The sequence below is a fragment of the uncultured Stenotrophomonas sp. genome (assembly GCF_945952405.1).
Classification (GTDB): Bacteria; Pseudomonadota; Gammaproteobacteria; order Xanthomonadales; family Xanthomonadaceae; genus Stenotrophomonas.
Genome location: NZ_CAMFIA010000018.1, coordinates 1 through 57076 on the forward strand (window position 1 = coordinate 1; position 57076 = coordinate 57076).

49 protein-coding genes, 2 tRNA genes and 1 pseudogene (1 of these 52 cut by a window edge) are annotated in these 57076 nt (G+C 68.1%); 26 read left to right on the forward strand and 26 right to left on the reverse strand.

From position 1 onward, the window contains the following. Window positions 1-240: 240 nt before the first annotated feature. The 3 genes from Q0P60_RS16095 to Q0P60_RS16105 form a co-directional block, all read right to left on the reverse strand. Window positions 241-316, reverse strand: a tRNA-Glu gene (locus Q0P60_RS16095). Window positions 317-365: 49 nt separating this feature from the next. Next, window positions 366-441, reverse strand: a tRNA-Ala gene (locus Q0P60_RS16100). 103 nt (window positions 442-544) lie between these two features. Then, window positions 545-943 carry a heavy metal-responsive transcriptional regulator gene (locus tag Q0P60_RS16105; RefSeq protein WP_294995704.1) on the reverse strand — a complete coding sequence of 133 codons (399 nt, stop codon included), beginning with the start codon at window positions 941-943 and terminating at the stop codon, window positions 545-547. Between the two features lie 185 nt (window positions 944-1128). Between Q0P60_RS16105 and Q0P60_RS16110 the strand changes: the two genes are divergently transcribed. The 7 genes from Q0P60_RS16110 (at window position 1129) to Q0P60_RS16140 (ending at window position 10551) form a co-directional block, all read left to right on the forward strand. Then, window positions 1129-2196, forward strand: a complete 1068-nt coding sequence (locus Q0P60_RS16110; protein ID WP_294995707.1) for a helix-turn-helix domain-containing protein — start codon at window positions 1129-1131, stop codon at window positions 2194-2196. Between the two features lie 72 nt (window positions 2197-2268). After that, on the forward strand, window positions 2269-3072 hold the full coding sequence (locus tag Q0P60_RS16115) for a TlpA disulfide reductase family protein (RefSeq protein ID WP_294995710.1): 804 nt from the start codon (window positions 2269-2271) through the stop codon (window positions 3070-3072). A gap of 30 nt (window positions 3073-3102) precedes the next feature. Continuing rightward, the gene (dsbG, locus tag Q0P60_RS16120) at window positions 3103-3939 is read left to right on the forward strand and encodes a thiol:disulfide interchange protein DsbG (RefSeq protein ID WP_294995713.1); all 837 of its coding nucleotides are present in this window, start codon (window positions 3103-3105) and stop codon (window positions 3937-3939) included. 508 nt (window positions 3940-4447) lie between these two features. Further along, the gene (locus tag Q0P60_RS16125; protein WP_294995716.1) at window positions 4448-5881 is read left to right on the forward strand and encodes a DcaP family trimeric outer membrane transporter; all 1434 of its coding nucleotides are present in this window, start codon (window positions 4448-4450) and stop codon (window positions 5879-5881) included. A 77-nt stretch (window positions 5882-5958) separates the two neighbouring features. Beyond that, window positions 5959-7311 (forward strand): arginine/agmatine antiporter, encoded by a 1353-nt coding sequence (adiC, locus tag Q0P60_RS16130; RefSeq protein ID WP_294995719.1) that lies wholly within the window; start codon window positions 5959-5961, stop codon window positions 7309-7311. 20 nt (window positions 7312-7331) lie between these two features. Next, window positions 7332-9620: an Orn/Lys/Arg decarboxylase N-terminal domain-containing protein gene (locus Q0P60_RS16135; RefSeq protein ID WP_294995722.1), complete on the forward strand. Its 2289-nt coding sequence runs from the start codon at window positions 7332-7334 to the stop codon at window positions 9618-9620. Between the two features lie 28 nt (window positions 9621-9648). Continuing rightward, the gene (locus tag Q0P60_RS16140) at window positions 9649-10551 is read left to right on the forward strand and encodes a cation diffusion facilitator family transporter (protein ID WP_294995724.1); all 903 of its coding nucleotides are present in this window, start codon (window positions 9649-9651) and stop codon (window positions 10549-10551) included. Between the two features lie 223 nt (window positions 10552-10774). Here Q0P60_RS16140 and Q0P60_RS16145 read toward each other — a convergent pair whose 3' ends face one another. The 9 genes and pseudogenes from Q0P60_RS16145 to Q0P60_RS16185 form a co-directional block, all read right to left on the reverse strand. Then, window positions 10775-11488, reverse strand: a complete 714-nt coding sequence (locus tag Q0P60_RS16145; RefSeq protein WP_294995727.1) for an energy transducer TonB — start codon at window positions 11486-11488, stop codon at window positions 10775-10777. After that, window positions 11481-12281, reverse strand: a complete 801-nt coding sequence (locus Q0P60_RS16150) for a ChaN family lipoprotein (protein ID WP_294995730.1) — start codon at window positions 12279-12281, stop codon at window positions 11481-11483. The genes Q0P60_RS16145 and Q0P60_RS16150 overlap by 8 nt, the downstream gene beginning before the upstream one ends. Continuing rightward, a complete protein-coding gene (locus tag Q0P60_RS16155) occupies window positions 12268-14739 on the reverse strand; it encodes a TonB-dependent receptor (RefSeq protein ID WP_294995733.1) in 2472 nt (823 codons plus the stop codon). Before Q0P60_RS16155 ends, Q0P60_RS16150 begins: the two co-directional genes overlap by 14 nt. A 64-nt stretch (window positions 14740-14803) precedes the next feature. Continuing rightward, window positions 14804-15602 (reverse strand): annotated as a pseudogene (locus tag Q0P60_RS16160) (FecR domain-containing protein). Next, a complete protein-coding gene (locus Q0P60_RS16165; protein WP_294995736.1) occupies window positions 15599-16102 on the reverse strand; it encodes a sigma-70 family RNA polymerase sigma factor in 504 nt (167 codons plus the stop codon). Before Q0P60_RS16165 ends, Q0P60_RS16160 begins: the two are co-directional and overlap by 4 nt. A gap of 98 nt (window positions 16103-16200) precedes the next feature. Then, window positions 16201-16707, reverse strand: a complete 507-nt coding sequence (locus tag Q0P60_RS16170; RefSeq protein WP_294995739.1) for a hypothetical protein — start codon at window positions 16705-16707, stop codon at window positions 16201-16203. A 68-nt stretch (window positions 16708-16775) separates the two neighbouring features. After that, window positions 16776-17000, reverse strand: a complete 225-nt coding sequence (locus Q0P60_RS16175) for a hypothetical protein (RefSeq protein ID WP_294995742.1) — start codon at window positions 16998-17000, stop codon at window positions 16776-16778. Further along, window positions 16997-17698: a glutamine amidotransferase gene (locus Q0P60_RS16180; protein WP_294995744.1), complete on the reverse strand. Its 702-nt coding sequence runs from the start codon at window positions 17696-17698 to the stop codon at window positions 16997-16999. The genes Q0P60_RS16175 and Q0P60_RS16180 overlap by 4 nt, the downstream gene beginning before the upstream one ends. Beyond that, window positions 17695-18468: a YggS family pyridoxal phosphate-dependent enzyme gene (locus tag Q0P60_RS16185; protein ID WP_294995746.1), complete on the reverse strand. Its 774-nt coding sequence runs from the start codon at window positions 18466-18468 to the stop codon at window positions 17695-17697. Before Q0P60_RS16185 ends, Q0P60_RS16180 begins: the two co-directional genes overlap by 4 nt. Window positions 18469-18544: 76 nt before the next feature. On the opposite strand from Q0P60_RS16185, the gene ptsJ reads away from it, so the two are divergent. Then, window positions 18545-19831, forward strand: a complete 1287-nt coding sequence (ptsJ, locus tag Q0P60_RS16190) for a transcriptional regulator PtsJ (protein ID WP_294995749.1) — start codon at window positions 18545-18547, stop codon at window positions 19829-19831. An 89-nt stretch (window positions 19832-19920) separates the two neighbouring features. Here ptsJ and Q0P60_RS16195 read toward each other — a convergent pair whose 3' ends face one another. From Q0P60_RS16195 to Q0P60_RS16225, 7 genes are all read right to left on the reverse strand, one after another. Continuing rightward, the gene (locus Q0P60_RS16195) at window positions 19921-20427 is read right to left on the reverse strand and encodes a hypothetical protein (protein ID WP_294995752.1); all 507 of its coding nucleotides are present in this window, start codon (window positions 20425-20427) and stop codon (window positions 19921-19923) included. A gap of 78 nt (window positions 20428-20505) precedes the next feature. After that, window positions 20506-23616 (reverse strand): error-prone DNA polymerase, encoded by a 3111-nt coding sequence (locus Q0P60_RS16200; protein WP_294995755.1) that lies wholly within the window; start codon window positions 23614-23616, stop codon window positions 20506-20508. A gap of 6 nt (window positions 23617-23622) precedes the next feature. Then, window positions 23623-25032, reverse strand: coding sequence for a DNA polymerase Y family protein (locus Q0P60_RS16205; protein WP_294995758.1), 1410 nt, complete (start codon window positions 25030-25032; stop codon window positions 23623-23625). A gap of 9 nt (window positions 25033-25041) precedes the next feature. Next, on the reverse strand, window positions 25042-25656 hold the full coding sequence (gene imuA, locus Q0P60_RS16210) for a translesion DNA synthesis-associated protein ImuA (protein ID WP_294995761.1): 615 nt from the start codon (window positions 25654-25656) through the stop codon (window positions 25042-25044). Window positions 25657-25962: 306 nt separating this feature from the next. After that, window positions 25963-26970, reverse strand: a complete 1008-nt coding sequence (locus Q0P60_RS16215; protein WP_294995764.1) for a cyclase family protein — start codon at window positions 26968-26970, stop codon at window positions 25963-25965. Next, window positions 26967-27656, reverse strand: coding sequence for a DsbA family protein (locus tag Q0P60_RS16220; RefSeq protein WP_294995767.1), 690 nt, complete (start codon window positions 27654-27656; stop codon window positions 26967-26969). The genes Q0P60_RS16215 and Q0P60_RS16220 overlap by 4 nt, the downstream gene beginning before the upstream one ends. Before the next feature lie 92 nt (window positions 27657-27748). Beyond that, window positions 27749-28654, reverse strand: a complete 906-nt coding sequence (locus tag Q0P60_RS16225; RefSeq protein ID WP_294995770.1) for a LysR family transcriptional regulator — start codon at window positions 28652-28654, stop codon at window positions 27749-27751. Between the two features lie 267 nt (window positions 28655-28921). Here Q0P60_RS16225 and Q0P60_RS16230 point away from each other — a divergent pair, with 267 nt between their 5' ends. Then, window positions 28922-29800, forward strand: coding sequence for a sterol desaturase family protein (locus Q0P60_RS16230; RefSeq protein ID WP_294995773.1), 879 nt, complete (start codon window positions 28922-28924; stop codon window positions 29798-29800). Between the two features lie 8 nt (window positions 29801-29808). On the opposite strand, the gene Q0P60_RS16235 is transcribed toward Q0P60_RS16230, so the two are convergent. Then, window positions 29809-30513, reverse strand: a complete 705-nt coding sequence (locus Q0P60_RS16235) for an AraC family transcriptional regulator (protein ID WP_345780338.1) — start codon at window positions 30511-30513, stop codon at window positions 29809-29811. Window positions 30514-30593: 80 nt separating this feature from the next. After that, window positions 30594-31028 (reverse strand): VOC family protein, encoded by a 435-nt coding sequence (locus tag Q0P60_RS16240; protein ID WP_294995779.1) that lies wholly within the window; start codon window positions 31026-31028, stop codon window positions 30594-30596. 337 nt (window positions 31029-31365) lie between these two features. Here Q0P60_RS16240 and Q0P60_RS16245 point away from each other — a divergent pair, with 337 nt between their 5' ends. Beyond that, the gene (locus tag Q0P60_RS16245) at window positions 31366-34161 is read left to right on the forward strand and encodes a glycoside hydrolase family 3 C-terminal domain-containing protein (RefSeq protein ID WP_294995782.1); all 2796 of its coding nucleotides are present in this window, start codon (window positions 31366-31368) and stop codon (window positions 34159-34161) included. 102 nt (window positions 34162-34263) lie between these two features. On the opposite strand, the gene Q0P60_RS16250 is transcribed toward Q0P60_RS16245, so the two are convergent. Continuing rightward, window positions 34264-35160 carry a LysR family transcriptional regulator gene (locus Q0P60_RS16250; protein ID WP_294995785.1) on the reverse strand — a complete coding sequence of 299 codons (897 nt, stop codon included), beginning with the start codon at window positions 35158-35160 and terminating at the stop codon, window positions 34264-34266. A 105-nt stretch (window positions 35161-35265) separates the two neighbouring features. On the opposite strand from Q0P60_RS16250, the gene Q0P60_RS16255 reads away from it, so the two are divergent. From Q0P60_RS16255 to Q0P60_RS16270, 4 genes are all read left to right on the forward strand, one after another. Further along, window positions 35266-36624, forward strand: coding sequence for an MFS transporter (locus Q0P60_RS16255; RefSeq protein WP_294995788.1), 1359 nt, complete (start codon window positions 35266-35268; stop codon window positions 36622-36624). Further along, window positions 36624-37010, forward strand: coding sequence for a DUF4440 domain-containing protein (locus Q0P60_RS16260; RefSeq protein WP_294995791.1), 387 nt, complete (start codon window positions 36624-36626; stop codon window positions 37008-37010). Before Q0P60_RS16255 ends, Q0P60_RS16260 begins: the two co-directional genes overlap by 1 nt. Before the next feature lie 184 nt (window positions 37011-37194). Beyond that, complete coding sequence (locus Q0P60_RS16265; RefSeq protein WP_294995795.1) at window positions 37195-39105, forward strand: CocE/NonD family hydrolase; 1911 nt, start codon at window positions 37195-37197, stop codon at window positions 39103-39105. Window positions 39106-39206: 101 nt separating this feature from the next. Beyond that, a complete protein-coding gene (locus Q0P60_RS16270) occupies window positions 39207-41081 on the forward strand; it encodes a hypothetical protein (RefSeq protein WP_294995798.1) in 1875 nt (624 codons plus the stop codon). Between the two features lie 49 nt (window positions 41082-41130). On the opposite strand, the gene Q0P60_RS16275 is transcribed toward Q0P60_RS16270, so the two are convergent. Then, window positions 41131-42084, reverse strand: coding sequence for an AraC family transcriptional regulator (locus tag Q0P60_RS16275; RefSeq protein ID WP_294995801.1), 954 nt, complete (start codon window positions 42082-42084; stop codon window positions 41131-41133). A 57-nt stretch (window positions 42085-42141) separates the two neighbouring features. Between Q0P60_RS16275 and Q0P60_RS16280 the strand changes: the two genes are divergently transcribed. From Q0P60_RS16280 to dld, 7 genes are all read left to right on the forward strand, one after another. Beyond that, window positions 42142-42402 (forward strand): hypothetical protein, encoded by a 261-nt coding sequence (locus tag Q0P60_RS16280; protein ID WP_294995804.1) that lies wholly within the window; start codon window positions 42142-42144, stop codon window positions 42400-42402. Window positions 42403-42530: 128 nt separating this feature from the next. Next, a complete protein-coding gene (locus Q0P60_RS16285; RefSeq protein ID WP_294995807.1) occupies window positions 42531-43289 on the forward strand; it encodes an SDR family NAD(P)-dependent oxidoreductase in 759 nt (252 codons plus the stop codon). Between the two features lie 146 nt (window positions 43290-43435). Then, window positions 43436-43885 carry an MgtC/SapB family protein gene (locus tag Q0P60_RS16290; RefSeq protein ID WP_294995810.1) on the forward strand — a complete coding sequence of 150 codons (450 nt, stop codon included), beginning with the start codon at window positions 43436-43438 and terminating at the stop codon, window positions 43883-43885. Between the two features lie 261 nt (window positions 43886-44146). Continuing rightward, window positions 44147-45805: an L-lactate permease gene (gene lldP / locus Q0P60_RS16295; protein WP_294995814.1), complete on the forward strand. Its 1659-nt coding sequence runs from the start codon at window positions 44147-44149 to the stop codon at window positions 45803-45805. Window positions 45806-45858: 53 nt separating this feature from the next. Beyond that, window positions 45859-46623, forward strand: coding sequence for a transcriptional regulator LldR (lldR, locus tag Q0P60_RS16300; RefSeq protein ID WP_294995817.1), 765 nt, complete (start codon window positions 45859-45861; stop codon window positions 46621-46623). A 4-nt stretch (window positions 46624-46627) separates the two neighbouring features. Further along, window positions 46628-47767 carry an FMN-dependent L-lactate dehydrogenase LldD gene (gene lldD, locus Q0P60_RS16305; RefSeq protein WP_294995821.1) on the forward strand — a complete coding sequence of 380 codons (1140 nt, stop codon included), beginning with the start codon at window positions 46628-46630 and terminating at the stop codon, window positions 47765-47767. After that, entirely contained in the window at window positions 47764-49470 is a 1707-nt protein-coding gene (gene dld, locus Q0P60_RS16310) for a D-lactate dehydrogenase (protein ID WP_294995825.1), read from the forward strand. The genes lldD and dld overlap by 4 nt, the downstream gene beginning before the upstream one ends. Before the next feature lie 144 nt (window positions 49471-49614). Here dld and Q0P60_RS16315 read toward each other — a convergent pair whose 3' ends face one another. Then, the gene (locus Q0P60_RS16315; RefSeq protein ID WP_294995828.1) at window positions 49615-49911 is read right to left on the reverse strand and encodes an I78 family peptidase inhibitor; all 297 of its coding nucleotides are present in this window, start codon (window positions 49909-49911) and stop codon (window positions 49615-49617) included. Between the two features lie 171 nt (window positions 49912-50082). On the opposite strand from Q0P60_RS16315, the gene Q0P60_RS16320 reads away from it, so the two are divergent. Beyond that, window positions 50083-50739 carry a decarboxylase gene (locus tag Q0P60_RS16320; RefSeq protein ID WP_294995831.1) on the forward strand — a complete coding sequence of 219 codons (657 nt, stop codon included), beginning with the start codon at window positions 50083-50085 and terminating at the stop codon, window positions 50737-50739. Between the two features lie 68 nt (window positions 50740-50807). After that, window positions 50808-51587 carry a CDP-diacylglycerol diphosphatase gene (locus Q0P60_RS16325; protein ID WP_294995834.1) on the forward strand — a complete coding sequence of 260 codons (780 nt, stop codon included), beginning with the start codon at window positions 50808-50810 and terminating at the stop codon, window positions 51585-51587. Here the strand turns inward: Q0P60_RS16325 and Q0P60_RS16330 are convergent. Beyond that, window positions 51584-52183 carry a GNAT family N-acetyltransferase gene (locus Q0P60_RS16330; protein WP_294995837.1) on the reverse strand — a complete coding sequence of 200 codons (600 nt, stop codon included), beginning with the start codon at window positions 52181-52183 and terminating at the stop codon, window positions 51584-51586. The genes Q0P60_RS16325 and Q0P60_RS16330 overlap by 4 nt on opposite strands. Before the next feature lie 214 nt (window positions 52184-52397). On the opposite strand from Q0P60_RS16330, the gene Q0P60_RS16335 reads away from it, so the two are divergent. Continuing rightward, window positions 52398-55124, forward strand: coding sequence for a TonB-dependent receptor (locus Q0P60_RS16335; RefSeq protein WP_294995840.1), 2727 nt, complete (start codon window positions 52398-52400; stop codon window positions 55122-55124). A 218-nt stretch (window positions 55125-55342) separates the two neighbouring features. Next, window positions 55343-55888, forward strand: coding sequence for a hypothetical protein (locus tag Q0P60_RS16340; RefSeq protein WP_294995843.1), 546 nt, complete (start codon window positions 55343-55345; stop codon window positions 55886-55888). Between the two features lie 29 nt (window positions 55889-55917). Here Q0P60_RS16340 and Q0P60_RS16345 read toward each other — a convergent pair whose 3' ends face one another. Beyond that, complete coding sequence (locus tag Q0P60_RS16345; protein WP_294995847.1) at window positions 55918-56559, reverse strand: hypothetical protein; 642 nt, start codon at window positions 56557-56559, stop codon at window positions 55918-55920. 186 nt (window positions 56560-56745) lie between these two features. Between Q0P60_RS16345 and Q0P60_RS16350 the strand changes: the two genes are divergently transcribed. Continuing rightward, window positions 56746-57076: the beginning of an amidohydrolase family protein gene (locus Q0P60_RS16350; protein ID WP_294995850.1), read on the forward strand. Its footprint extends 830 nt past the window's final position; only the first 331 of its 1161 coding nucleotides appear in the window; it begins with the start codon at window positions 56746-56748; its stop codon lies off the right edge, out of view.

The following is a 57076-nucleotide window of genomic DNA, read 5'->3' on the forward strand; positions in this document are numbered from 1 at the left end:
AACCGCTGACCTCCTGCATGCCATGCAGGCGCTCTCCCAGCTGAGCTATGGCCCCGTGTTACCGAGCCGCCTATCATACCTGCGTGTTCACGTTTGTGGAAGCTTTTTTTAAACTTTTTTCGTTCCGGTTCAACCGAGGCCACGAGGGCAGGGGAAACCGCAACGCCACAACCTGAATGCCGGTCGGCGGTGAACAAAAAAGACCCGGTTATCGGCCGGGTCCTTGTTGTTCGTGATGAGTGGCGTCCCCACGGGGATTCGAACCCCGGTCGCCACCGTGAAAGGGTGATGTCCTAGGCCTCTAGACGATGGGGACGCACGAAAAACTTCAAGTTGTAGAACCTTCGACGGCCTAATGTCGAAAGTGGTGGAGCCAAGCGGGATCGAACCGCTGACCTCCTGCATGCCATGCAGGCGCTCTCCCAGCTGAGCTATGGCCCCACGTCGCTGAGGAGCGAAATAATAGCCTTGCCCCAGGGGGTTGGCAAGCATTTGTTGCACTTTTCTTCACGTGTAGTGCGAAGCCCTGTTCTGGCCTCGGTGGCTACGCGTTGTCGCCGGTCAGGGCCGCCAGGATCGGGCATTGGTCCAGCGCGCCATGTCCGGGGCAGGCATCGACCAGCTGCGAAAGCGCGTTGTGCATGCGCTGCAGTTCGGTCATCCGCTGTGCGATGTCCTGCAATCGGGCCTGGGCGGTGTCGCGCACGCTGCCCATGTCCTGCGGGGGGCGATCACTGAGCGCGAGCAGTTCGCCGATTTCCTCCAGGCTGAAGCCCAGGGCCTTGGCGCGGCGGATGAAACGCAGTCGGCGCAGGTCCGGCTCGCCAAAGATGCGGTAGCCGCCGGGCGAGCGTGCCGCTGTCGGCAGCAGCTGCTGCCGTTCGTAGTAGCGGACCGTATCGATCGGCACGCCGGCCTGGCGGGCCAATTGTCCAATGTTCATGGCGGATTCCTGCGGAGGCTGCCGTCCATTGTGAAGCCTTGAGTCTGGTCGAGAGTCAAGGCTTCGCTCGACAGGCGTATTCAGTGCACTTTGCAACTTTCTTCATAGCCCCGCCGCTGGCCCAGTTCCTACCCTTCGCTTGAACCGGCCGTTCGATGGCCCGCAACGAACCGAGGAGGTGGACTGTGGATGGAATCAGCAACGAAGGATTCGTCGAGGTCGCGGTGGTCGAGTATCCGGGAGGCGACCCTTCGGCCGCGTCGGTGCTGGCCGAGATGGCGCATGTCGCCAACCGCGTTGCGGCGCAGCAGCGTCGACCGTGCAAGCATGTTCTGGTCACGCGCTGGATCGTCCCTGCCAGCCAGACCGGCGTGCATCGCATTGCCGGTGCGGAGATGCTCGATGCTGCCATTCCCGCGGTGATCGCCCTCCCCGGACAGATCAGCAGCGGGATCTGCCTGCGTACCGAGGAAGTCCTGCTGGACTGGCTGCGTGCCCACTATGACGGTGGCAGCCTGCTGGCGGCCGCCAGTGACGGCGTGGGCGTGCTGGCGCGTGCGGGGCTGCTGGTCGGGCGCACGATAAGCGGGCCGGATCTCGGGCGCCACCCGGGATTGAAGGCCCATTCAATGAGCTGGGTGCCCAGTGAGCGTGCGCTGGTCGATGACGGCGATCTGTTGACGGTCAGCGGAACGCAGGCCTGGCGCTTCCTCGGCCTGCGGTTGTTGCATCGTCTGCATGGGCAGGGCGTGGCGAGCGCCGTCGCGCAACAGCTGGGAATCGCCGTGCCTCCGGGAGTCCAGCAGGATCTGGAGCGGTTCAGTGCCAACTTCGCGCACGGTGACCGCGACGTATTGAAGGCGCAGCGCTGGCTGCACACCACGGCGGCACGAGGTGCCACCCTGGCCGGCATCTGCGGGGTGTCCGGGCTGGAGCCGCGCACGCTGCAGCGACGCTTCCTGCGCGCCACCGGCCTGCGCCCGATCGAGTACTGCCAGCGCCTGCGCGTTGCCAAGGCGCAGACCCTGCTGCAGCAGGGCGCCGGCATCGATGAGGTGGCCAGCGGCGTGGGCTATGCCGATCAGAGCGCATTCCGGCGCCTGTTCCTTCGTATCGTGGGCATGACGCCGGCCAACTATCGTCGCCACATCAACAGCAAGCGACGCGAACGGCCACTGATGCCCTCGGTGGCTGGCAGCCTGCGTGGGCTGCAGGCACCGGCGGGTGTACCGCTGGGACGTAATGCGGCCTGACACCCGCGGCGCTTGCAAGCTGGGCGCGAGGCTTCGACCATGCAGGCACTGAACGATTGAACAGGTGGGCGGATGTCGAGTGTCGGGCCGGTACCGATGCCGGTGGTGTTGATTCTCGCGTGCATGCTGCTGGCGATGGCGGTGGCCCGACTGTGGCCGAGCGGCAAGGAGGACATGCCGCTGCCCTCCGCAGCAAGCATGGTGTTGGACATGGTGCTGATCGGCCTGCTGTGCGGTCGGATCAGCTTTGTCGTGCTGAACTTCACGCTTTACCGTGAGGCACCCTGGGGCATTCTGCAGATCGCGGATGGCGGCTATCACGTGGCGGTGGTGCTGCTGTCTGGACTGGCCTGGGGCGTGTGGCGCCTGCGGCAGTGGCGTCCGTTGCGCGCGCGAGTGCTGACCGCCGCACTGGTCGGCGTGCTGTGCTGGGCCGGGTGTGGCCAGCTGCTCTCGGCCTGGCAGGAGCGGCAGATGCCACTGCCGGCGCTGCAGGTGGCCGATCTCCAGGGGGGCAGGGTCGATCTGCAGCAATTCCGGGGCAGGCCTCTGGTGCTGAATCTGTGGGCCACCTGGTGCGGACCATGCCGCCGTGAGATGCCGGTGCTGGCAACGGCACAGCGGACACATGCCGACGTCCATTTCGTGTTCCTCAACCAGGGCGAAACCCTGGCCGAGGTGCAGGGTTTCCTGGCCAGTGAACGGCTGAAGCTCGGCAATGTCCTGCTGGACGAAGAGGCCGCTGCTTCAACCGTGCTGGGGGTGCAGGCCTATCCATCGACATTGTTGTTCGATGCTGAAGGGCGCCTGCGTGAACTGCATCTGGGTGAGCTGACCGCAGCCGGTCTTGAACACAAACTGCGCCGGCTGCGGTAGCCTGCGCGGGCATCTCACTACGGAGTTCCCATGTTGTCGACTTCCCTGCGCACTGCTCCGGCGGTGCTGTTGCTGCCGGTCATGCTGGCATTGGCCGCCTGCAGCCAGGCACAGACGCCGCCAGGCAAGCCCGCCCCGGCAGCGAGCGCTGCGGCCCCGGCCAGCAAGGGTGACCGCCCGGCCGTGCTGAAGGGCATCGAGAAGCACGGCTTCGAGGTCGTTGCCGAGTTCGACGCGCCCGGTGGCCTGCGTGGCTTCGCAGGCGTGGTGGGTGGCCAGCAGCCGGCGGCGGCCTACGTGACCGCCGATGGCAAGCACGTGCTGGTGGGCAGCCTGTTCGATGCCGAAGGCAATGACGTGGCCGCCGAAGCGGTGGAGAAGCTGGTTGCCGCGCCGATGTCGGCCAAGATGTGGACCAAGCTGGAAACCAGCGCCTGGGTGCGTGATGGCAAGGCCGATGCGCCACGCGTGGTCTACACCTTCAGTGATGCCAACTGCCCGTACTGCCACAAGTTCTGGGAAGCGGCGCGGCCATGGGTCGACGCCGGCAAGGTGCAGCTGCGCCACATCATGGTCGGCGTGATCCGCGAGGACAGCCCGGCCAAGGCGGCGGCGATCCTGTCCGCGCGTGACCCGAGTGCGGCGCTGCTGGAGAACGAACACCAGTTCGACCGTGGCGGCATCAAGGCGCTGCCGAACATCAGCCGCGAGATCGCCGGCAAGCTCGATGCCAACCAGGTGCTGATGCTTGAAATGGGCTTCCAGGGGACGCCGGGCATCCTGTTCCAGGATGCACAGGGCCAGGTGCAGCGCCGTGCCGGCCTGCCGCAGGGCGCAGACCTGCAGACGGTACTGGGTCCGCGCTGACCCAGCCATTGTTGATGACCCGCAGGCCCGCATGGCGACATGCGGGCCTGCTGCATTCTGCGCTTGGGCCCGCTACAGCGCCCCGCGCATCTGCTGTTCGTCGTCACGTCTGAATCGTGACTGACATCAAGCATCGCGCCTTGATTCCAATCAAGGCCAAAAACGACAGGTCAACTAGGCTGTGACGCATGCAGTACAGCGTCAATGCGCCATGGATGTCGCGCTCGCCAGGCCCTGATCGGGGTCGATGGGCTCAGCCATTCACGACACTCTCACTCCGCGCTTGTTACCCAGACCGCTGCGGTCGCCACCTCTCTGGCAGCGCGGCCTTGATGGCGTCGACATCGGTGCGGGCGGGGCAGTGTCATCGTCCTGTTGCCTGCAACGTGCAGACTGGCCGGTGTCGTCGACGCAGTACCCGCATTTCCAGCAACGGCAACGCGAGGCCGGGGTGGCGCATGCGTGCATCCCGACCACGCGATCCAGGTGTTCGTCCAGGGAGGATGCAATGCGCGTGGCGGTACTGAGTCTGGCCTGCTTGACCGCGTTGGCGATCACGCCGGCGTATGCGCAGCAGGAGGGGCAGGACGACGCGCAGGCGCTGCGCCGTGAGATCGCGGCCATGCGTCAGGCACTGGAGGGCATGCAGCAGCGCCTGGATCGGCTTGAACAGCGTGATGGCGCGGGCGTCGCTGCCACCGTGCAGGCGCCTGCGCCAATGGCCGCGGCTGCCAGCGCTGCCAACCTGCTGCATCCCACCCAGGTGCCGGGTGTGGCGCAGCCGGTGCTGCCACAGCGCGAATCGGTGGCCGATCCCTCCACCGCCGCCTCACGACCGGACAGCGCAGCCGGCCCGACCGATCCCGACCTGAAGGGGTTCTTCGCCATTCCCGGCACCGATACGGTGATCCGCATCGGCGGCTATGCCAAGCTTGATGCCATCGCCGATTCGCGCGCAGCGGGCGACGAGGACCAGTTCATCCCATCGTCGATGCCGGTGGCGGGCAGCCATCGCGACGTATCCAATTTCAACATCCATGCGAAGCAGACCCGCTTCAGTTTCGAGGCGCGGCGCCCGACCACGCATGGCAACCTGCGCTTCTACCTGGAGAACGACTTCTTCGGCAGCAGCGACGGCTACGCGTTCCGCCTGCGCCATGCCTATGGCCAGCTCGGCAATACCTACGCCGGCTACGGCTACTCCAGCTTCATGGACCCGGACAGCCTGCCCGATACATTGGACTTCGCCGGTCCCGGCGGAGCCGGCTACCTGCTGGTGGCGGGCATCCACCACAGCTTTGCGATGGGCAAGGGCAACACCCTGACGGTGGCGGCGGAAGATCCGAAGACCGAACTCGCCGGCGCCAGCGAGGCGCGGGTGGCGGTCAACCGCCTGCCCGATGTAACCGTGACCGCGCGCATGGAGCGCGACTGGGGCCACCTGCAGCTGGGCGCGGTGGCACGCAGCCTGGCCTATGACGGTGACGGCGAGCGCGACCGGCGCATGGCCGGTGGCCTGCAGCTGAGCGGCTCGGCGTCGGTCGGTGAGCGCGACCTGCTGCTGTTCGGTGCACTTGGCGGACGCGGCCTCAGCCGTTACACCGCCGACCTGACCGGCTCCGGGCTGGACGCGGTGGTGGATGTGGACGGGCACCTGGATGCACTGGACCTGCACGGTGGTTTCGTCGGCTACACCCACTACTGGTCCGAACTGTGGCGCTCCAACCTGATCTTCGGCCAGTTGACCCTGGAGCGGAACGCCGCACTGGCGGCCGATGCATTCCGGCAGAGCCGTTACGGCGTGTTCAACCTGATCTGGAGCCCGGCACCGTCGTGGACGATGGGCATGGAGCTGCTGTACGGCCGCCTGCAGCAGCAGGGTGGCGCGCGCGGCGACACGGTCCGGGTGCAGGGCAGCCTGCAATACAACTTCATCAAGTAACCGCCAGCGGTCGTACGCCAGCGTAACCCGTCCCCACGCCCGCTCGCACCGGGCCCATGCCAGTACAGGAGATTGTCATGGCAGAAGCAAAGAAAATCGGGGTGGTGGGAGCCACCTTCCTCGTCGCCGGCAACATGATGGGCTCGGGCGTGTTCCTGCTGCCTTCCAGCCTTGCCAAGATCGGTACCGCCTCGATCTGGGGCTGGCTGATCACCACCGCCGGTGCCCTGCTGCTGGCGTTCGTGTTCGCCAAACTGGGCAAGCTGGCGCCCAAGGCCGGTGGTCCCTACGCGTATGCGCGTGACTGGTTCGGGCCGTACATGGGCTTCCAGACCAACACCATCTACTGGTTCGCCAACTGGATCGGCAATGTCGCCATTCCGATCGCGGCGGTGGGCTACTTCAGCTACTTCTTCCCGATCCTGTCCGAACCGCTGGTGCGCTGCATCGCGGTGCTGGTGCTGGTGTGGGCACTCAGCTTCGCCAACATGATCGGCCCGGCCTTCGTCAGCCGGGTGCAGACGGTCACCACCAGCTTCGCACTGGTACCCATCCTGGGCATCGCCATCTTCGGCTGGTTCTTCTTCGATGCCGATATCTTCAAGGGTGCCTACAACGTGTCGGGTGAATCCAACTTCGGCGCGATCTCCAGCGCTGCGGCACTCACCCTGTGGGCCTTCATCGGTGTCGAATCGGCCTCGGTGACCGCCGGCGTGGTCGAAAACCCGGAAAAGAACGTGGCCCGCGCCACCCTGGCCGGCGTGTTCCTGGCCGCCATCGCCTACATCGCCAGTTCCTCGGTGATCATGGGCATGGTGCCGAATGCGGAACTGCAGGTGTCCGACGCGCCGTTCGCGCTGGCCGCGGCCAAGGCCGTCGGTGGCTGGGGCGGGGCGCTGGTGAGCCTGTGCGCCTTCGTCGGTGCCGCCGGTTCGCTGGGCGGCTGGATCCTGCTGACCGCGCAGAGCGCCAAGGCGGCATCCGATGACGGACTGTTCCCGAGCATCTTCAGCAAGACCAACAAGGATGACGTACCGGTCAAGGGCGTGCTGATCGTGGCGGTGCTGATGACCCTGGCGGTGCTGGTCACCTCCACCTCGGAGACCGCGTCGGCACAGTTCGACGTGATCACCTCGGCGGCGGTGGTGCTGACCCTGCTGCCCTACATCTACTCGTGCGTGGCCTGCTACTTCGTGGTCGAGCGCTCGCACACCCTGGTCCACACCGGTGCGTTCTGGACGCTGACCAGCCTGACCGTCGTGTACTGCCTGTGGGCGATCTACGGCTCGTCGGGAAGCATCGTGCAGTACGCCTTCCTGTTTGTGCTGTTCATCACCGTGTTCTATCCCTTCTTCAGCGAGGAGCGCCGCCAGCAGCGGCAGCGCGCCCGCGAGGCATCGGCCATCAGCGCCAGCGCCCAGCGTTCCTGAGTTAGTCAAGGAGAATCAACGTGTACTTCAAGTCCCTGGATTACCCGGTCATTGTCATCGACAACGACTACGAGTCGCCGCGCATCGGTGGCATCCTGATCCGCGCCCTGGTGGAAGAGCTGCGCAGCAACGACCAGCGCGTGCTGTGCGGCCTGAACCTGGACGATGCCCGCGCCGGCGCCCGCACCTACGTGGCGGCCTCGGCGGTGCTGATCTCGATCGACGGCAGCGAAGAGGTGGATGGCGAGTTCCAGCGCCTGACCGCGTTCCTGCGCGAGCAGAGCGCGCGCAGGGCCAACCTGCCGGTGTTCCTGTACGGTGAGCGCCGCACCATCGAGAAGGTGCCGAGCAAGCTGCTCAAGTACATCCACGGCTTCATCTTCCTGTTCGAAGATACCAAGAGCTTCATTTCGCGGCAGGTGATGCGCGCGGCCGAAGACTACATGAAGAACCTGCTGCCGCCGTTCTTCAAGGCACTGATCCATCATGCGGCCGAGTCGAACTATTCGTGGCATACGCCGGGCCATGCCGGCGGCGTGGCGTTCACCAAGTCGCCTGTCGGCCGCGCATTCCATCAGTTCTACGGCGAGAACACCCTGCGCAGTGACCTGTCGATCTCGGTGCCGGAGCTGGGTTCGCTGCTCGACCATACCGGCCCGATCAAGGATGCCGAGGAAGAGGCGGCGCGCAACTTCGGTGCCGACCATACCTTCTTCGTCACCAACGGCACCTCCACCGCCAACAAGATCGTCTGGCACGGCACGGTGGCGCGCGGCGACGTGGTGTTCGTCGACCGCAACTGCCACAAGTCGTTGCTGCATGCGTTGATCATGACCGGCGCGGTGCCGGTGTACTTCACCCCCAGCCGCAATGCGCATGGCATCATCGGCCCGATCAGCCTGGACCAGTTCACGCCGGAATCGCTGCAGCAGCGCATCGCCGCCAATCCGCTGGCCAGCCAGGCCTACAAGGCCGGTTCCAAGCCGCGCATCGCGGTGGTCACCAATTCGACCTACGACGGCCTGTGCTACAACGCCGAGAAGATCGCCGATGAGATCGGCAGTGCGGTCGATTTCCTGCATTTCGACGAAGCCTGGTACGCCTACGCCGCGTTCCATCCGTTCTACGAGAACCACTACGGCATGGCCAAGGGCAAGCCGCGTGAGCAGGATGCGATCATCTTCACCACGCACTCCACCCACAAGCTGCTGGCCGCGTTCTCGCAGGCATCGATGATCCACGTGCGCAACTCGGCGCAGCGCAACCTGGATGCCGAGCGTTTCAATGAGTCGTTCATGATGCATACCTCGACCAGCCCGCACTACGGGGTGATCGCGGCGTGCGACGTGGCCTCGAAGATGATGGAGGGCGACGCCGGACGCTCGCTGGTGCAGGAAATGCATGACGAGGCGATCGCCTTCCGTCGCGCGATGCTGCATGTCCGCGACGACCTGGGGCGCGACGACTGGTGGTTCAGCGTGTGGCAGCCGACCCAGGTCGAGCGCAGCCTGGACAAGGGCGATACGCCGGCGCCGCTGGTGGCCAAGCGCGAGGAATGGTACCTGCAGCCGGATGCGCACTGGCACGGCTTCGAGAACCTGGTCGATGACTACGTGCTGATCGACCCGATCAAGGTCACCCTGCTCACCCCGGGCCTGGCAATGGACGGCAGCATGGGCAAGCTGGGCATCCCGGCGGCGGTGCTGAGCAAGTTCCTGTGGGGCCGCGGCATCACCGTGGAGAAGACCAACCTGTACTCGGTGCTGTTCCTGTTCTCGATGGGCATCACCAAGGGCAAGTGGAGCACCCTGGTCACCGAACTGATGGCGTTCAAGGAGCTGTACGACCGCAATGCCCCGCTGAGCCAGGCGCTGCCGACGCTGGCGGCCGATTATCCGAACGCCTACGCCGGCTGGGGCCTGCGTGACCTGTGCGATGCGCTGCATGCATTCAACCAGGAGTTCGCCGTGGCCAAGGTGATGCGCGAGATGTACGTGGACCTGCCGACGCCGGTGATGACCCCGGCCGATGCCTATAACCATCTGGTGAAGGGCGAGATCGAGCGGGTCGACATCGAGCAGCTCAGTGGCCGCGTTGCCGCGACCATGCTGGTGCCGTATCCGCCGGGCATCCCGACCATCATGCCGGGTGAGCGCTTTGGCGACAGCGACGAGCCGATCATCCAGTCGCTGCGCATCGCCCGCGAGCAGAATGCCCGTTTCCCGGGCTTCGAGTCGGACGTGCACGGGTTGATCATCGAGCACGATGGCGAGGTGCCGTCGTACAAGGTGGAGGTACTGAAGGCCTGACCCGTAACGGTCGGCCCTTCAGCGAACGATGGATACCGCGCGCGAGCAACGCATCCTCACGTTCTCGATCGGGGTGACCATCGCGGTCAGCGCGGTCGGCTTCATCGGTGGCCTGCTGGTGGGATCGCAGGCCATCCTGTTTGATGGCGTGTACAGCCTGGTCGATGTGGCCCTGACCCTGGTCTCGTTGTCGGTGCTGAGGCTGGTGGCGCGGGAGCAGAGCCCGCGCTTCCAGTATGGCTACTGGCACCTGGAACCGATGGTCGAGGCGCTTGGCGGGGTGATCCTGTCGCTGGCCTGCGTCTATGCGCTGGCCAACGCGGTGATCGGCCTGACCACCGGCGGGCACGAGGTGAAATTCGGGCCTGCGCTGTGGTGGGCGGCGTTGCTGAGTGCCAGCAACCTCGGCATGGCGGCGTTCGTGGCACAGCGGGCGCGACGCCTGCGGTCGGCCTTGTTGTGGCTGGATGTGCGCGGCTGGCTGCTCGGTGGCCTGATGAGCCTGGCCGTGGTGCTGGCCTTCGTGCTGGCGCTGGTCCTGCATGGGGGTGATTGGCACCACTGGGTGCCGTACCTGGATTCGATCGTGCTGGCATTGATCAGTCTGGCGGTGCTGCCGGTACCGGCGCGCAGCGCGTGGAAGGCCATGCGCGAAGTGTTGCAGGTGGCGCCCGACGACCTGGACCGCCGCGTGCAGGACGTGATGCAGGCATTCGTGGCCGAGCGCGGCTATGCCGGCTTCACCAGCCACGTGGCAAAGATGGGACGGATGCGTTTCATCGAGATCCACGTACTGGCCGACCGCGCCACGCCGCTCGGCTCGGTGGGCGAGGTCGACGCGATGCGCGATGAGATCGCGGTGCGACTGGATGCCCGTGGCAGCACCTTCTGGCTGACCATTGATTTCACCGCGGACCCGGCGTGGACATGATCCGGCACCGGTGCTCGGCTGCACCCGTTCTCTTGTAGAGCCGAGCCCATGCTCGGTTGCATTTCGCGTAGAGCAGCCGAGCATCGGCTCGGCTCTACAGGGCGGCGGTAGCGCATCGTTGCATGGCGCGGACCGCTCTGTTCCGGCCGGCCGGTTTGACCTCAACCGGAGTTGAGGTCGCAGACTGCCCCGCATCCCCTACTGGACAGGGCAATGAAGCGAGCTAGCGCAGGTAGTACTCAACCGGCACCACCAGCTCCTGCGGCGCCTTCAGCTCCGCTGGAATCGGCGGCAGGGGTTGTGCGCGGCGGAAGGTCTGCAATGCGGCGTCATCCAGCATGGGCTGGCCGCTGGACTGTTCCAGCCGCAGGGCCAGCAGGCGCCCCTCGCGGTCGATGCTGGCCCTGACCCAGGCCGTGCCCTGCTGGCGGCGTGATCGCGCGGCGGCGGGGTAATAGCGGTAACGCTCCAGCCGCGCCATCAGGCGGGCTTCCCACTGGTCGCTGGCGGCGCCGGCCTGGAAGTCTGCCGGGGGCGCGTCCGGAGCGGGAGGCGCGGCCGTGATCGATGCCGGTGCGGGACTTGCATCGGTCGCGGCCGCCGGCGGGGCGACCGGCAGCGGTTGCCGGCCACGACCGCCGGTCTCGCTGGCCGCCTGTTCGCCATCGCGTGCCGCCGTGGGCGTGGGCGGCGGCGGCGACTTGATCGGCTGCGATGCGCGTGCCTGCTGGGCCTGGCTGGGCGTGTCGGCCTGGCGCTCCTCGACCGGCTGCGGTGGCGTGGCCGGAGCCAGCAGGCGCAGGCTGATGCGTACGTCCTGTTCCGGCGGCGGCAGCACCGGCGGTGCCGCCACCCAGTGCAGCAACAGCAGCAGCGGCAGCAGGTGCAGGGCGATGCTGATCGCGATGGCCTGCCAGTGTTGGCTGCGCTCACTCATCGCCGAGCACCCACAGCAGATCGGCATCGGCGGCATCGACGACCTCTCCGGGTGAGGCCAGCGCGATCACCAGCGCGGGTCCATCGGTGTCCAGGTAGCCCGGCACCCCGGTGCCGCGCAGCACATGCCAGCGGCCGGCCAGCAGCAGTGCCGGTGCGGGTGCCGTGGCCAGCACCTGGGCCATGCGGGTATCGCGGGCCCTCTGTACCGCCAGCATGCCCTCCAGCATCGGTGCGGCATCGGCATGCTGGGCCAGCACCACGGCCGACAGCCGTTGGCGTGCCGCGGCAACCGGGAACTGCACCGTTCCGCTCGAGGCCAGCAGGGTGTTGACCTCGGCACGCGACAGGTTGCCGCCGAACAGGGCAATGCCCGCGCCGGCGGCGTCCTGCACCAGCCCGCCATAGGCGGGCCACGGCCAGCGCGCATCCCAGTCCAGCAGTTCCTGCAGGCGTGCGCCGTCGGCACGATGTCCGCTGGACAGCCAGCGCTGCACCCGCTGCAGGCGGGGCTGGCGCTCGCTGGCGATCATCTCCAGCACCAGCGCACCCTGCGGACGCTGCTGCTGCAGCGCCTGCAACAGCCAACGCTGGGCGGCATGGTCGGCGGCGAGGTCATGGCGTTCACCGAGCAGCAGCCGCGGCGCGGTGGCGGCACGCTGTACGAATGCCGCTTCATCCAGGGGCTGGCCGCTGCCCAGGTCGATCACCTGGCCCGGCATCGGCTGCGCGCTGGCCAGGGCGGCCAGCGCGAGCAGGCACAGCGGCAACCCGCGGCGGCTAGAACGCCACATTGACGCCCATCGAGACGGTGCGGCCACGGCCGTTGCCGCGGTCCAGGATCGGACTGAAGATGCTGTCGATCGAGGCATTGTTGTCATAGGCCTTGTTCTGCAGGTTTTCGATGTTCAGCCACAGCGTGGTGTTGGCCTGGGGCTTGAAGCTGGCGTAGAAGTCCAGCAGCACACCGGTGCCGCCGGTCTTGCGGGTCTGGAAGAAGTCGTAGCCTTCCTCGGTGGGCCCGGAGTACTCGGCCCGCAGGCCGGCCTGCACGCGCTGCTGCCACCAGCGGCCGCCGACGTCGAAGGTCCAGTAGCGATCGGGCAGGGCGGTGATGTCTTCCAGATTGACGAATTCGATGGCAGGTGCGCTGGTGCGCGAGCGGGTCCAGCTCAGCGTGGCGTGGTAGTGCTCGCTGGCGTAGTGCGCTTCCAGTTCGATGCCACGCATGCGGACGACCCCGGGATGGTTCATCCAGCGCGTGGTGGCGCTGAAATCATCGGCATCCAGCACGTCGGTCCAGGCATTGAGCTGTGCGTCGCTGTCGATCGGCACGACGAACGGGGTCACTTCCGGCGGATGCACCATCAGCAGGTACTGCGGCTTGATGTAGTCGCGGGTGCGGTTGTCGAAACGGGTGACGCGCAGCTGTGCCAGGTCGCCGTCGGTCAGCAGCGAGTGGGTGCTGAGGTTGGCGCCGAACTGCAGGTTGCGCGAGCGCTCGCGGCGCAGGAACGGATTGGCGCCGATGCCGTCGGCGACGCTGGCGTCCTCCAGCGGGATCTTCTCGAAGAACATCTCCTGCACGCGGGGCGGCCGCGAGGTACGCGAGACCTCGGCAAACAGCTGCAGCCAGTCGGTTGCCTGCAGCGAGACGGCCAGGCTGGGGCTGAGCGCGTGCTCGGTGCGGCGCACGTCGATGCCGCCGCCATTGATGTCCGCGCACTGGCCCGGTACGTCTGAACACACCGGGATGTAGCCGCGCAGGCCGTAACGGTCCTGGCGCAGGCCGGCGGTCAATGCGTAGATGTCGTACTGCAGCTCCAGCGTGCTGAACACACTGTCGAGCTGGCTGCGGCCTTGTGGGTTGGCGCCGCGCAGGTTCGGGGTGTCAGCCACGTAGATGTCCGACTGGTGCTTGATGCCGGTGTTCCAGCGTGCCTGCAGCGCTCCGATGTCGAAGCGGCTGGTGTTGTCGATCGTCCAGCTGCTCAGGCTGCTGTGGGTGCGGCGGCCGATGTAGCTGGAATCCTCCACCGGCGGGTAGAACAGCCGGGTCTTGTTGCTGGCGAAGGTCGCGCGCAGGTCGATCCACGGCGAGTAGGGCGTGTAGTGATAGCTGGCGCGCTGGTTGCGTGCGGAAATCTGCCACGGGTAGTTGTGGTAGAAGTCGTTTTCGTAACGCATGTGGCTCAGGTCGAGGCGATGCTGGTCGCTGGGCTGCAGGCGCGCCTTCAGCAGCCAGCTGCTGGGCTGCTGGCTACCGGGATCGGCCTTGTTGGTCTGTCCGCGCGCGGTGGCGTAGTCGCTGCTGCGGCTGCTGCTGGCGGCGGCCAGCAGGCCGAACTGACGGTCGCCGCCGTCTTCGCTGTGGCGCCAGGCGCCGGCGAAGGTGCGGCCACTGCCGTAGCCGTTGTTGCCGTGGCGGTAACCTGCGCGCAGACCCCAGTCACGGCCTTCGCCGAGCAGGTCGTCGATATCCAGGGTACGGAAGTTGGCACTGCCGGCCAGCGTGCCGGCGCCGTCACCCCCGGCCACGGCGCCGCGCTGTACGTCCACCCCGGCCAGCAGGAAGGGATCGACGTATGCGAACGGGCCACCGGAACCATGTCCGGCGTTGTTGCGGAAGGTCTGGGTGACGCCATCGATCATGGTGTTGACCCGGCCGGCGCCGGCCATGCCGCGGATGTTGACCTGCAACCCGGGCTGGCTGCGCGAATGGAAGCTGTGGGTGCCGGGCATCGAGCGCAGCAGGCTGTTGCCATCCTGGCGCTCGGCCATCGCCACGCGCTCACTGCCGACGCTGGCCGCGAAGCCATCGCGGGTGGCGGGAACATACTGGCTGGCACCGGTGCCCGGAGCCTGGCCCTGCGCGGTATTGCCCTGCACGCGCAGTGGGCCGGTGCGACGGCTGCCATCGCCGCGCTCGGCCGGCGCCGGTTCCAGGGTAGCCCGGCGCGCATCGATGAAGCGCGGGCGCAGGCCGCTGCCGGCGAGCAGGCGCGACAACGCCTGGGTGTCATCGAAGTCACCCCGCAGGGCCGGTGCGGCATGGCCGGCGGGCAGCGCCGCACCGATCACCAGGTCGACACCGGTCAACCGGCTGTAGGCGTCCAGCGCGGCAGCCAATGGCTGCGCGGGCAGATCGTAGCTGCGGGTGGCCGCCTGCGCCTGGGCAGTGCAGGGCAGCATGGGAAGGGCGCTGGCACAGGCCAGCGACAGGGCGAGAACGAGGGGGCGGTGGGACAGCATCGGGGACTCCAGGGGCTGACGCAGAGCGTCGTCATCCTGGGTAGACGCCGCCGCAGGCCCGATGTCAGGGTGCATCGCGAACCTTCCCGCGCGGCGGCAGCCAGACCTGTACGCCTGCACCCAGGTGCAGCACGCGCACATGCAGCTGCGCGGCCAGCTGGTCGCGGCTGCTGGCCGCACCCTCGGCACTGCCCAGCAGGCTGACCGGTTGCTGGCGCAGGCGTGCTCCCACGATCCAGGTGCGTCCGCCATGCCAGCGGTCGAGGCCCTGGCTCACCTCCACCAAGGGGGCCGAGATCCAATGCAGGCGCCGCTCGCGCCAGGCCAGTGCGCTGTCGCCGGCCGGCTGGGGTGCTTCCGGCGACCGTTCGTTGAAGCGCAGCTGCTGACCTTCGTCGGCCTGCACGGAGGTGTTACCCGCCTGCACGCCGACGCGGTGTTCGGTGACCGTCCTGCACGGCGAGGTCGAACGCAGTGCCGAGGGCGGTGACGGTGCCATGCGGGGTATGTACCTGGAACGGCCGGTGCGCATCGGCGCTGACCTTGAACCAGGCCTGGCCGCGTTGCAGCTGCAACTGGCGGCGTTGCGCGTCGACGCGTACATGCACTTCGCTGCCCGGCGACAGCAGCACATGCGATCCGTCCGGCAGGGCCTCATCGCGGATCTCGCCGGCGGCGGTGCGCAGGACCTGCGCGGCCGGAGGCGAGCCATCGCGGCTGTACAGGCCCAGCGCGCACAGCAGCAGCACGGCAAGGCCAGCCTCGGCCCGGCGCCACTGCTCGAACGCATGCTCGTCGCGGTCACCGTCGTGCCCATCCAGCCACCAGCGGGCCGCTTCGCGTGCGATCGGGTCCTGGCTCATGCGCCGGGCACCTGCTGCAGGGCGACCAGGGCGCGCAGCAGATGGCCGTGCGCGGTCTGCCGGCTGATGCCGAGCTGGCGGCCGATCTCGGCCAGCGCCATCTGTTCCACGCGGGCCAGCAGGAACACCTGGCGCGAGCGCGGCGGCAGCGCGGCGATGATCGCATCGAGGTGGCGCAGCTGTTCTGCGTCGAGCAGGCGCTGTTCCGGCAGCGGCGCGGGATCGGCGAAGGCATGCAGCAGCGTATCGTCGAGTACTTCTTCGCGACGCCGCTGCCGGTAGTGGTCGGCGATCAGGTTGTGGGCGACGCGGTACAGGTACGCGCGGCCATTGCCGAGCAGGCCGCTGGCGGCGACCTTGATGACACGCAGCCAGGTTTCCTGGACGACGTCATCGGCGTCGCTGCGTTGCGGGAGTTTGCGGCGGACATGGGCGTGCAGCGGCCGGTAATGGGCCGCGCACAGATGCGCGACATCCGTCGGTTCGACAGGCGTGGACACGGGGCGGGCGACAACTGGGAAAGGGAACAGCCCGCGGCGGCAAGGGCAGCGGCAGCACCTTACAGCAAAAGAGAATCATTTGCATCAAGCGGCCGGTGTTACCCGGGTGGGCAGTCGCAGTGGATCTGCAGTGCCTCGGTCGGGTTGTGATGCAGCTTGAAGCCGCACTGCTGCAGGCTGCGCTTCACCCGTGCCACGGCTTCGGCATGGCGGGCGACCCGGCGCTGCTGCCAGCGCGGCGGGGTGAACACGCCCAGTGGAAGCAGCCGCAGCCGCCTGCCGTGCACGACCAGCGAGACATCGACGTGGCGGCCATCGAGGTCATGGCCGTTGGCGCCGAAGATGGCGCCGACTTCGGTGTGGCGGTGCGGATAGCAGGCGCGGAACAATGCGATGCCGAGGGCACGCACACCGCGGCGGAAGCCGCCGAGGCGGCTGTGCCGGGGTTCAAAACCGCGGGTGAGCAGCAGGCGCAGTCCGGCCGGCAGCAGCGCCTGTGCATCGAGCAGGCGTTGCAGCACATCGGTCTCGATGCGGATGCACGAGGCGGGCCAGCGCGGGGCCACACGCAATCCGTGATGGTCGCCGCGTTGCAGGGTCAACATGGCGCCAGCTTCGCACATGACCGAACCGCCAAGGTAGTGCCGGCCGCTGGCCGGCATTACCCTGGAGCCTACAGATCGCGGTACTGGATCTGCGCCGCCAGCACCCGCAGGCCATCGGCGTTGCTGGACAGGATGCGTTCTTCGCCGACACCTTTCTGCCGCCGCAACTGGAAGCCCTGCGCGGCGGGCAGCTGCGCAGCGATGCTGTCCATATGCTGCAGGGCATCGGGGCCGCTGCAGTCGAAGTGGCCCCAGAAGGTGCCGTTGCGGTGGACCTGCAATCGATAGTTCATCGTGGTGCTTCCTCCAGGTCCTGCAGCCAATGGTCGAACATGGCGGTGGCGGCCGCGGCCAGCGGTGCGCCATAGCGGCGCGCCTGTGCGCGCAGGTCGTTGGGATCGATGCCGGCGTGTGCCAGTTGCAGGGTATGGCCGATCAGCCAGCGCTCGAACTGGCGTGCGTCCAGTTCCGGGTGGCACTGCAGGGCGAGGGCGTGCTGGCCGATGGCGAAGGCCTGGTGGCGGCAGGCAGGCGTGCTGGCCAGGCGGCGTGCACCGGCGGGAAGTTCGAAGGCTTCGCCATGCCAGTGCAGCACCGGAATGCCCTGCAGGGCCTGCAGCGGTGAGCGCTGGCCATCATCGGTCAGCAGCAGCGGCGCAAAACCGATTTCCTGGCCGCCGCTGGGCGCGACGCGGGCACCGAGTGCGCGTGCCATCAGCTGCGCGCCGAGGCAGATGCCCAGGGTTGGCCGCTGTTGCAGCAGCCGGCGCTGCAGCAGGGCGATGCTGTCATTGAGGAAGGGATAGGCGCCGACGTCATTGACGCTGATCGGGCCGCCGAGCACCACCAGCAGGTCGGCCGCTTCGGCGGGCGCGAGCGGGTCGACACCGGCCTGCAGCACCTGCAGCTGCCAGCGCTGTGCCTGCAGCAGCGGCTGCAGGGTCCCCAGGTCTTCAAAGGCGACGTGTTGCAGGACGACCGCGTGCTTCATGCCGGGGCTCCGCCGTTTGGCCAGTAGAGACTGTCCGGCGTGGCGCGGGCACCGAAGATGGCCTGGCCGACGCGGACCACGGTAGCGCCTTCTTCGATGGCGACCTCGAAGTCACCGGACATGCCCATCGACAGCTGTGACAGGTCGATGCCGGCAGGAACGGAATGCAGCAGCTGCTCACGCAGTGTGCGCAGGCGCACGAAGCAGGCGCGCACGCGTTCAACCTCGGGGCTGAAGATGGCCAGGGTCATCAGGCCACGCACGCGCAGGCGATCGAATGCCGGCAGCTGCTGCACGAAGGCCCCGACGGCATCCGGTTCCAGCCCGTACTTGCTGGGTTCGGCCGAGGTGTTGACCTGTACGAACACGTCCAGCGTGCGGTCTTCCAGCTGCAGCCGCTGCTGCAGGGCTTCGGCCACGCGCAGGCTGTCCAGCGCCTGGAACTCGCTGGCGAAACGCGCTACGTAGCGCGCCTTGTTGGTCTGCAGATGCCCGATCACCGACCAGTGCACGCCAAGATCGGCCATCGCCTCGGCCTTGCGCTGCGCCTCCTGCACCTTGTTCTCGCCCAGTTGCCGGCAGCCGGCAGCCACCGCCATGCGGATACGGGCGTCATCGACGGTTTTGCTGACCGGCAGCAGGCGCACGCTGGCCGGATCCCGGCCGGCGCGGGCGCAGGCGGTGGCGATGCGTTGGCGCACCGTGACCAGGTTGGCGGCGATCTGTTCGACGGACTGGGCGACAGGCCAGTCGGCAGCGGCAAGGGGCATGCGGGCACCTCCAATGCAGGGTGGCCAGGGTGGGATACACTGGCACAGGACAAGATATATTTTGGCATAGGACAAAATGAAAATCACCGGGCATAGCGCCGAGTCGATCTTCGACAGCATCCGCGATGGCATCGGCAAGGGTCGGCTGCCGGCCGGCAGCGTGCTGCCGCCGGTGCGTGACCTGGCCGAGCAGCTGGGAGTGAACCGCAACACCGTGGCCGCGGCCTACAAACGGCTGGATGGCGCCGGCCTTGCCAGCACGGCCGGCCGTCGCGGCACGGTGGTGCGTGGCCTGCCGCCGGCAATGGCACGCGAGGGCAGTACGCCGGGGCTGGCGCTGCATGACCTGGCCGGTGGCAACCCGGATCCGCGCCTGTTGCCGAACCTGCGCCTGGCCCCGGCCGCACCGCGGCTGTATGGCGTGGGGACGGTTGACCCGCGCCTGCAGGTGCTGGCCAGGGCCTCGCTGGATGCGGATTGTCCCGAGGGGTATGCGCTGGAACTGACCCATGGCGCGGTCGATGGCATCGAGCGCCTGCTGGCGGCGTGGCTGCTGCCGGGTGATCGCATCGCGGTCGAAGATCCCTGCTTCCTCGGCAGCCTCAACGTGCTCAACGCGGTCGGCCACGCACCCTTGCCGGTGGCTGTGGACGCGCATGGCATGCAGGTGGAATCGCTGCGCCAGGCACTGGAGGGCGGCGCCCGTGCGGTGCTGCTGACGCCGCGTGCGCACAACCCGACGGGCGCCAGCCTGGATGCGAAACGGGCGCGGGCATTGCGCCAGCTGCTGGCGGCCTACCCGCAGGTAGCGGTGCTGATCGACGATCACTATGCACTGCTCTCGCAGCAGGCCTATCACTCGGTGCTGCCGTCCGATGGCCGGCGTTGGGCACTGCTGCGTTCGCTGTCCAAGCCGCTGGGCCCTGACCTGCGGCTGGCGTGGCTGGCCTGCGATGAAGAAACCGCGGCGCGGTTGCGGTTGCGGTTGGCGTCGGGCACGGGCTGGGTCAGTCACCTGCTGCAGGATGCGGCGACCTCGGTGCTGGAGTCGGCACCGCAGCGAACGAAGATCGCATCGGCGGGTGAGCGCTACCAGCAGCGGCTGCAGTCACTGCAGGAACTGCTGCGCGCGCGTGGCGTGCAGACACCGGTGCCGATGGAAGGGCTGAACCTGTGGCTGCCGTTGCCGGCTGACAGTCATCCGCAGGTCCTGGCGCTGGCCGCGCGTGGTTGGCATGTGCGCGCCGGCGAAGTGTTCGCGGTGGCGGCACCGGGGCATGGCCTGCGCATCACCTGCGCGGCGCTGGGCCCGGCGCAGCAGCGGCAGTTGGCCGACGACCTGGCGGCGGTGTGCGGTGTGTAGAGTCGAGCCATGCTCGACTGCTTTTCCATCAGGCATCGCGGCGTTGGAGCCAGGTGCAGTCGAGCATCGCTCGACTCTACAGAAGCAGGTCAGGGCGCGGCGGTGGCGCCCGGACGCACGTAGTAGGACTGCCCGCTGTCATCGACGAACATCAGTTCCGGCTTGCCCTGCCACGAGGTGAGCATGGCGCCGGTGTTGTTCTGGTGCTTGACCATCAGGCTGGCGCCACGGTCGGGGTTGGCCACCACCTTGAACACCTCGGTGGTGCCGGTGGCGTCGTCGAGGGTCAGCAGGGCTTCGCCGCCGCGGTCGCTGGTGCCGTAGCCGCCACGTTCGGAACCGTCAGGGCCGAGCAGGACAAGCCCGGACAGGGCGGTGGCGCGCGGCCCCTGGGAACGGCCCTGGCTGAGGGGATCGGGAACCGGCGCGCCGAGGATCACCCGCGGCTGCCCGTTCTCATCGTGGATGACCAGGCCGCGTGCCTCGATGATGCGCTGTGGTGATTGACTGCGGTGCTGGTTCCAGGCGGTCCAGCCGGAAACAAGCAGGGCAAGGGTCGAGACCACCAGGGTGGTCAGCAGCAGGGCACGGGGCATCGGGTCGTCCTTCCTTGGATGTGCCGACGATAGCGGATGCAACAGGGGATGGGTAGGGTCGACTCCACCCGGTCGGCGTCAGTGGAAATCGCGGCTGTGGCTGCGCAGCCCCTGCAGCAGTTCATCCAGGCAGTACATGCGTTGCACGATGACATGCTGCACGCCATCGACGCGTTCCAGGCGGCCGTCGATCTGCATCAGCTGGGTATCGACCAGCACCCGGTGCTGGCGGTCGGCCAGGTGCCGCCAGACCACCGCATTGACCATGCCGGTCTCGTCCTCGAGGGTGAGGAAGGTGACGCCGCTGGCGGTCTGCGGGCGCTGGCGCATGCGCACCAGGCCGGCGATGCGCACGCGTCGGCCATGGCCGTGGCCGGCCAGCTGCGCCGCGTCCAGGCAACCACGACTGCGCAGCTGCGCGCGCAGGAACGAGATCGGGTGGCGGCCGAGGGTGGTGCCGGTGCTGCGGTAATCGGCCTGCATGTCTTCCCATGCGCTGGGCAGCGGCAACGGTACGCGGGCCTCGCGGGTGGCGCGGGCCTGGTCGAACAACGGCAACCGGTTTTCCACGCCGGAGATATCCCAGCGCGCACGATGGCGATGGCCGCTGAGCCCGCGCAATGCACCGGCATCGGCCAGCAGGCCCTGCTGGCGACGGTCCAGCGCGGTGCGCTGGCACAGGTCGCCGACGTCATCGAACGGGCGCCGGGCGCGCTCGCGCATGATGGCCTGTACGGCCGCTTCGTTGCAGCCTTCGACCAGGCGCAGGCCGAGCCGGATCGCCGCCGCTCCCTTGCTGTAATCCAGCGTGCAGTCCCAGTCGCTGTGGCGTACGTCGACCGGCAGTACGCCGATGCCATGCCGGCGCGCGTCCTGCAGCAGCTGATCGGGGCTGTAGAAGCCCAGCGGCTGGCTGTTGATCAGGCTGGCGGTGAACGCGGCCGGGTGATGGCACTTCAGCCAGCAGCTGGCATAGGTGAGCAGGGCGAAGCTGGCGGCGTGGCTTTCCGGGAAACCGTAATCACCGAAGCCCTTGATCTGTTCGAACAGGTGCTCGCCATACTCGCGGCTGAAGCCGTTCTTCAGCATGCCCGCCAACAGTTTTTCGCGATGCGGTTCCAGGCCGCCGCGGCGTTTCCAGGCCGCCATCGAGCGGCGCAGCGCGTCGGCCTCGCCGGGGGTGTAGCTGGCCGCATCCACCGCCAACTGCATGACCTGTTCCTGGAACAGCGGTACGCCCAGGGTGCGCGCGAACACGCGTTCAAGCTGCGGCGGATACAGCGGTTCTTCCAGGTTGTCCAGTGCTTCCGGGCCCTGCTCGCGCAGCAGCCGGCGCCGTTCCAGGTAGGGGTGCACCATGTCGCCCTGGATCGGGCCGGGGCGCACGATCGCCACTTCGATTACCAGGTCGTAGAAGGTGCGTGGCTGCATGCGTGGCAGCATCGCCATCTGCGCACGCGATTCGATCTGGAACACGCCGATGGTGTCGGCGGCGCTGATCATGTCGTAGGTGGCAGTGTCCTGGTCGGGGATCGCATCCATGCGCCCGCTGTGCAGGCCATGCTGCTGCAGCATCGCCAGGCATTTGCGGATGGCGGTGAGCATGCCCAGCGCCAGGCAGTCGACCTTCATCAGGCCGATGGCATCCAGGTCATCCTTGTCCCACTGGATGACGGTGCGATCGGCCATGGCCGCATTTTCCACCGGCACCAGGGTTGACAGGGGATGCTCGGAAATCACGAAGCCCCCCGGGTGCTGCGACAGGTGGCGCGGGAAGTCGATCAGTTCGGCGGTCAGCGCCAGCAGCCGCCGCATCAGCGGTGTCTCCGGGTCGAAGCCGCGTTCGCGCAGGGTCTCCGGCAGCGGCACGTGGCCCCCCCAGTGGTCCATCGCCGCGCCCAGTTCGTTGACCTGGTCCATCGGCAGGCCGAGCGCGCGCGCCACATCACGGATCGCGCTGCGGCCGCGATAGCTGATCGCCACCGCGGTGAGCGCGGCACGCTCGCGGCCATAGCGCTTGAACACATACTGCAGCACTTCCTCGCGGCGCTCGTGCTCGAAGTCGATGTCGATGTCCGGCGGCTCATCACGCTCGGCGGAGATGAAGCGCTCGAACAGCAGGTTGCTGCGCGCCGGGTCGATCTCGGTGACCCCCAGCACGAAGCACACCGCCGAGTTGGCCGCCGAGCCGCGGCCCTGGCAGAGGATGCCCTGGCTGCGCGCGAAGCGCACGATGTCCTGCACGGTGAGGAAATAGGAGGCGTAGTTCTTCTGCCGGATCAACGCCAGTTCGTGTTCGATCTGTGCCCGCTGCGCGGGCTCGATGCCATGTTTCCAGCGCCACGGAATTCCGCGCTCGACCAGTACGCGCAGCCAGCTGTCCGGATCGTGGCCTTCGGGGACCAGTTCACGCGGATAGGTGTACTGCAGCTGCTCCAGGGTGAAGTGGCAGCGTCCGGCAATGCGCAGGGTCTCGGCCAGCAGTTCGGGCGGGTACAGCTGGGCCAGCGCGGTACGCGGGCGCAGATGGCGCTCGCCGTTGGGAAACAGGCGCCAGCCGGCTTCGGCCACGCTGCAGCGGTGGCGGATCGCGGTGAGCGTGTCCTGCAGCGCGCGGCGGCGACGCACATGCATGTGCACGTCACCGCTGGCGACCAGCGGCAGGTGGTGGCGTTCGCCGAAGGCCTGCAGCTGCTGCAGGCGGCGCGCATCGTCGTGTTCATGGTGCAGCTCCACCGCCAGCCACAGCCGGTCCTGGAACCCCGCACGCAGCAGTTCCAGATCGGTGGCGGCCGGTTGCCGGTCCAGCCACAGGCACAGCAGGCCATCGGGCAGGCCGTGCAGGTCTTCGCGCAGGCAGCGGTAGCCGCCCTTGGCCGCCCGCCGCCGGCAGGTGGTGATCAACTGGCACAGCGCGGTGTAGGCGGCCTGGTCGGTGCACAGCAGGGCCAGCTTGGGCCCGTCCTCGAGCTGGAACTCGGCGCCGACGATCAGCGCCATGCCATGCGTTTTCGCCGCCTGCCAGGCGCGCACGATGCCGGCCAGCGAGCACTCGTCGGTGATCGCCAATGCACGGTAGCCCTGGCCGGCGGCACGCGCGAACAGCTCTTCGGCGATCGAGGCGCCACGCTGGAAACTGAATGCCGAGAGGCAGTGCAGTTCGGCGTAGCCGGGCGGTTCGTTGTGCATGGCGACTCAGCCGAACCAGCCGTGCAGCATCCACGGCGCATGCGGATCGTTGCGCGCACGGAATGCCCAGCCGCGCTGGCCGTGCGCGGTTTCCACCACGTAGTAGTCACGGCGCGCATCGGCCTGGTCCCACCAGCCCGATTCGATCCGCTCCGGTCCGGCGACGATGCGCAGGCGCGGATCACGCAGTGGCTGCGGCGTGTCCAGCAACCAGCCGGGGCGCAGTGGCCACCAGGCCGGCGGCCTGGCCGGTGGCTGGGTACCACTGGCGCGTTCGGGGCGATGGTCGGCCTGCACCGCCAGCGGCTGTACGGCGTCATCGCCCAGCCGCGCGCGCAGGCGCTCGCGCAGCTGGGTCCACGGCATGGCCTGCGCCGGCCGGGTGTCGAACAGGTCGCGGGCGGCGGGAACGAAGGGCGGCAGCTGCTCGGCCTGCAGGCGCAGTGCGCGGCTGCCGGCAGGAAGGGCGAAGGCCTCCATGCGGTTGCGCGCGATCTCGAACAGCAGCGTGGCATCGCGCTCGGGTGCCAGCAGGCCGATGGTCAGCACGCTGGGCGGCAGCAGGTCGTGCTCGAAATGCAGGTCGAAGCGCTGCACGCCGCCATCGCGCGAGCACAGGAAGGCGGCCAGGTCCAGCAGCAGGCGGCGCAGCGGGAACAGCAGGGCCTGGCTGGATTCGATCTCGTACTCGAATTCGATGCGCGCATCGAAACGATCCGGGGGTTGGTAGTAGCGCAGCGGCGCGCTGGGCAGGCCGCGCAGCGCATCCAGTTGCTGCAGCACGTCGGGGGCGAAACGCCGGGCCAGGCTGTCGCGCGGCAGGTCGAGCACCGCGCCCAGCGTGCGCAGGCCGGAGCGGCCAAGCACGGTCACCGCGTCGCTGGGCAGGCCGCAGCGCGGCAAGGGCAGCTGCGCCAGCACCGCCGGCAGCTGCTGCGCATCGATGCCGAGGCCGTCGTGCACGTTGGCCAGTACACGTGCGGCATGCGGCGTGGGGGCGGCGACCAGGCGGTGACGGAAGCCCAGTTCATGCAGTTCACCGCGCAGGCGCTGCTGGATCGTCAGCCAGTCACCGAACAGTGCGCGGCTGGCGCCGATCTCCAGCACCAGTGCATGCGGGAAATCCAGGCTGACCTGCGAACTGTAGGCATAGGCCCAGCTGGCCAGCAGCTGCCGGGTGTGCTGTTCGGCGTTGGGGTCGTAATCATGCAGGTGCAGGTCCTGCACCAGCACCTGCGCGGCCGACAGCAGCATGCCTGGGCGCAGCCCCGCGGCCCGGGCGGCGGGGCTGACCGCACGCAGCACGCGGCGCTGTGCCGGCCCCTGCAGCAGCACCAGCGGCCGCTGTGGGTCCGGTTGCAGGCGCAGCACGCTGTCCAGCGCCAGCTGCGGCAACAACAGGCAGGCCCAGTGCATGGCGCGGCCTCAGTGGGCGATGGCCAGCGGCAACGGCTGTGCCGGTGGCAGGCCGCCACGGCACTTCAGTACCCGCACCTGGCCAGGATCAAGCTGCAGGCGCAGGCTGGCCGGGGAGGGGTTGCGTGCCGCCTGTGCTTCGCGGAACACGAAGCCCAGGCACTGGCCGCTGTCGGCGGCCACCTGCAGCCGGCGCAGGGCCCGGTCGTCGGCCTGCTGGGGCCAGCACAGCACCGCCGCGCAGGCGGCAGAGCGCAGGCACTGTTCGGCGGCCCACAGTGCCTGCTTCGGCGCGGCCTGGATGATCTGCAGCCGCGCCAGGTCCAGCCCGGCTGCGGCCCAGGCCGGGGCATGCGGGGGGTAGGGCGGTGCGACCAGCACGATGGGACGCTCGCGCTGGCTGAGCCGGGCCAGGACGGGCCAGACCAGGGCGAGTTCGCCCACGCCCGGGGCCGCCTGCAGGACTTCGCACAGCCCGCTGGCCGGCCAGCCACCACCGGGCAGGCGCGCGTCCAGTGCCGGATGACCGCTGGCCAGGTGGTCGCTGGCCGGGCCCTGGCGGGCCGGGCCGCGCCATAGCTGGCGTCCGTCCAGCAGCCGGTCGAGGGCGACGACGGCGCCCATCAGCCGGTCCTCCAGGGGAGGCGCCGGGCGGGCTGAAGGCGGCAGGGATGGACGGAAACGGCTGGCATGGAGCGAGTATCGACAGGCCGGTATCAGGGGCTGAGACCGGACATGCTACTCGCCTTGTGAGTAGAATTACTAATAAAATTGCTGGCGCGGATTTCAGGTTGCTGAAGGGGTGGAGCCTCCACGCATGGCGCGGATCTACTTCCACGCCATGGGGGGACGGGGCGGAAAGGGAGCCGGGTGGATCCGCCCAGGCGTGGAGGCCTGGCAGGGTGCCGACCGGGGTCGGCACCTGGCCGGTTACCGGCGGACCGGCAATGCCACCGGGCGCAGCGGCGCGGCATCGCCACCGCGGATCTTCAACGGGCCGCCGATGAAGGCGAACTCATAGACCTTGTCGCGCGCCAGTTCATCCAGCGCCACCAGTTCGATGATCGGCGCGCCCTGCTGGGCCAGCAGGTAGGTGTGCAACGGCACATAGTCGTCGGAGACCTCGGAGGGGAAGGTCTCGAAGCTGAGGTTGTCGGCGCCGACGATCATCGCGCCGCTGTCCTCGACCAGGAAGCGTGCGGCGTCCAGGCCCATGCCCGGCGGGTTGGCCATGTACGCTCTGGGCTGTTCGAACAGGCGCATGCGGCCGGTGCGGATCAGCACGATGTCGCCCTGCTGCAGCTTCACCTGCTGGCGCGCCAGTGCATCCTTCAGGTCCTGGCGGGTGACGCGGTAGCTGTCCGGCAGCATGTCCACGCCCTTGGCGCCGGCCACGTCGATCAGCACGCCGCGTGCGATCAGCGGCGGGAACTTCTCGATGCCGGTGACATTCCAGCCACGGTCGCCGAGGTGCTTGTCGGCCTCGAAGCCGTTCCAGATCCTGCCGTGGATGCCGAAGTGGTTCAGTGCATCGATGTGGGTGCCGGTATGGCTGTACATCGAAAAGGCGGTGCCGGTGTAGCTGCGGGTGAGGTTCATGGTCTCGCCCACGCCCATCGGGTCGTCCATCACCGTGCCGCGCGGGGTATGGGTCATCCAGAACTGGTAGTGCGGGTCGCCGGCGTCCTGCCAGCTGGGCATGCCGACGTAGTACTCGGTGGCCAGGTCATAGGCCTTGCCGCCGCTGACCCGCGACAGGATTGCCGCGCGCGAGGCCTCGGTGATCAGGTTGAGGCGGCCGATCTCGTCCTTCGGCCCCCAGGGGCTGGTGCCGACCTGCTGGCCGGACGGAACGTGTTCGTGTGCGGAAACAGCGGTGGACGCGCCGGCGCCGGCCAGCAGCAGGGCCAGGGCGGTGGCCAGGGTACGTGGGGTCATGGGGAATCTCCTTGCAGGGTGGGGGACGGTGCGGCCGGGGCCGCGACCAGGGGCGCCAGGGCCTGGCGCAGTTGCGGCAGCGGCAGGGTCTGCAGGCGCAGGCCGTTGCCGCCAATGACGGTGGGAATGGAACGGATGCCGAGTGCGGCGGCTTCGGCACGGTCGGCCTGCACGCGCTGGCGTGCGGTGTCGCTGCGCATGCGGTCGGCGAACGCGCCACGCGGGTGGCCCAATGATTCGGCGATATCCAGCAGCACTTCGGCATCGCCGATGTTGCGGTGCTGGTGCAGGTGCGCCCATTGCACGGCATCGAACATCGCCGCATGGCCCTGGTTGCCAGCGGACAGTTCCGCGGCCTGGCAGGCCAGGGCGCCGAGCCAGCCGGAGGGATACTCGAAGTCCTGCGCGCGCATGCCTTCGATGTCGATGCGCGCGCTGTCCTCATGCGCGGCGCAGTCGGCCCAGTGGCGCAGGATGATCGCCTTGGCGCGCTCCATCGAGCCGAACACCTCGACCATCTGCGCGCGCGAGTCCTGCAGCACGAAGCTGCGATGGCGCACCTGGATGCCGAACTCGGCCGACACCTGCTGCAGGCGCGGGGCCAGCACGAAGCACCAGCCGCAGACCACGTCGTGGAAGAAATCGACCACCGGGGTGCCGGTGGCGGGGGAAGGAGCGGAAGACATCTGCCTGCCATCGGAGAGAAGGGAGGCGGCAGGTTAGGCAACGCGGTGCAGCCGAAACAGCAGGCCGCGGGCAGGTCAGTTTTCGCTGGCGGTTACGGATCCAGGCCAGCGCAGCCGGGCAGTTCGGCGTGCAGGAAGTCGATGAAGGCGCGTACCTTGGGCTGCAGGTGGCGCGAAGTCGGGTAGACCGCGTGCACGACGCGTGGCGGATAGCGGTGGTCGGGCAGCACCTGCTGCAGCTCGCCACGGGCCAATGCCGGCGCTGCCAGGAACGAGGGCAGGGCGCCGATGCCCAGGCCGGCCACCAGCAGGTCCCGCAGCAGCAGGCTGTTGTTGACGGTGGCACGCGCCGGCAGAGTGATCGTTACCTGGCCATCGGGGCCGAGCAGTGGCCAGCGACCGGGCGAGTCGGACAGGCTGTAGGCGAGCACGCTGTGCGCCTGCAGGTCGTCCACCACCTGCGGTGCCGGATGCTGCTGCAGATAGCCCGGCGCCGCACACAACACCTGCTGCAGCGACGCCAGCCGGCGTGCCACCAGCCGTGAGTCGTCCAGCTCGGCGCGCAGCCGCAACGACACATCGAAGCCTTCGCCGACCGCATCGAGCAGGCGGTCTTCCATCACCAGGTCCAGTGACAGCTGCGGATGCTGCTGCAGGAAACGCGGCAGCAGCGGCGACAGCGTGCTCAGCGCAAACGACTGCGGCGCGTTCACCCGCAGGCGCCCGGACACCTCGCCACGCTGTTCGGCAATGCCACGTTCCAGGGCATCCAGCTCGTCGAGCAGGCGGCAGCATTCGCGGTAATAGGCATGGCCGGTCTCGGTCAGGCTCATGCGCCGGGTGGTCCGCTGCAGCAGTACCACGCCCAGGTGGGTTTCCAGGGTGCGCAGCTGCTTGCTCAATCCGGCCGCCGACAGGCCCAGGTCTTCGGCGGCGCGGGCCAGCCCGCCGCGTTCGACGATGCGGCGGAAGGCGCGCATCAGGTTGAAGGAATCCATGCCGGTCTCTGCCGCGATGAGGTCGCCATTGTAGAGCCACGCCCTGCGCGCCGTAGCAGATCCACGCCCTGCATCCCGTGGTAGATCCACGCCATGCGTGGAGGGCGACGTAGCAGAACCACGCCATGCGTGGAGGGCGCGGCCGTGCCCACCCGGGCGGGCACCTGCCAATGGCGCGCAGGGTTGCGCCGTTTGTTCAAGCCGGCACCGCGCACAGCGCGCCAGCATGCAGGCCCCTCACATTCCGGGTTGCCCATGAAACACTGGATGCTCCGCCTGTATGCCCCGCTGTTCCTGCTGGGTTTCGTTGCCGCCGCCATCGGATGGGTCGGCTACCGCCATGCGGACCCGTTGTGGCTGCTGGCCTTGCTGGCGATCGCCATCGCGGTTTCGTTCGCTGCCGAACGCGCCTGGCCGTACGACCCGGCGTTCAACCACGACCAGGGCGACAGCCTGCGTGACACCCTGCATGCGCTGGTCAACGAAAGCCTGAACCTGCTGTCGATCGCGGCAGTGCCGCTGTTGGCGGCGATCATTCCGTGGCAGGCGTGGCCGCTGCAGTGGCCGTTCGCGCTGCAGGTGCTGCTGGCGATCGTCTGCGCCGATCTGGGCATCACCCTGGTGCACTACGCCAGCCATCGCATCGGCTGGTTGTGGCGGCTGCATGCGGTGCACCACAGCGTCACCCGCATGTACGGCTTCAACGGCCTGATGAAGCATCCGCTGCACCAGGCCGCCGAGGCGGTGGGTGGCGTGCTGCCGCTGCTGGCGCTGGGGCTGCCGATGCCGGTGGCGGCGGTACTGGCGTTTGCCATTGCCATCCAGCTGCTGCTGCAGCATTCCAATGTGGACATGCGCCCCGGCGTGCTGGGCCGGGTGATGGCGTGGGCACCGCTGCACCGCTTCCACCACATGCGCTACGGCAGCGCCGGCGACGTCAACTTCGGCCTGTTCCTGACGGTCTGGGATCACCTGCTGGGAACCGCCTTCGATGCGCCGGGCTACCGGCTGCAGCAACGCGACCTGGGCATCGGCAGCCAGCCGGACTATCCGCGCGACTATCCCGCGCAGTTGCTGGCGCCGTTCCGTGAACTGCCGCATGGCGAGGTGCCGGAGCTGCCGCAGGGGCTGCGCAGGCGGGAGTGACCGGCGTGTCAGGCCGTGTGCAGCTGCAGGCCCTGCAGCTGTGCCGCAGCGATGCCGAACATGCGGCGCAGGCTGCGTGAAAGATGGGCAAGGTCGGCGAATCCGGCCGCATGCGCGCTGTCAGTCAGGCTGTGCCCACGCAGATGATGCATCAGTGCGCTGCGCAGCCGTTGCCACAGCACCCAGCCGCGCAGGGTCACCGCCAGATCCGACTGGAAGCGCCGATGCAGCTGGCTGGTCGACAGATGCGCCGCCTCGGCGATGTCGTGGGCCGGCACCGGCCCCGGCAGATGCTGGGCGATACGGGTCAGCGCGGCCTGCACGCGGCGGTCCAGGGGCTGCGGCCGGCTCAGCCGTGGCAGCCAGGCGCGCAGTTCCAGCGCATTGCCCGGCAGTGCGTGCAGGTGCCGTTGGATCTGCCCGGGATCGGCATGCGCCGGTTCGACGAACACCGTACAGCCCGCCTGCGGCGCCGACAGGATCGCGTGTACCTGGAAGGACCGCAGCCACAACCGCTGGCCCTGCTGGCGCACGCCATCGATCTCGACCTGCCACGGCGCACCTTCGCTCAGCAGCAGCTGATGGGCGTAGTGCGCGTGTGCAGCGCTGCCGCCGGCATGGCCCTGCAGCACGGCCACGTGTGCATCCAGCAGCAGGGTGCCATTCCAGGGCGGGGCGGGGGAGGACATGGACGAATTGTAGATCCACGCCATGCGTGGATAGCGGTCATGCGGCGCTGGCTACAGGTCATCCGCGCATGGCGTGGGTCTGCCGGGAGTTGGCGCACGCCACCTCAGCGCCCGTGCGGGTCGGGCCGGTGATGCACGTACTCGACCACGGTGCCATCGGGATGCACCGCATTGAACGCTGCGCCGGTCGGCACGACCTGCAGCGGAAAGATGATCTCGGCGCCGGCGGCGACCAGTTTGTCGTGATAGGGCCGGACGTCATCGACCAGCAGCGTCCCGGTGGTCGAAGTGAAGGGGGCCAGCGCCGCTTCGCTGCCCTCGATCAGCAGGAACGCACCGACCATGGCCAGGCGCAGGCCGGCCTCCGGGAACGGGAAGCCCGCATCGGCCACCACCCCCTGCAACTGCTCGTAGAAGGCCACGCTGCGCTCCAGCTGGCCCGGCGCCACGAACACCCGGATCAGCACGCGCGGCGCACGCTGGCTGGACGTATCGCAGCGGTCACGCCAGAGATGGTCGAAGTCGCGGTGTACGGTCATGGGCTCGGTTCGTGGCCAGGGATCTCCATTATCGGCAGCCCTGTGCGGCCCGCTGATGACCGCCGGTGATGGGCTGATAACCGCAGGTCCGGATCGGTCCTGTGACTTAGGTCCTGTTGACAGGCGTGAACGCCCTCGCACAATCTTCACATGATGGGTCGCCCTGCGCGGCCCGGACAGGCAGGTTGTCACGCCGGGAGGAGGGTCCCGCGCGCAGACCGGCCCGTCCTTCGGCCTGCGGGACGTTGCCTGGCAACCCCTGCGCGGCATGAACGCTGCACCCTTCGGCGGCACTTTCCCTGGACCGATTGCCTTGGCAACGGAATTACGCCTGCCGATGAAAACGTTTACAAAGCCGCTTGCCCTGTCCCTTGCCCTGTCTGCTGCACTGGCCACCCCGGCCTGGGCCGACCCGGCGGCGTTCACTGTGCTGACCCTGGAGCAGGCGCCCGGCGCCGAGGCGATGCCGGCCCTGGCCGCCCAGTTGAAGACCCTGCAGGTGGATGCAGTGAGCGTTCGCCAGGTGCAGCGAGGCATCGGCCAGGTCGACCCGTTGCAGGTGCTGGCCGATGGCCTGGGGTACCACTACCGCTTCATCGCTGCGGGCGCGGATGACGGCCAGACCCAGCGTGGCCAGGCCGTGCTGACCCGGCTGCCGATCGCCGCCGAGTCCGGCCCGGACCAACCGGGCCTGAACTATCTGCGCCTGGACGATGGTCGCCACACCGTGGCGGTCTACACCGATGCCGGTGCAGGCGCGGCACGCCTGCCGGCGCTGGTCACGCGCTCGCGGCTGGGCGCACCGGCGGTGCTGCTCGGCGCGGTGGCCGGCGAATCGGCCAAGGCGGCGGGCTTCGACCCGGCGCGGGTGGCGCTGGAGGCCGACGCCAGCTACTTCAGCGATGGCTTCCAGGCCGCCAGCAGCGCACCGTTCAAGGTGGAAGGCAGCGCCCTGCGCGCCACGCTGCTGACCCTGGCCTACGCCGCCGACAGGCACGGCGATACGCCGTGGATGGACACCACCCTCAACGCCGATGCGCGCGCTGCGCTGCTGCTCAAGGCGATGACCGAGGATGAGAAATTCCAGATGCTGCACAGCTACTTCGGGCTGGGCAAGGACGGCGGTCCGCTGCCGGAAGGTGCGGTGGGTTCGGCCGGCTTCGTGCCAGGCGTGCCGCGGCTGGGCATTCCGTCGCAGCAGTCGGCCGATGCCGGCGTTGGCGTGACCAATCCGGGTGGCATCCGCCCGGGTGACTTCGCGACCGCGATGCCGTCCGGCCCGTCCACCGCATCGAGCTGGAACCCGCAGGTCGCCTTCGCCGGCGGTGCGACGATGGGGCGTGAGGCCTGGCAGCAGCGCTTCAACATCCTGCTGTCGGGCAGCGTCAACCTGCAACGTGATCCGCGCAACGGCCGCAATTTCGAGTACGCCGGTGAAGATCCGCTGCTGGCCGGTTCGATGGTCGGCGCGCTGATCCAGGGCGTGCAGAGCCAGCACGTGATCTCCTCGATGAAGCACTTCGCGCTGAACGACATGGAGACCCGCCGCAATTTCCACGACGTGCGCATCGGCGAGCAGGCCATGCACGAGTCGGACCTGCTGGCCTTCGAGATCGCGCTCGAGGCCGGCCGCCCGGGCGTGGCGATGTGCTCGTACAACAAGATCAACGGCACCTACGGCTGCGAGAACGGCTACCTGATGAACCAGGTGCTGAAGCAGGAATGGAAGTTCCCGGGTTTCGTGATGTCCGACTGGGGTGGCGTGCATAGCGGTTCGAAGGCGGCGCTGGCCGGCCTGGACCAGCAGTCGGCCGGTGAAGTGTTCGATGCGGCGGTGTTCTTCGATGAACCGCTGCGCCTGGCCGTGCATGGCGGGGTGGTGCCGCAGGCGCGTTTGAACGACATGGTGGCGCGCATCCTGCGCACGATGTTCCTGCACGGCAATTTCGACAATCCGCCGCAGCACCAGAAGGTCGATGCCGAGGCCGGGTTCGCCGTCGCCCAGCGCACGGTGGAAGAAGGCAGCGTGCTGCTGCGCAATGAAGGCAACCTGCTGCCGCTGGCCGACAGCGTCAAGCGCATCGTCATCATCGGCGGCCACGCCGACAAGGGCGTGATCGGTGGCGGTGGTTCGTCGATGGTGGGCGTGACTGCCAAGGGCACCAATGCCGTGCCGGGGGTGATGCCGACCACCTGGCCGGGCCCGGTGATCTTCCACCCGTCCTCGCCGCTGGAAGCACTGCGCGCCGCGCGTCCGGACGCGACCATCGACTATGTGGACGGGAGCGATGCGGCCGCTGCGGCCAAGGCGGCGGCGCAGGCCGACGTTGCCATCGTATTCGCCACCCAGTGGGCCGCCGAATCGGTGGACCTGCCGGACATGCAGTTGCCGGACAACCAGGACGCGCTGATCTCGGCGGTGGCCCGGGCCAATCCGAAGACCGTACTGGTGCTGGAAACCAACGGCCCGGTGCGGACCCCGTGGCTGGCGCAGGTGCCGGCGATGCTGCAGGCGTGGTATCCGGGCATCCGTGGCGGCGAAGGCATCGCCGCACTGCTGAGCGGCCAGGCCAACCCGTCCGGTCGCCTGCCGGTGACCTGGGTGGTGGACGAATCGCAGCTGCCGCGCCCGCACATCGACGGCCTCGGCTTCAAGCCGGCCAAGCCGTTCGGCGATGTCTTCGATTTCGATATCGAAGGCGCCAACGTCGGCTACAAGTGGATGGCGGCCAAGGGCCTGACCCCGACCTTCGCTTTCGGCCACGGCCTGTCCTACACCTCGTTCGCCTATGACAACCTGAAGGTGAGCGTGGAGGGTTCGCGCCTGGTCGCCAGCGTCGACATCCGCAACACCGGCAAGCGAGCCGGCGCCGATGTCGCCCAGCTGTACCTGAAGCTGCCGGCCGGCAGCACCACGCCGATCCGCCTGATCGGCTACGACAAGGTGAACCTGCAGCCGGGTGAGCAGCGCCGCATCCGCATCGAAGCCGAGCCGAAGACGCTGGCGCATTACGATGCCCGGGCCCGCCAGTGGAAGATCGACGGCGGCACCTACCAGGTGCAGCTGTCGCGCAATGCCGCCGAACCGCTGCAGAGCGTGGACGTGCAGCTGCTGGAGCAGGTTCTGCGCTGACGGCCCGCAACACGGCCCCGCACGGGGCCGTGCAAGAAAAAGGGGACGGAGGGGATTAAGTCGTTTATGCATATACGACTTAATCCCCTCCGTCCCCTTTTTTCAGGTGGCGAACCAGGTGTGCAGGAAGTCGATCAGCTGGCGCACCTTGGGGGACGGTTGGGTGCTGTGCGGATAGACCGCGTAGACGCTCTGCTGCGGGAAGCGGTGCTGGCGCAGGACCGGCCGCAGCCGGTCCTGGGCGAGGTCATCCTCGATCAGCCAGCGCGGCAGCACGGTGACGCCGGCACCGGCTACGGCGAAGGCGCGCAGGCTGCTGGCGCCGTCCACGCGCACCACCGCATTGCCGGGATTGGTGGCGAACAGGGCCTCGCTGCCGTCGGCGGCGATGACCGGTACATCGGCCAGGCGCGGATAACCGAGACGGGGCAGGGTACCGACCTGCACCGGATCATCGGCGGCGTCGGCGGACGCCAGGCGCGCCAGCAGCGCCGGTGCAGCGACCGCGCACAACGGGTGCCGCTCCAGCTCGCTGGCATGCAGCTGCGAATCCGGCAGGCGTCCCAGCCGGATCGCCAGGTCGAAGCGTTCGGGAATCAGGTCGGCCGGTGCCGGAGAGGTCGACAGGTGCAGCTGCAGGGCCGGATGCCGCGCCCGGAAGGCTTCCAGTGCCGCAATCAGGCGCAGCTGCGCGTATTCCGGCGTGGTGGTCAGGCGTAGTAAGCCCTGCAGCTGATGCTGGTCGCGGCGCGCCGCATCGATCGCTGCCTGCGCTGCGTCCAGGGCCTGCACGCAGTGCTGCAGGAACTGCTCGCCGGCCTCGGTCAGGGCCAGGTGGCGCGTACTGCGCAGCAGCAGGGTCACGCCCAGCTCCTGCTCCAGCCGTTTCAGGTTGAAGCTGACCACGGCGCGGCTCAGGCCAAGGCGGTCGGCGGCTGCAGTCAGGCTGCCCGCCTCGACCACGGCGCGGAAGATATCGAAGCGATCCAGGCTGACCACGGCGATCCATTGTCAAAACAGGTTTGACAGTGTTGCAGCTGACGTCGTGTTTTTCCAACAAGGCCGCACCGGCATGCTGGCCGCTTCCCTGCTGGAGTGCCGCCGATGCCGTCCCCCCGCCTGCGCCATGAGGCGATCTTCCTGCTGGTGTTCGCCCTGGACCTGGTCAACATGTTCATCGCCACGGTGGCCTATCCGGCGCTGGCGGCCGAGCTGCACGCCGATGTCGGCACCCTGGCCTGGGTCGGAACCGCCTACATGCTGGGCCTGAGCGTGGTGATTCCGCTGGCGCCGTGGCTGGCCGCGCGCTGTGGTGAGCGCCGCCTGCTGCTGCTGGCGTTGCTGCTGTTCGCGGCCTCTGCGGCGCTGGCCGGGGCGGCGCCGGGCATCGGCTGGCTGCTGGGCTGGCGGCTGCTGCAGGGGTTGGCCGGTGGCTTGCTCATTCCGGTGGCACAGGCCGCCGCATACCGGCACTGCACGCCCGACCAGCGCGGCGCGCTGACCCGGCGCATCCTGCTGGTGGCCCTGCTGGTGCCGGCATTGGCGCCCGCACTGGGCGGAGTGCTGGTGCAGTGGTTGTCCTGGCGCGGCGTACTCTGGGCCAGCCTGCCGTTGGCGCTGGTGGCGATCGGCCTGGTGCTGGCGTGGATGCCGGGGGACGGCGCACGCCGTGCACCGCGGCTGCACGCCTATGCGTTGTCCACCGCGATGGCGGCACTGGCCACGCTGCTGCTGGCGCTGACCTGGCTGGGCGAACCCGGCCACCGCAATGCAGGTGCGGCCCTGCTGTTGCTTGCCGCAGGCCTGGCGCTGGCACACCTTCGCCATGCGCGGCGGCAGCCGCAACCGCTGTTGCGCTGGTCATTGCTGTCGTATCGCGGACTGCGCCTGGCCATGCTGGTCTATCTGGCGGTACCGGGCGTGTTCATCGGCAGCCAGCTGGCCAGCACCCTGCAGCTGCACCAGGCCGGCTACAGCGCGGCGCGCATCGGTGCGCTGATGCTGCCGTGGGCACTGGCCTCCGCGCTGGCGATCACGGCCAGCCGCCGCCTGCTGGCCCGCTTCGGCCCGGCCACGGTGCTGCGTAGCGGGATGCTGCTGCAGGCCAGTGGCCTGCTGTTGATGGCGATGCTGCCCCAGCCGGTGTTCACGTTGGCGGCGCTGCTGTTCGCACTGATGGGGGCCGGTGGCAGCCTGTGCAGCAGCACCGCGCAGACCCTGGCGTTCCACGGCGTCGAGAGCGAGGTGCTGGGCGACGCCAGCGCGCTCTGGAACCTCAATCGCCAGCTCAGTTTCTGCCTGGGCACCGCCGCCATCGCGCTGCTGCTGGCCCTGGCCATGCAGTGGCTGCCGGCACGTGCGACCGGCGTGGCACTGGGCCTGGCCGCTGTGCTTACCCTGTTGCCGATGACGCTGCTGCGCCAGCCACACATGCTCACCCTTTCACGACCGGAGAACACCTGATGGACACCACCGCAGAACATGAAATCCACCACCTGCACGAACGGCTGCAGGCCTGGTTCCGCGCCGAGGTCGGCGCCGATGCACTGGATGATCTGATGGCGCATTTCTGCGCGGATTTCAGCATGGTCGGTATCGCCGGGCGCCGCCTGCAGCGCGAGGCGGTGCGGGCGTTGTTCGCGGGCGCACATGGCGCCCGGAAGGGGCTGCAGATCACGCTCGAGGACATGCAGGCGGTGGCGGCGCCGTTGCCGCTGGCGGTGCTGCGCTATCGCGAGGGCCAGGCCGTTGGCGCAGGGGCAACCGTGTGGCGGGAAGCATTGGCCGTGCTGCGCCAGGAACAGGGCCGCTGGCGTTGGCTGGCGCTGCATGAAGTGGCGGCAACCTGATCGGTAGTGCCGGCCGCTGGCCGGCAACCGTGCCGCGCGCCCGAGGGGGGATTCGCTTGCCAGCCGGCGGCCGCACATGTGCCATCAGTCCTGCCCGCATCCGCCGCAGAATGCAAAGCCCGCCCACACTTCACGGCACAGGGCAGGAGTAGGCTTGAGGCTTTCCTGCCGGGAGGGGTTGTCCATGCGTGTGCGTGCCGTTGCAGTAGCCATCGCCCTTTGCCTGTCCAGCAGCGTGCTGGCGGCCGATACACCGCCGATGACCCCGGACATCAGCGGCAAGCCCTTCGTCGCGCCGGATGTCGGCCGCGACTACGACAAGCGCGTGGTGATGGTGCCGATGCGTGATGGCACCCGCCTGTACACGGTGATCGTGGTGCCCAAGGGCGCCCGCAACGCGCCGATCCTGCTGACCCGCACCCCCTACGATGCCGCCGGCCGTGCCAGCCGCAGTGATTCGCCGCGCATGCGCGACCTGCTGCCACAGGGCGACGAGGTGTTCGTCGATGGCGGTTATATCCGCGTGTTCCAGGACATCCGCGGCAAGTACGGTTCCGAGGGCGATTACGTGATGACCCGGCCGCTGCGCGGGCCATTGAACACGACCCCGGTCGACCACGCCACCGACGCGTGGGACACCATCGACTGGCTGGTCAAGAACGTGCCGGAAAGCAACGGCAAGGTCGGCATGCTCGGCTCGTCGTATGAAGGCTTCACTGTGGTGATGGCGCTGACCGATCCGCATCCGGCGCTGAAGGTGGCTGCACCGCAGAGCCCGATGGTCGATGGCTGGATGGGCGACGACTGGCTCAACTATGGTGCGTTCCGCCAGGTCAACTTCAACTACTTCGCGATGCAGACCGAGAAGCGCGGCAAGGGCACGCCGCTGCCCAGCCTCGGCTACGACGACTACAGCACCTTCCTGCGCATCGGTTCGGCCGGTGACTACGCGCGTTTCACCGGTGTGGACCAGCTGACCTGGTGGAAGAAGCTGGTCGAGCACCCGGCCTATGACGGTTTCTGGCAGGGCCAGGCGCTGGACGCGGTGATGGCGAAAACACCGTTGAAGGTACCCACCATGTGGCTGCAGGGCCTGTGGGACCAGGAAGACATGTGGGGGGCCAACCACGCCTACCAGGCGATGGAAGGACGCGATGCCGGCAACAACCGCAACTACCTGGTGATGGGTCCCTGGCGGCACAGCCAGGTGAACTACAGCGGCAGCGAGCTGGGCGCACTGAAGTTCGACGGTGATACCGCGCTGCAGTTCCGCCGCGATGTACTCAAGCCGTTCTTCGACCAGTACCTGGTGGATGGCGCAGCGAAGGCCGATACGCCGCCGGTACTGATCTACAACACCGGCGAGAACCACTGGGATCGCCTGAAGGGCTGGCCGCGCAGCTGTGACAAGGGCTGCACTGCAAGCAGCAAGCCGCTGTACCTGCGCGCCGGCGGCAAGCTGGCGTTCCAGGCGCCGGCGGCAGGCGAGGGGGATTTCGAGGAATACGTGTCCGACCCGGCCAAGCCGGTGCCGTTCGTGCCGCGCCCGGTCCGCTTCGGTGACCGTGACATGTGGACGACGTGGCTGGTCAAGGACCAGCGTTTCGTCGATGGCCGGCCGGACGTGCTGACCTTCATCACCGAACCGCTGGCTGCACCGCTGCGCATTGGCGGCGCACCGGTGGTGCACCTGCAGGCTTCGACCAGCGGCACCGACAGTGACTGGGTGGTGAAGCTGATCGATGTATACCCGGACCAGGAGGCATCGACGCCGGAGATGGGCGGCTACGAGTTGCCGGTCTCGCTGGCGATCTTCCGCGGCCGTTACCGCGAGAGCTTCAGCGAGCCGAAGGCCCTGGCCGCCAACCAGGTGCTGCCCTACCGCTTCGACCTGCCCAATGCCAACCACACCTTCCAGAAGGGGCACCGGGTGATGGTGCAGGTGCAGTCCAGCCTGTTCCCGCTGTACGACCGCAACCCGCAGACCTACGTGCCGAACATCTACCTGGCCAGGCCGGGCGATTACCGGAAGGCCACGCAGCGGGTCTGGCACAGCGCGGCGCAGGCCAGCTACATCGATCTGCCGGTCTATTGAGGCAGGGTGCGTTGCGGTCCGCAGCATCGGCGGACCGCTGCCGCATTGCATCGATCGCCGTCATCGCATAGCGTGCAGCGCTGTTCTGGAGGATGTGCGCGATGACAAGGATGTGGCTCGGCTGCGTGATGCTGGCGGCGGAATCGGCAATGGCCGCTACGGGCAGTTTCGCACCCCGGCTGGAGGGGTTCGAACGCAGCGCGCTGATCGGCGTGGACGGTCGGTTGCGGGTGGCTCCGGGCCAGGTGGACCTGTATCCGCTGGGTGAGAATCGCTGGTACAGCACCGATTGGTTCAGGCGCGCAGCTGGTGGCCAGGTGCCGCCCTCGCGCTGGTACGACGATGACGGGCGCCTGCTGCATCAGTCGAATGGCCGCATCCGCTATGGTGATCGCCTGCAGGGCAGCCAGACGCTGTGGCATGTCGAGATGGGGGAGGCGCAGGGCCGCTACCTGGGCGCCGGCCTGGCCGATGCCCAGGGCAACGTGCATTTCGCGCCCATGCCCGAGCCTGGCCAGTGGAGCCTGCTGCCACCCGATCGGATCGTCTGGCAGGGACACGATCGCAGCACCCGGATCTTCGACCTGCACGGTCGCCAGGTGCTCAGCGTGACTGCACCCGAGATATGGGTTGGCGGGCCGTTCGCAGGCCGCCGCGCCTATGTGGTCTGTGCGGATGCCGAGGCGGCAGCCTGCCGCATCCAGGATGAAACGGGCTCGGTCCTGCTGAGCGGTCATTTCGATGATGCGCGGCCTGCGGGTGACAACGGCTGGTGGTTGCGCCAGCACGACACCTGGATGCGTGCCGATGCGGCGGGCCTGCGTGTCGGTCCGGCGCTGTACCAGGGGGCGGCGCTTTGGCCGCACTATCGTGCCGGCGCACGATTCGACGACCACCGTTCTGTTCCGCTGGAGGTGCAGCGGTATGCCAATGGCCTCGACAGCGATACGCCCGAGCGTGGATGGCTGCTGGAGGACGGGCGCTTCGTGGCGTTGCCGAAGCAGGTGAGGGGCACGATCGTGGACTATTGCCCGGGGCGCTGGCTGCTGCGCGGCGAGAATGGGGATGATGTCATCGTGGATGCGCAGGCGCGCGTGATCGGCAGTGCGCACTCGTTCGGCCTCAACACCCATCCGGTGTTTCCCTGGCGGCTGCGTATTGCCGACGGTGATCTGGGTGCCGCCATTCTCGACTGCGATGGCAAGGTGCTGTTCGAACGCGCGGAGGTGACCGGCTATGAGGCAGTGGACACCGGCGTGATGGCGACCCTGGCCGGCGAGGCCGGTCCGCGGTTATGGCTGGATGCGGATCTGAAGCCGCACCTGATGCCGCAGGGACTGCGGCTGCGGGAGCAGCACATCGCACCGCCGCTGCTGGTGCTGGAGGATGCCGAGGGACGCTCGCACCTTTACAACACCACCCTGGGCAGGGTGGTGGCGCCGGCGTTCGGATCGGTGGAGGTACTGGCCGCCGGCCACCTGATCTTCCTGCGCGATGGCCGCTACGGGATGATGCTGGCCGACGGCCGTGAAGTACTGCCACCGCTCCATGCCGAGATCCTTCCATTGTCCGCTGATCGCGTCTGGACGCGGCAGAGTGTCGGCCATGATGAAGCGTGGCAGACCCGGATCACGCTGTATGACGGCGACGCGAGCGTGCTTGCGCAGCGCACGTTCGCGTCGGCCGGGATCAGCCGCATCCCCGGAGCGGAAACCGGTGATCATGCGTCCGGCAGCGTCGAGCTGCGTTTCGAGCACGACGAAGCCGACGGCCAGTCCTATGGGGTTCAGCAGTGGCTGGATCGCGACGGCCAGGTACGGGCCAGCGCGGTGCACTGCAGGCCGCAGGAGGGCACGCGCGGGGATGGCAAGGGCGTGCTGCTGGGATCGGGCTGGCGCGTGGACAGTGATCCGCAGCATCCCTGCCGGTTGCCTGCAGGCGTCATGCAGGCGCTGCAGGGACGCGGCATGCGCTAGTGCGTTGCGCCGCGTCGGGCGCGCCGCGCCCGGCGCGGCGGCATGCCGCTCAACCGACCTTCGACGGACCGGTACGCCAGCGGCTGGGAACCAGGCCGAAGCGCTTGCGGAAGGCGGCCGCGAAGTTGCTGGGGTGGCGGTAGCCACTGGCGGCCGCGGCCTGCTCGACGGTCCAGCCGTCTTCGCGCAGGCCCTGCTCGGCATGGCGCATGCGCTGTTCGTGCAGGTAGTCGAACACCGAACACCCATACTGCTGGGCAAAATGCCGGCGCAGTGAGCTCGGACTCATGCAGGCCAGCTGCGCCAGCTCGACCAGGCTGTGGGCATGGCTGGGTTCATCGTGGAGATAGGCGCGCACGCGCTCCAGGCGCTCACGCTGGCCCGCGCGCAATGTGCGCACCTGGTCGGTCTGCAGGTCCTCGGCCTGCAGGCCGACGGCCAGCAGCTGCAGCGCGACGCCTTCGCGCCACAACGCATCGATACCGTCCTGCCAGGGGTTTTCGAACAGCTGGCCAAGCACCGGCAGCAAGGTGTGCGGGATCGCCCAGTGGCGGCATTCCAGGTGCGCATTGAGCGCGCGCTCCAGCTGCGGCAGCTGGAACAGGTCCGGGTCGATCTGGCCCGGAACCATCACGCTCACCCCGCGCATGCGGGTCTCGCCCGGATGCGCACCGGTCATCTCGATCTGCTCGCGATGGTGCGCGGTCATCGCGGTGCCGGCGCGCAGGGTGAAGCCGCCACGCCGGGGGATGCGTACATCCACCTGGCCCTGCAGCATCACGCGGATGGCCAGGCCGGGATTCTGCTGCGCGGTGGCGACATACGGGAATCGATTGTGGACGTCAGACGCGATCAGGCTCATGCCGCCGCGCAGGAACTGTTCGTTGACCTCGCCGTGGCCGGCCCACTGGTCGTCGCGCAGGTGTTCCGGATCGGCGCGGTAGTCAAAGCCATGACGGTGGCCGAAGCGGCGGTAGTCAGCAAAAGTGAAGTATCGGGACATTGCTCGGCACGTACGCAGGAGGTGGACACTGGCGGCACCTCGCCCATGTGCTCTGCAATGCAGATGCAGCTCCGATCGTTACCTGTGCAGACCCGCTGCGATGCGGTGGCGACGGCACTCTGGATGGCTGGGGAAACGCCAGATTGGAATGTTTGTGTCGAAGAAACTGGAAACGTTTCCCATTGTCGCCCTGATTCACCCGCATTTGATTCCAGGATGGTCAAAACAATTGGTCATTACGGCCAAATTGAATTTGCAGCCGAACATACGCCGGCGTTTTGCCCGCATATCCGTACGCAATTCCATACATCAACTTGAGTTGAGGTTTTATCAGTAGAACGATCAATGGCAGCAGCGCTGTCGGCCCGGTCGTCACGGCAGAAGGCGTAGCGTGACCGGTTGGCGGCGAAATGCCGCATGGCTCCCCCCACTGATGGAGAACGTAGATGATTGATTACCAGCTCACTGGCAAGACCGCGATCGTGACCGGCGGCGTATCCGGCATCGGCCTGGCGGTGGCACAGACCCTGGCCGCATCCGGCGCCCGCATTTCGGTATGGGACCTGAAGCAGGACGCGGTGGATGCCACGGTGGCGCAGCTGCGTGGCAATGGCGCGCAGGCGATCGGCATCGCGCTGGACGTCACCGACGAGGCGGCGGTGGACAGGGCAGTGCAGCGCACGGTCAAGGAACTGCAAGGCGTGCACGTGGCGGTCAACAATGCCGGTATCAGCGGACCTGCGGCCAGCAGCGGTGATTATCCGATCGATGGCTGGCAACGCGTGATCGACGTCAACCTGACCAGCGTGTTCCTGTGCCAGCGCGCGCAGATCCAGGCGATGCGTGCGGCAGGGACTGGTGGCAGCATCATCAACATGGCCTCGATCCTGGGCCAGGTGGGGTACGCCGGCTCCACCGCGTATGTGGCGGCCAAGCATGGCGTGGTCGGGTTGACCCAGACCGCGGCCTGGGAGCATGCCGCCGACGGGATCCGGGTCAATGCAGTGGGCCCGGGCTTCATCAGCACCCCGTTGCTGGAAAAGATGGAGCCGAAGGTGCGCGCGACGCTGGAAGCCCGCCACGCGTTGAAGCGACTGGGCACCGCCACCGAAGTGGCGGCCTTGGTGGCCTGGCTGGCCAGCGACGATGCCTCGTTCGCGACCGGCACGTACTACGCCATTGATGGCGGCTACCTGGCACAGTGATGGCCTGGCGCTGGCAGCGCGGGGCGATGACCCTTGCGATCGCGCCCAGTGCCGGTGATGCCGTGGGGTGAACGCGGTGTGGCCCCGCCTTCACCTGCGTGCCACGGCCGCCGGGCAACGCTCCGGGAAACTCCCGGAGCGTCCCCATGGAACTCACCCAGGACTTTTCGATCCTGCTGCGCGTAGGCGCAGCGATGCTGTTCGGCGGTGTACTCGGCGTTGAGCGTGAAATGGGCAAGCATGCGGCCGGGCTGCGCACGCACATGCTGATCGCCGGTGCTGCCGCGCTGATCGTCGGGCTCGGCGATTCGGTGGCCGAGCATTTCCAGCAGGAGCGCTACCGCGACCTGCTGCAGGTCGATCCGGTGCGCCTGATCGAAGCGGTGGTGGCGTGCGTCGGCTTCGTTGCTGCCGGCACCATCCTGCGCGGTTCGCGCGAGGACCAGGTGAGCGGGTTGACCACGGCCAGTTCGTTGATCATGGCCGCGGCCATCGGCATCGCGGTGGGCATTGGCAAATACCTGATCGCGGTGGGGGTGAGCGTGCTGTGCGTACTTGTGCTGGCGGCGATGCGGCGGCTGGAGAGGAAGATCTGAGCGCCGGTGGGCTCGCAGTTCCCCAGCGGATCCGTGCCCCCTGCGGAGCGGGGCGCAATGCTGTTGCGACGCTGATCTGCAGGACAAATGGTAGGACCAATATGGGATCTAACCCTATGGTCTAATAGGCTCTCCGCCGGAGTGGCGCTTGAATACGCCGGAAGTGGTCTGATCTTTCAACTATTGGTACGACCAATAATCGAGGCCACGGCAGACCACCGCCCGCGGTGGAGCCCATTCCGCCCCCAGTCGAGAGCCTTCATGCAGCCCTGGCAACACCTGTACGACCCCGCTGGCAACCTGTGGTTGTCGAGCCTGATCGCGCTGCTGCCGATCGCGTTCTTCTTCATCGCCCTGGCGGTGCTGCGCATGAAGGGCTGGCTTGCCGGTACCCTCACCGTGGCCATCGCGCTCGGGGTGGCGCTGCTGTTCTACCGCATGCCGTTGACCCAGGCGCTGGGTGCGGCGGGCTTCGGCTTCGTCTACGGGCTGTGGCCGATCGCCTGGATCATCATCGGCGCAGTGTTCCTCTACAAGGTCTCGGTCAAGACCGGGCAGTTCGACATCATCCGCGCCTCGATCCTGTCGGTCACCGAAGACCAGCGCCTGCAGATGCTGATGGTCGGCTTCGCCTTTGGTGCCTTCCTGGAAGGTGCGGCAGGCTTCGGTGCGCCCGTAGCGATCACCGCGGCGCTGCTGGTCGGGCTGGGCTTCAAGCCGCTGTATGCCGCTGGCCTGTGCCTGATCGTCAATACCGCACCGGTTGCGTTCGGCGCGATGGGCATTCCGATCATCGTCGCCGGACAGGTCACCGGCCTCGACGCATTCGAGATCGGCCAGATGGCCGGGCGCCAGCTGCCGTTCCTGACCGTGATCGTGCTGTTCTGGATCATGGCGATCATGGATGGCTGGCGCGGCATCAAGGAAACCTGGCCGGCGGTGCTGGTGGCCGGCGGCTCGTTCGCCATCGCCCAGTACCTCACTTCGAACTTCATCGGCCCGGAGCTGCCGGACATCACCGCGTCGCTGGCCTCGCTGGTCTGCCTGACGCTGTTCCTGCGCCGCTGGAAGCCGGTGCGGATCTTCCGCTTCGATACCGAAACCAGTGCCGAAGCCGCCGCACAGGCGCTGGAAGCGCCGCGCCACAGTGCTGGCCAGATCGCCAAAGCGTGGTCGCCGTTCCTGATCCTCACCGCCATGGTCACGCTGTGGAGCATCAAGCCGTTCAAGTCGCTGTTCGCGGCCGGCGGCGTGCTGGAAAGCTGGGTACTGAAGATTCCGGTGCCTGGCCTGGACCAGCAGGTGCAGAAGATGCCGCCGATCGTGGACACGCCGCTGAGCTACGAGGCGATCTACAAGTTCGACTGGTTCTCGGCCACCGGCACCTCGATCATCATTGCCGCGGTGATCGCGATCATCGCGCTGCGCATGCCGGCGCGCTCGGCGCTGCAGACCTTCGGCGAGACCGTGCGCGAGCTGCGCATGCCGATCTACTCGATCGGCATGGTGCTGGCCTTTGCCTTCATCGCCAACTATTCGGGCCTGTCGGCCACGCTGGCGCTGGCGTTGGCACACACCGGCAAGGCGTTCCCGTTCTTCTCGCCGTTCCTGGGCTGGCTGGGCGTGTTCCTGACCGGCTCGGACACGTCCTCCAATGCCCTGTTCTCGGCATTGCAGGCCACCACTGCGCAGCAGATCGGGGTGTCCGACGTGCTGCTGGTGGCGGCCAATACCACCGGTGGCGTCACTGGCAAGATGATCTCGCCGCAATCGATCGCCATTGCCTGCGCGGCGGTCGGCCTGGCCGGCCGCGAGTCGGACCTGTTCCGCTTCACGGTCAAGCACAGCCTGATCTTCACCACGATGGTCGGCCTGATCACCCTGGCCCAGGCCTACTGGCTGACCTGGATGATTCCCTGAGCCATGCCGCGCGGGCTGACCCTCTGCTGCGCGCTTCGGGCCACAATGGCGCCATGAGCACGCAACGTATTTCGGACAAGGTGGCCATGCAGCTGCGCGGCCTGGTGCAGGAACAGCGGCTGCAGCCCGGCGACCGGCTGCCGGCCGAGCGCGCCCTCGCGGTGCAGCTGGGGGTCTCGCGCACGGCACTGCGCGAGGCCATCGCGCAGCTGGCCAGCCAGGGACTGCTGACCGCACGGGTTGGGGGCGGAACCTACGTGGCCGAACCGGCGGCGCGGGCACGGCAGGCGCTGGATGAGCCGTTGGTTCCCTATCTGCCGCTGTTCCAGGGTGACCCCGAGTACCGCTTCGACGTGCTGGAGATCCGCCACGCGCTGGAAGGGGCCACGGCCTGGCACGCCGCGCTGCGCGCCACCGATGAGGATCGCGTGCGCATCGTGCAGGCCTTCCAGACCATGATGGATGCACATGGCAAGGACGACCCGACCGGCGAGGCGGAGGCCGACGCGGCCTTCCACCTGTCCATCGCCGAGGCCTCCCACAACCTGGTGCTGCTGCAGGTCATGCGCGGCCTGTTCGAGCTGCTGCAGACCAACATTTCGCAGAGCCGCGAAAAGCTCTACACCTCGGCGCGGACCTTCTCGCCGCTGTCCGACCAGCACCGCGAGATGATGGACGCGGTGCTGGCCGGCGACCCCGAACGCGCGCGCGCCGCCGCGCATGCCCACCTCGAGTTCGTGCACACCACGCTGCGCACGCTCGACGACAACGAGGCCCGGCGCGCGCGGGCATCGCGTCTACCTTCCCCACACGGTTGACCCCATGATCATCTCCGCCTCCACCGATTACCGCGCCGCGGCCGAGCGCCGGCTGCCGCCGTTCCTGTTCCACTACATCGATGGCGGCGCGTATGCCGAGCACACGCTGAAGCGAAACGTTTCCGACCTGTCCGACATCGCGCTGCGCCAGCGCATCCTGCGCAACATGTCCGACCTGAGCCTGGAAACCGAGCTGTTCGGCGAGACCCTGGCGATGCCGGTGGCGCTGGCGCCGGTGGGCCTGACCGGCATGTATGCGCGGCGTGGCGAGGTGCAGGCGGCGCGCGCGGCCGACAGCCGCGGCATTCCGTTCACCCTGTCCACGGTCTCGGTGTGCCCGATCGAGGAAGTGGCACCGGCGATCCAGCGGCCGATGTGGTTCCAGCTGTACGTACTGCGCGACCGCGGCTTCATGCGCAACGCGCTGGAGCGTGCGCAGGCGGCCGGCGTGACCACGCTGGTGTTCACCGTGGACATGCCCGTGCCGGGCGCACGCTACCGCGACGCACACTCGGGCATGAGCGGGCCGAACGCCTCGCTGCGCCGCATCGGGCAGGCCATCACCCATCCGCACTGGGCCTGGGACGTGGGCCTGTTCGGGCGCCCGCACGACCTTGGCAACATCTCCGCCTACCGCGGCAACCCGACCGGGCTGGAGGACTACATCGGCTGGCTGGGCAGCAACTTCGATCCGTCCATTTCGTGGAAGGACCTGGAGTGGATCCGCGAGTTCTGGAAAGGCCCGATGGTGATCAAGGGCATCCTCGATCCGGAGGACGCGCGTGACGCGGTCGCGTTCGGGGCCGATGGCATCGTGGTCTCCAACCACGGTGGCCGTCAGCTGGACGGGGTGCTGTCCACCGCACGCGCACTGCCGGCGATTGCCGATGCGGTCCAGGGTGACCTGAAGATCCTTGCCGATTCCGGCATCCGCACCGGCCTGGACGTGGTGCGCATGCTGGCGCTGGGCGCCGATACCGTGCTGCTGGGACGCGCCTTCGTTTATGCACTGGCGGCGCAGGGCGAGGCCGGTGTGGCCAACCTGCTGGACCTGATCGCCAAGGAGATGCGGGTGGCGATGACACTCACCGGCGCCCGTCGCATTGCCGACATCGGCCGTGATTCGCTGGTGCGCCTGCCATGAGCGGCGCGCAGGCGGTGCTGGCGCAGCTGCGCGAAGCGGTCGGCAAGCGCCACGTGCTGACCGGCGACCGCGCCACGCGCCGCTTCCGCCGCGGCTATCGCTTCGGTGAAGGCCCGGTGCTGGCCGTGGTACGGCCGGGCACGCTGCTGGAACTGTGGCGCGTGCTGCAGGCGGCGGTGCAGGGTGGGGCGGCGATCATCCTGCAGGCGGCCAACACCGGCCTGACCGGCGGCTCGACCCCGGATGGCAATGACTATGGGCGGCCGATCGTGCTGGTCAGCACGCTGCGCCTGGCCGGCATCCAGCTGCTGGACGAAGGTCGGCAGGTCCTGTGCCTGCCCGGTGCGACCCTGGACCGGCTGGAGCAGACCCTGGCACCGCTGGGCCGTGAGCCGCATTCGGTGATCGGCTCGTCCTGCATCGGCGCATCGGTACTGGGGGGCATCTGCAACAACTCCGGTGGCGCGCTGGTCCGGCGCGGACCGGCCTACACCGAGCTGGCGCTGTATGCGCAGGTGGATGCACAGGGCCGGCTGCAGCTGGTCAATCATCTGGGCATTGCGCTGGGCGATACGCCGGAGCAGATCCTGCAGCGGCTGCAGGCGGGCGACTATCGTGCCGCCGACGTGGGGGACGGCGGTGGCCGTGCAGCCTCTGATCCACGTTATGCCGAGGAGGTCCGCCGGGTCGACGCCGATACCCCGGCGCGCTTCAATGCCGACCCCAGTCGCCACTTCGAGGCAGCGGGTTCAGCCGGCAAGCTGGCGGTGTTCGCGGTGCGCCTGGACACCTTCGAGAAGGAAGCTGCCGAGGTCTTCTACATCGGCAGCAACCACACCGACAGCCTGACCGCGATCCGTCGCCAGCTGCTGACCGGTTTCGAGCGCCTGCCGATCGCCGGCGAATACATCCACCGGGATGCCTATGACATCGGCGAGCGCTACGGCAAGGACAGCTTCCTGCTGATCGACCGTCTCGGTACCGCGCGGGTGCCGGCCGCGTTCGCGCTGAAGAGCCGCGTCGATGGCTGGTTCGAGCGGCTGGGGCTGCGCGGAGTGACCGACCGGGTGATGCAGGGGCTGACCGCGCTGTTGCCTTCGCACCTGCCCAGGCGCATGGGCGAGTTCCGCCAACGTTATGAGCATCACCTGCTGCTGAAGGTATCGGCGCAGGATGCGCCGGCGACCGAGGCGTGGCTGCGCGGATTCTTCGCCGGCCACGAGGGCGGCTACTTCCATTGCACGGCCGAGGAAGGGCGCAAGGCCTTCCTGCATCGTTTCGCGGTGGCGGGCGCGGCGGTGCGCTACCGCGAGGTGCATCGCGACCAGGTGCAGGACATCGTGGCGTTGGATATCGCCCTGCGCCGCGACGATGCCGACTGGTTCGAGCAGCTGCCGCAGGACATCGACAAGCGGCTGCTGCACAAGCTGTACTACGGCCACTTCCTGTGCCACGTGTTCCACCAGGACTATATCGCGCGCAAGGGCGAAGACCCGATGGCGATCGAACACGCCATGTGGTCGCTGCTGGACCAGCGGGGGGCCGAGTATCCGGCCGAGCACAACGTCGGCCATCTGTACCCGGCCAAGCCAGCGCTGGCCGGCTTCTACCGGCAGCTGGATCCGAGCAATACCTTCAATCCCGGTATCGGCCAGACCTCGAAGGCCAGGGACTGGGGCGGCTGCGACTGCGGCGGGCATTGACCGCTGCGGCGGCGTACCTGTAGCGCCGAGCCGATGCTCGGCCGCCCTTCCTGTAGAGCCGAGCCCACGCTCGGCTACGCTTTCCGTTTCTTCGGCCGAGCGCAGCCGAGCATGGGCTCGGCTCCACACGGCGCGCGTCTGCGCTTACTCGCAGCGGGTGGCGGTGATGATGTTGTCCTTGTCCACGTACACGCGCAGGCGGTCCTGGCGGATGTCCTTGGTGGTGATGGTGCTGGGACCGATCGGGTTGACCAGGCCGGCGCCGCTCTCGCGGGAAAGGCGGCGGATGTTGGCCTCATCGGCCGGCTGGCCGATCGCCCAGCCCAGCGAGCTGGCGTCACAGTGGCCGCTCCCCTGGACCTGGGGACCGGGCGTGCTGACGCAGGCGGACAGCAGCAGGGCGGAAGCGGGCAGCAACAGCGACAGACGGAAGGCGGACATGCGAGCGCTCCTGCGCAGGGGAAGATGGCCGGAACGATAGCACCCGGCGTGCGAAGGGCGTCAGCGTCCTGGTCATTGCCGGCACAGCATCGCCATTGCATAGTGGCAGGAATGGCTGGCAGTGCGTCAGCAGGCGGGCCGGGCCTTCCCGGTACAGGTGTTGGACGGCGTATGACGGCAGGCAGTTTCCGCGAAGTGGGCAGGACGATGGCGGCGCTGGCGCTGTCCATGCTGGGCGTGGCGTTCGCCGCCTCTGCTGCCGAGCCGGAATCCGCCCCGGCCGAACGCCCGGTGTTTGGTGCCTGGCGCAACCTGCAGACCGAGGCCGGCTACGCGCCAGCCCAGCGCAACCTGGCGTTCGCCATGCTGCCGCAGGCGGCCACCCGCGGCGACCGCTTTGCCATTCTCGACCGCGAGGGCAAGCGCACGGTGTGCTGCCTGCAGGTGGCCAGCCCATCGCTGGGCGTGGCCGCGCTGCGCGAGCAGTACCACCTGCCGCAGGCCTGGGTGATCGACCTCAGCAACGGCCGCAGCCCGGCCCGTCCCTATCTGCCGCACGTGTATGCGATGCAGCGGGTGGACGAGCTGGGCGACTACCGCTTCGCCGATGTCCCCGGCGCCTACAGCGACCTGGGGGGACTGTTGATCCCGGAGGGCGCGGCACTGGAGGCCGATGGCAACGCCGTCCGCCTGGGCGACAGCCACTATCCGCTGCATTTCCAGCACCAGCCGCATGCCGATGACGATGGCGCGCTGGACCGCTACACCCTGCAGGCAGGCGAGGGCGCCGCGCCGATCGTGGTTGAAGTGCCGTTCGGCACCTACTGATTGCAGCACCGCACTGGCTAGAATGCAGCGCGGCGTCGTCTGCCGTGCCTGTTCCGTGAGTCGTTGCCGTGTCCCTGCGCCCCCTCCTGCTGCCGTCCCTGTTGCTGCTGTCCGCCTGCGCCAGTGCGCCTGCGCCGCCACCGGCGCATTCCGATGCGCTGTGGCGCCTGATCGAGCGCGACTGCCGCGGCAGCGAGGGCCCGCGCGGCGATTGCCTGCGGGTGGAAACGGCAGCGGACCGTCGCGATGTGCTGGTCAAGGACGCACATGGCGATTACCAGTTCCTGCTGATGCCGCTGGACAAGGTCAGTGGCATCGAGAACCGCAGCCTGTACCGGCGCGGTGCGCCGAACTACTTCGCGTCGGCCTGGCAGGCCCGGCGCCATACCGAGCAGGCGCTGGGCCAGCCGCTGCCGCGTGAAGTGGCCAGCCTGGCGCTGAATTCGCCGCATGGCCGTTCGCAGCATCAGCTGCACATCCACGTTGATTGCCTGCGCGCCGACGTGCTGCAGGCGCTGGACGCGCATGCTGGCAGCCTGGGAACGCAGTGGGCGCCGCTGCCGGTGCCGCTGCGTGGCCATCAGTACCAGGCCCGGCTGTTGCCGGGCGCGGCGTTGACCGCCAATCCTCTCAATCTGCTGGCCTACGAGCTCAGCGGCGTGGATGACGTCGGCCAGTGGAGCCTGGTGGTGGCAGGGCGTGATTCGGTGCAGGGGGGCCCCGGTTTTGTAGTGCTGGCCACCCGCGTGGATACCGCCAGCGGCAACGAAGCCAGTGGCGAGGAACTGCAGGACCATGCCTGCTCGGTTCTGACCGGCGCCGGAGCGGCGTTGGAGCGGGTGCGCTAGCGGGCCCGCTGCCGGCTGTGGCGCCAGGCCGGCGCGGTCAGCGCCAGCAGCTGGCGGTCGTGCCAGCCGTGCAGGTCCAGGTGCTGGTCACGCAGTACGCCTTCCAGTTCGAAGCCGCTTGCCCGCAACGCGCGGGCAAAGGGCGTGTCGCACTCGGTTGGCAACAGCACGAACAGCCGGTGCAGGCCGACATCGTTGAACAGGAACAGGCACAGCGCCAGCAGCGCCGCCTCCGTGTGTGCGTGCCAATGCTGCACTGACCGCAGCTCGGCACTGCGTGCATGCAGCGAATGCAGGCGGACGTGCAGCTGGTCCAGCAGGGTGCCGCGCTCGGCGTCGAAGACGCCCAGCAGCAGCTGGTCATTCTCCTGTTGCAGGCGCGAGCGATGCATCAGGCCAAGGAAACGCGCCTCTTCGTCAATGCCGACGGGGTCGCGCCGCCCACCCTGGCGGTGGTCATCGAACCGGCGCCAGCGTGGCAGGTCGGAGCGCAGGAACGGGCGCAGCGTGGCGTGGGCGGTCTGCAACTGCACGAGGTGGCCGCGCAGCACCGGGCGCAGCGGGGGAAGGGCGAAGGTCGGGTCGGAAATCATCATCCTGCAACGATGGCGGCGCCGGCAGCGCAGGACCATTCAAAAGCTTGCAGAAAACGGGAGCGCTCCCCGCAGGGCCTGATTCGGTTCAGGCATAAGGCCATCAGGGCTGGTCATTTCCGTTGAAACCACCCATTCAGGACACTTTCGTTACGGGATCGTTATGCGCCGCACAGGCCGCAGCGCCCGTACCACCACCCACTCCCCCAGGAAGCCCATGTCCGCCTCCCACAAGGCGCTGCGCCCGCGTCCGCTGGTGCTCGCGCTGTCGTCCCTGATGCTGGTGTCATTGCCGGCCTTCGCGCAGGAAAGCGCACCCACCTCGTTGCAGGAAGTGAAGGTCACCGGTTCGCGCATTCCGCGTGCCAGCGTCGAAGGGCCGTCGCCGGTGACGGTGATCAGCCGCGAGCAGATCGACGCGCAGGGTTACCGCAATGCGTTCGACGCGCTCAGCGCGCTGACCGAGAACACCGGCAATGTGCAGGGCGAGGACTTCGGCAACACCTTTACCCCGGCCGCCAACACCATCAACCTGCGCGGCCTCGGCCCCAACCGCACGCTGGTGCTGGTCAACGGCCGCCGCCAGGCCGACTACCCGCTGGCCTACGAAGGCTCGGTGAACGTCGTCAACCTGGCCAATATTCCGAGTGCGTTGATCGAGCGCATCGAGGTGCTGGCCGCGGGTGCGTCGGCGGTGTACGGCTCCGATGCCATCGCCGGCGTGGTCAACATCATCCTCAAGGACCGCTTCGAAGGCGTGGATGTGAACGTGCGTGCCGGCGGCACCCAGCAGGGCGGCGGTGACAACCAGCGCGTACAGGTGGTCGGTGGCAGTTCCGGCGAGCGCTGGGATGGCCTGTTCGGTTTCGAGTTCGATGTGCGCAAGGCGATCCACGCGCGGCAGCGCGACTTCATGGATTCGCTGGATGATGATCCAACCGGCAAGGCACCGCAGGCGACCGCCATCGCCTATCGCCGCAATGCCGCCACTGGCCGCAACATCGATCCGGGCGTGAACGGCTGCGACGCCGCATCGGACATCTACAGCGGCAGCGTGTTCCGTGCGTTCAATCCGCGCCAGGGCTGGTACTGCGGCAGCAACGAGGCCGCTGCCAGCTACTGGACCGTGCAGACCCAGAAGCGCAACCTCAACGGCTACGGCCTGCTGACCTTCCACCTGGATGAGCACACCGACCTGTTCGCCGACCTTGCGGTGGGCAGCGCACGGATCTCCAACAACACCCGTGCCCCGACCTGGACGTCGGCCCGCAACTACTTCTACAACCAGACCACCGGCAACCTGGAGAGCTGGTATCGCCGCTTCGCGCCGGAAGAGATCGGTGGCCTGCCGCGCAACGCCAACCGCTTCCTGGAGAATTCGTGGTCGTTCAACGTCGGTGCGCGTGGCCGGATCGGCGGCAGCGACTGGGACTATGAAGCGGTCTACAGCCGTTCGCGCTACGAGAACCGGACCCGCCGCCCGGTGCTGCTGGCTGGCATCAACGAGTACCTGCTCGGCCCCAGGCTGGGCGTGCGCAACGGCGTGGAGGTCTATGCGCCGGACCCGGCACGGCTGTTCAAGCCGCTGACGCCGGAGGAGTACGCGGGCCTGTCCGGCTACCAGGAGAGCCGCAATGCGGCGTGGCTGCAGACCTTCAGCGCCAGTGTCAACGGCCGCCTGTTCGCGCTGCCCGGCGGCGACGCCGCGCTGGCGGCGGTGGTGGAGGCCGGCAGCCAGGGTTACCGCAACCGTCCGGATCCGCGGCTGGGCAGCGGCGAGTTCTGGAACACCAGTGCCGGCATTGGCGCCGGTGGCGAGCGTGACCGCTATGCGGCCGGCGTGGAGTTGCAGCTGCCGCTGCTGCAGTCGCTGACCACCACCCTGGCCGGTCGCTACGACCAGTACCGCGCCGGCGGCGAGCATATCGGCAAGGCGACCTGGAGTTTCGGCGTCGAGTTCCGCCCGATCGAGAGCCTGCTGATCCGTGGCTCGGCGGCGACCAGCTTCCGTGCGCCGGACATGAATTACGTGTTCGCCACTGAAACCCGTGGCTACAACCCGGGCATGACCGACTATTGGCGCTGCCGCAGCGCAGGCCAGACCTACGACAACTGCGATTTCAACGGCCTGTCGATCGACTACAGCAACCGCGCGAACGCGCAGCTGCAGCCGGAAACCGCCAAGTCGTACGGCTTCGGCGTGGTCTGGTCGCCGCTGGCCGGGCTGGATTTCAGTGCCGACTACTACGACATCCGTATCGATAACGAAGTGACCAGCCTCGACACCAGCCGCATCCTGCGCGACGAGGCCGATTGCCGCCTGGGCCGCACGCTCGGCGGCGAGGCGCGCGATCCGGGTTCACCGTTGTGCGTGGATGCGCTGTCGCGGGTGATCCGCAATCCGTCCAACGCCACGGTGCAGCCGGACCAGGTGACCCGCGTCCTGATCAATCCGATCAACGCGGCGTCCGAATCGGTGCGCGGCCTGGACCTGAAGGGCAACTGGCGCTTCGACGCCGGTCGCTATGGCCGCTTCACCACGCGCCTGGCCTACACCGTGGTGCTGGAACACACGTACAAGCAGTTCTCCGATGATCCGGAACGTGACATCCGCAATTCGCTGGATGACTACCAGTGGCGCAGCAAGGCCAACGGCAGCATCACCTGGAACCAGGGTGACTGGACCACCACGCTGTACGGCAACCGCTTCGGCTCGCTGCCGAAGACCGATGGCAGCGGTCGCATCGCACCGTACATGACCTACAACGCCAGTGTGTTCCGCCAGTTCGGCGAGAACCTGTCGGTGGGCGTGATCGTCAACAACCTGCGTGACAGCCGCCCGCCGGCGGACAGGAATGGAGGCGGCTGGCCGTTCTACCCGGTCGGCAACTACGACCCCTATGGCCGCCAGTACTGGTTGCAGCTGGACTACCGGTTCCGCTGATCCGGCAGGCGAACGAAAGGCCCGGCATTGCCGGGCTTTTCTTTGTGCATTGCACCGGCGCTGCCGCCGCGCGCGTGGCATGCTGTGGTGATACACCGAGGAAGACGCGCATGGATGCAGGACGATGGAGTGTGTTTGCCGTGGTCGCACTCGCAGGGTGCAGTGCCACGCCGGCGGCGAGTGTGGAGGAGGGCGCCGCGGCGACCCATGCTGCGCCCATGCCGTCCGTTGCGGATACCCCTGCACATGCCGGGCCCGCGCGCGCGGCGATGGCGTCTGCGTCGGCCAGCCCCGATGTGCCTGCGCTGGCCAGCCCCGATGCGCCTGCGCCTGCGCGCCTGGACGCCTGGTTCCTCGATGGTGAGCGCAGGTTGCTGACCGCAGGGGCGCTGTCAGCGGAGAAAAGCGAGGCGATTCTTGGTTCGGACAAGGACTTCGCGCAGGCCGTCAGCCAGATCGAGCGGGATGCAGCGAGCCGGCCGGAGGCGCAGGACCTGACCCGTCTCTACAGGGCGGCGGTGAGCCGCGTGATGGGCGGCGACGGCACGCTGGTGTCGTTTGCCTGCGGCTACAGCCTGTGTGTCGGGGAGATCCGCAGCCGCAGCGCGGACGATTTCAACGCCTGGTCCGAAGCGGTCGGCATGGACAAGTCGACCCCGATCTACAGCCTTGCCACCGCACCGATGACATGGGGCCAGGGCCAGCAGGGTGGGCGCTTCGTGTTCTCGGTCGACCCGGCCGCGAACGGCATCAGCGCGTACTGACAGCAGACCGGGCGTGCTGACCTTCGCGCCTACGGAAGTGCTTGCTGCAGGTACGACTCGATCACATAGCTGAAAGGCTGTTGCTGGCGGTCACGCAGCAGGGCGCGCACTTCCAGGATCACCGCGTGGTCGCCTTCGCCGCGCGGCGGCCAGTAGGTCTGGTCGGCCAGGGTCTGGCGCTGGAAGCCGAGCGGGCCGACAACACGCCCGAACGGTTCGTCGGTGCTGTCCAGCACCTGGTTCATGGCCGCGCTGAGATGGCCGGGCAGGTACCAGTTGTCCGCTTCGGACAGGATGCGGCTGCCGCAGACCAGCTGCACGCGGCGATAACGCAGGTCGGTACCGGGCTTGGCGCCCAGCGCCTGCAGCACGTCGGCCGGCGCCGGCTTGTCCTGGCCGTGTACGCGCACCGCGCGCACCCGTGCCTGTTCGGCCAGGCCGTGTTCGGCGCACCAGTGCTCCAGGGTGGCGGTCGCGCTCTGCCCCGACAGCACGCGCTGGTGCAGGCGCTCGACCAGTGCCCCCGGCGCGATGCGCTGCTGGCCCGGCGGCGACTGCAACGGCGACGCGGCCGCGGCATCGGTGGCGGACAGGCTGGCGATCGGGGCGGCAGCCAGCAGGGACGCGGCCTGCCAGCGGCGGAGACGATCGTGGCGGTCGGACGGGCGCATGCGGCATCACAGCGGAAACAGGCGCCTATGTTACCCGTTCAGGGGTGTGCCGGGTGTCGCTGCAACCGGGCGTCACAGCTGCAGCATTCATCATTGCGGTGAATGCATGCCATCCAGATATTTCGTTGGCCGATGCTGCTGGCGAGGCGCAGGATGGCGCCCTTGCTGGCTTTCCCGGAGTTTTCCATGACCCTCCAGTTCATTCACGGTGGTGTCGACCGCGACGGTGCGCCGCTGCATTTCCATATCCGTGACGGCCGCATCTGCGGGCTCAATGGCGAGGCCAAGCCCGCCGAGGGGGCCGAATGCGTCGACCTGCAGGGTTACGCGCTGCTGCCGGGGCTGGTGGATGGCCATATCCACCTGGACAAGAGCTTCGTCGGCGACCGCTGGCATCCGCACCAGCCGGTGAACAGCCTGCGTGAGCGGCTGGCGGTGGAAAAGGTGGCGGTGGCGGCTGCGGCACCGATGGCTGACCGCGCCGAAGCGCTGATCCGCCAGTGCAGCGCTTTTGGCA

Bases quoted from the DNA above. Each gene is read 5' to 3' on its own strand.
- Q0P60_RS16105 (WP_294995704.1), bottom strand. From the start codon at position 943: ATGAACATTGGACAATTGGCCCGCCAGGCCGGCGTGCCGATCGATACG.
- Q0P60_RS16115 (WP_294995710.1), top strand. From the start codon at position 2,269: ATGTCGAGTGTCGGGCCGGTACCGATGCCGGTGGTGTTGATTCTCGCG.
- dsbG (WP_294995713.1), top strand. From the start codon at position 3,103: ATGTTGTCGACTTCCCTGCGCACTGCTCCGGCGGTGCTGTTGCTGCCG.
- Q0P60_RS16125 (WP_294995716.1), top strand. From the start codon at position 4,448: ATGCGCGTGGCGGTACTGAGTCTGGCCTGCTTGACCGCGTTGGCGATC.
- adiC (WP_294995719.1), top strand. From the start codon at position 5,959: ATGGCAGAAGCAAAGAAAATCGGGGTGGTGGGAGCCACCTTCCTCGTC.
- Q0P60_RS16140 (WP_294995724.1), top strand. From the start codon at position 9,649: ATGGATACCGCGCGCGAGCAACGCATCCTCACGTTCTCGATCGGGGTG.
- Q0P60_RS16145 (WP_294995727.1), bottom strand. From the start codon at position 11,488: ATGAGTGAGCGCAGCCAACACTGGCAGGCCATCGCGATCAGCATCGCC.
- Q0P60_RS16150 (WP_294995730.1), bottom strand. From the start codon at position 12,281: ATGTGGCGTTCTAGCCGCCGCGGGTTGCCGCTGTGCCTGCTCGCGCTG.
- Q0P60_RS16155 (WP_294995733.1), bottom strand. From the start codon at position 14,739: ATGCTGTCCCACCGCCCCCTCGTTCTCGCCCTGTCGCTGGCCTGTGCC.
- Q0P60_RS16170 (WP_294995739.1), bottom strand. From the start codon at position 16,707: ATGTTGACCCTGCAACGCGGCGACCATCACGGATTGCGTGTGGCCCCG.
- Q0P60_RS16175 (WP_294995742.1), bottom strand. From the start codon at position 17,000: ATGAACTATCGATTGCAGGTCCACCGCAACGGCACCTTCTGGGGCCAC.
- Q0P60_RS16180 (WP_294995744.1), bottom strand. From the start codon at position 17,698: ATGAAGCACGCGGTCGTCCTGCAACACGTCGCCTTTGAAGACCTGGGG.
- Q0P60_RS16185 (WP_294995746.1), bottom strand. From the start codon at position 18,468: ATGCCCCTTGCCGCTGCCGACTGGCCTGTCGCCCAGTCCGTCGAACAG.
- ptsJ (WP_294995749.1), top strand. From the start codon at position 18,545: ATGAAAATCACCGGGCATAGCGCCGAGTCGATCTTCGACAGCATCCGC.
- Q0P60_RS16195 (WP_294995752.1), bottom strand. From the start codon at position 20,427: ATGCCCCGTGCCCTGCTGCTGACCACCCTGGTGGTCTCGACCCTTGCC.
- Q0P60_RS16200 (WP_294995755.1), bottom strand. From the start codon at position 23,616: ATGCACAACGAACCGCCCGGCTACGCCGAACTGCACTGCCTCTCGGCA.
- Q0P60_RS16205 (WP_294995758.1), bottom strand. From the start codon at position 25,032: ATGCACTGGGCCTGCCTGTTGTTGCCGCAGCTGGCGCTGGACAGCGTG.
- imuA (WP_294995761.1), bottom strand. From the start codon at position 25,656: ATGGGCGCCGTCGTCGCCCTCGACCGGCTGCTGGACGGACGCCAGCTA.
- Q0P60_RS16215 (WP_294995764.1), bottom strand. From the start codon at position 26,970: ATGACCCCACGTACCCTGGCCACCGCCCTGGCCCTGCTGCTGGCCGGC.
- Q0P60_RS16220 (WP_294995767.1), bottom strand. From the start codon at position 27,656: ATGTCTTCCGCTCCTTCCCCCGCCACCGGCACCCCGGTGGTCGATTTC.
- Q0P60_RS16225 (WP_294995770.1), bottom strand. From the start codon at position 28,654: ATGGATTCCTTCAACCTGATGCGCGCCTTCCGCCGCATCGTCGAACGC.
- Q0P60_RS16230 (WP_294995773.1), top strand. From the start codon at position 28,922: ATGCTCCGCCTGTATGCCCCGCTGTTCCTGCTGGGTTTCGTTGCCGCC.
- Q0P60_RS16235 (WP_345780338.1), bottom strand. From the start codon at position 30,513: ATGGCGTGGATCTACAATTCGTCCATGTCCTCCCCCGCCCCGCCCTGG.
- Q0P60_RS16240 (WP_294995779.1), bottom strand. From the start codon at position 31,028: ATGACCGTACACCGCGACTTCGACCATCTCTGGCGTGACCGCTGCGAT.
- Q0P60_RS16245 (WP_294995782.1), top strand. From the start codon at position 31,366: ATGAAAACGTTTACAAAGCCGCTTGCCCTGTCCCTTGCCCTGTCTGCT.
- Q0P60_RS16255 (WP_294995788.1), top strand. From the start codon at position 35,266: ATGCCGTCCCCCCGCCTGCGCCATGAGGCGATCTTCCTGCTGGTGTTC.
- Q0P60_RS16260 (WP_294995791.1), top strand. From the start codon at position 36,624: ATGGACACCACCGCAGAACATGAAATCCACCACCTGCACGAACGGCTG.
- Q0P60_RS16265 (WP_294995795.1), top strand. From the start codon at position 37,195: ATGCGTGTGCGTGCCGTTGCAGTAGCCATCGCCCTTTGCCTGTCCAGC.
- Q0P60_RS16270 (WP_294995798.1), top strand. From the start codon at position 39,207: ATGACAAGGATGTGGCTCGGCTGCGTGATGCTGGCGGCGGAATCGGCA.
- Q0P60_RS16275 (WP_294995801.1), bottom strand. From the start codon at position 42,084: ATGTCCCGATACTTCACTTTTGCTGACTACCGCCGCTTCGGCCACCGT.
- Q0P60_RS16280 (WP_294995804.1), top strand. From the start codon at position 42,142: ATGCAGATGCAGCTCCGATCGTTACCTGTGCAGACCCGCTGCGATGCG.
- Q0P60_RS16285 (WP_294995807.1), top strand. From the start codon at position 42,531: ATGATTGATTACCAGCTCACTGGCAAGACCGCGATCGTGACCGGCGGC.
- Q0P60_RS16290 (WP_294995810.1), top strand. From the start codon at position 43,436: ATGGAACTCACCCAGGACTTTTCGATCCTGCTGCGCGTAGGCGCAGCG.
- lldP (WP_294995814.1), top strand. From the start codon at position 44,147: ATGCAGCCCTGGCAACACCTGTACGACCCCGCTGGCAACCTGTGGTTG.
- lldR (WP_294995817.1), top strand. From the start codon at position 45,859: ATGAGCACGCAACGTATTTCGGACAAGGTGGCCATGCAGCTGCGCGGC.
- lldD (WP_294995821.1), top strand. From the start codon at position 46,628: ATGATCATCTCCGCCTCCACCGATTACCGCGCCGCGGCCGAGCGCCGG.
- dld (WP_294995825.1), top strand. From the start codon at position 47,764: ATGAGCGGCGCGCAGGCGGTGCTGGCGCAGCTGCGCGAAGCGGTCGGC.
- Q0P60_RS16315 (WP_294995828.1), bottom strand. From the start codon at position 49,911: ATGTCCGCCTTCCGTCTGTCGCTGTTGCTGCCCGCTTCCGCCCTGCTG.
- Q0P60_RS16320 (WP_294995831.1), top strand. From the start codon at position 50,083: ATGACGGCAGGCAGTTTCCGCGAAGTGGGCAGGACGATGGCGGCGCTG.
- Q0P60_RS16330 (WP_294995837.1), bottom strand. From the start codon at position 52,183: ATGATGATTTCCGACCCGACCTTCGCCCTTCCCCCGCTGCGCCCGGTG.
- Q0P60_RS16335 (WP_294995840.1), top strand. From the start codon at position 52,398: ATGTCCGCCTCCCACAAGGCGCTGCGCCCGCGTCCGCTGGTGCTCGCG.
- Q0P60_RS16340 (WP_294995843.1), top strand. From the start codon at position 55,343: ATGCCGTCCGTTGCGGATACCCCTGCACATGCCGGGCCCGCGCGCGCG.
- Q0P60_RS16345 (WP_294995847.1), bottom strand. From the start codon at position 56,559: ATGCGCCCGTCCGACCGCCACGATCGTCTCCGCCGCTGGCAGGCCGCG.